This is a genomic window from Phascolarctobacterium sp. (genome assembly GCF_030531065.1).
Classification (GTDB): domain Bacteria; phylum Bacillota; class Negativicutes; order Acidaminococcales; family Acidaminococcaceae; genus Phascolarctobacterium_A.
Genome location: NZ_JAUNOQ010000005.1, coordinates 115,343 through 173,013, shown reverse-complemented (window position 1 = coordinate 173,013; position 57,671 = coordinate 115,343). Strand labels below are relative to the sequence as shown.

Here is a 57,671-nt window from a genome sequence, read left to right as displayed (position 1 = left end):
TTTTATAGGGAGAGATAATCGATGGCATTCTTATATGAAAAAATAGACGCTTTGCGTGAATATGGTAACAGTGCGGCTCTCCCGTCCTATATTCCGGATAATTTGAATCCCAATTTTGAATTGCGTCCATATCAGAAGCGGGCGTTTGAAAATTTCATAACGTATTTTGAGAGCAACAATCGTCCAAAGCCTACGCAGGTACTTTTTCATATGGCGACAGGCAGCGGTAAGACGTTGATTATGGCGGGCTTGATACTGTATCTCTATAAGCAGGGTTATCGGAATTTCTTGTTTTTTGTCAATCTCTCAAACATTGTCGAAAAGACGCGGGAAAATTTCTGCAATCCGGTTTCTACAAAGTATCTTTTTGCGGATGAAATTGTTCTGGACGGAGAACGCATACGTATTAATCAGGTAGATAACTTCCAATATGCAGACCAAAACGCTATCAATATTTGCTTTGCTACCACGCAGGGACTGCACACGGATATGTTTATGGTCAAGGAAAACGGCATGTCCTTTGACGATTTTGCAGAGCGGAAAGTCGTGCTGATTTCCGACGAAGCGCACCATCTGAATGTAGATACCAAAAGGAAAAGAACCGATAGCGAGGAATCCATTTACCGTTCTTGGGAGAATACTGTTAAGAGGATATTCGAGCAAAATACCGATAACCTCTTGCTGGAGTTTACTGCTACTTGCGACTTTGCTAATCAGGCGATTCGCGCGGCATATGAAAATAAGATTATATTCGATTATGCCTTGGCTAAATTTTATAACGACAAGTATTCTAAGGATATTATTACTTTACGCTCCGAACTTAGCATTATGGAGAGGGCTTTGCAGGCGCTTGTCCTCAGCCAGTACCGTTTGAAGGTGTTTCAAGACCATCGTCTTGCAATCAAGCCTGTCGTGCTTTTTAAAGCGGCAAAGATTGCCGACAGCAAGGACTTTATGACGGCGTTCATTGAAACGGTTAAACAGCTGACGGGGGCGCAATTACGTAATCTTTCTACTGTTGCTACTGACGGCGTTATGTATAAAGCCTTTGCTTATTTTGCCAAAAACAGCATTTCTTTGGATACGCTTGCCGCGGAACTCCGCGACGATTTTTCCGAGGGACATTGCGTTTCTGTCAATGACGATAAGGACGCCGAGCAGAAACAGATCCTTTTGAATTCACTTGAAGATGAAGATAATCCTTACAGGGCTATTTTCGAGGTCAAAAAACTAGATGAAGGCTGGGACGTCCTCAATCTCTTTGATATTGTGCGATTATATGAAACAAGGCAGTCCGGCGGTAAGAAAATAGCTCCTGCTACGATTGCGGAAGCGCAGTTAATCGGACGCGGAGCAAGGTACTGTCCGTTTCAAATTGACGATGAACAACCGAAATTTCAGAGGAAATATGACGAGGATGTAACCAGTGAAATGCGCGTTTGCGAGACGCTTTATTATCATTGCCAGAACGATCATCGTTATGTTACAGAATTGCGTAATGCATTGCGCGAAATCGGACTGGATACCGATAAAATTGTACAGCGGGAATATGTCTTGAAAGAAGATTTTAAAGCTACTGATATATACCTAAAAGGTTTGATTTTCTTAAATGATAGGGAAGTAAAGGATAGGAAGGATGTGCGTGGTTTGTCGCCAGCCGTCCGAGATGACATCTATCGTTTCCATGCCGCTACGGGAGCAGCCGGTTTTGATTCTGTTATGGTGGAAAATTCGCAAGGGGTGGATCTTGCTGTTAATTTAAAAACAGCTCATATGCGTATTAAGGAGATAGCTGCTATCAATTATGCTATTGTCAATAAAGCTTTGGCGAAATATCCAATCTTTAAATTTAACACACTGCGCTCCTATTTTCCAAATCTCGAATCTACACGGCAGTTCATAACAGATGACGAGTATCTCGGCGCTGTTCGTATTGATATTCAGAGTAAGGATGAACATCCGACTATGGAGACGCTTTATGCCGCTGTTTTCTATGTGCTTGGCAAGATAGCGGCATCTGTTTCTGGCATCGAAGAAACATACAGAGGCACAAAAGCATTCAGAGCAAGAAATATCAGAGATGTATTTCGTAACAAAACCGTCAATTATACTGAGCCTCATGATGGTGGAATCGGTATATCGCAGAACGATCCGTCTGTAAAGAGGGATTGGAAAATTGATCTTTCGGTAGAGGACTGGTTTGTCTATACTGATAACTATGGAACATCAGAAGAAAAAGCATTTGTAGCTTACTTCCGTGGATATGTGGCTGATTTGCGAAAAATTTATAACAGAATTTACCTTGTTAGAAATGAACGCGAATTTCACATTTATTCGTTTGAGAATGGCGAGCGGTTTGAGCCTGATTATGTGCTTTTCCTGCAAAGAGATAAAGAAGATGGATTTGAACAACTCCAGATATTTATTGAGCCGAAAGGTACGCAGCTTATCGAGAAGGATGCTTGGAAAGAGAAGTTTCTGCTCCAATTAAAGACAGGAGCTGTGCCTACGAAAATATTTGTTGATGACAACGATTATAAAATATGGGGGTTGCACTTTTTTAATCAAGATAGCCGCATGAAGGAATTCGATTCGGAGTTGGCATCTTTAATTGGGAAATATTTATAAAAAATTTTATGTCTGCTGTGTAACAAAAAGGAAATACTAGTGCTAATCCGGAGCAGTCCCACTTACTGTAAGTGGGATCCAGACAATTATGTCACAAAAAAGAAGTCCCGAACGAAGAGGCTCTCGTCGTAAGACGAGGGCTGATTTTTTGGTCACTCACCAAGATTTGTAAAAAATAGAAAAAACCGCCGTATAGAAAGTTTCCTATACAGCGGCATTTATTAGCCAAACAAATCGCTATGAGTTCCGTTACGGGCTAAGGTAAGAACAAGCACATTGTCTTCAATGCGGTAAATTAAAAGCCAGTCGGGAAGAATATGGCATTCCCTATAACCGTTCCAGTCGCCGGACAGAGCATGATCCTTATGTTTTTCTGGCAAGGTTTCGCCCATAGCAAGCGTTGTGATTATGCGTTCTAAAATGGAAACCTTTAAGCCACGCTTTAGCGCTAATTTATAGTCCTTTTTAAACTGGTTAGTGGTTTTGACAATATATTTTACTTTGCTCATGCTTTTAGGTCGGCAAACAATTCGTCTAGATCAGTATAACCTTTCACAGATGGATCTTTGGCAATCTTTTCGCCTTCAAGCATTGCCGCGATAGTTTCTTTGTTGGGCTTGTTTAAAGAAATGTCAAAGGGAATTTTACCTTCGCGGAGGGACTGGCGGACAAAAATATTAAATGCCGTGGATAAGCTCATACCGAATTCGCTGAATAAAGCGTCAGCCTTAGCTTTTAGGTCGGCGTCCATACGAATACTGATATTTGTAGTAGCAGAATTAGCCATATGCTCAACTCCTTTCTTGCTTTGTAAGTATATTGTATCTTATATGCACGAAAAATACAATACTTTGCATGCAAAAGTTGATGCTAGTTTGTTGATTTTTGTGAATTTGCGGAACGTTATGTGCTGCATTTTTCCCAAAGGCGATTACAAAGCTATGGCTTGGTTATAATAAACCAAAAGGGAAGCCAGATGCGTTTATAACCGAAAATGGCTGAAAAAGCAATCGTAAAAAAATACGATTGCTTTTTTGCTTGCTTTTGCTTATAATATGCTTGATGAAATCAGAAAGAAGGTGCGATATATGCGGGAAACGCGGACGATGGAGTTTAAGGAACAGGTTACGAATACTTTTTTGAAAACGGTAAGCGCTTTTTCCAATTATGACGGCGGGGAAATTATTTTTGGCATTGATGATAACGGTAATATTATAGGATTGCCGGATGGAAAGCAGGCGCGCCTTGATATTGAAAACAAGATTAATGACAGCATCACGCCGCAGCCTGATTATATTTTGGAATTGCAGAACAATGGCAGGACGATAAAACTGACCGTAAAAGGCGGTATTCAGAAGCCGTATTTATATAAATCAAAAGCATATAAACGGAATGATACCGCAACTATAGAGGTTGATAGGCTGGAGCTGTCAAGGTTGATTTTAGAAGGGAAAAATATCAGTTTTGAAGAATTGCCGTGCGAAGATCAGAATTTGAAATTTGATATTTTGTGCCGCAAATTAAAAGAGCATATCCGGATAGAGAACTTTAATCAGGATACTTTGAAAACATTGAATTTGTATAACGCTTCTGGCGGGTATAATAATGCGGCCGGGATTTTGTCCGATGAAAACCGTTTTCCGGGAATTGATATAGTGAAGTTTGGCGAGAGCATCAGTATTATCCAAAAGCGGGCTACATTCGACCATATATCTGTTTTGGCGGCAAACGACAAAGCGTTGGAGGTATTTAAGGATTATTACCGGTATGAGGAAATAAAAGGCGCCGACAGGAAAAAGGTTGAAAGAATACCGGAGGCGGCGTTTAGGGAAGCTGTTGCAAACGCTCTGATTCATAGGGCGTGGGATGTAGATTCGCAAATAAGGGTGTTGATGTATGACGATAGAGTGGAAATTATTTCCCCGGGAGGGCTGCCGTCCGGAATAACAGAAGACGAGTATTTGTCCGGAAAACTTTCAGTGCTTAGAAACAGAACCCTTGCCAATGTATTCTATAGGTTAGGATATGTTGAAATATTTGGTACAGGTATCCTCCGGATAAAGCAGCTTTATGAAGAAGGGTTAAAGCAACCTGAATTTGAAGTATCGGAGAATACAATTAAGATAGTACTTCCGCTTTTTGAGAAAAACTTGGATTTGACGAAAGACGAACAAAAAATATATGCAATTTTAAGTAAGACAGTATTAAAATCAATCAGTGAAATTACGCCTTGTGTTGAATTTGGCAAATCGAAGACAACGCAGTTATTAAAAGCTATGAACGAAAAGGGCGTTGTAAAAATTGAAGGCAGGGGGAAGGGGACGAGGTACGTGTTGAGATAAGCATATGTGCTGCATTTTCCCAAAGGCGATTACAAAGCTATGGCTTGGTTATAAAAAAACCGAAGGGGCAGCCGGAATATAGCTGCCGATAGTATTATTACTTGCTTTATTGAATGTAGTGTATTATAATTAACTTAATTACAATTAACTTAATGAGGTGATTTTATGTTCGTAGGACGTAAAGCCGAATTACAGCAATTAAATACACTATATAGACAGGATAAATTTCAGTGTATTATTATTTATGGCCGCAGGCGTGTCGGTAAAACTACTCTTATTAATGAGTTTATCAAAGATAAGGACGTTATTTATTTTACAGCCATTGAAAGTACCGCTAAGGATAATCTTGAAAATTTTAGCAAAAGTATTACTGCTTTAGATAATGCTAATACGGATAATGCCCCTCTATATAAGGATTTTCGCAGCGCGTTAATTGAAATAGGCGAGCTTGCCCAAAACAGAAAAATTATTCTTGTAATTGACGAATATCCTTATCTTGCACGTTCTTATCGCCCTATATCTTCACTTTTACAGGAGCTGATAGATACCAGGTTCAAGAACAATGCCAACCTTTTTATTATTCTTTGTGGTTCTTCCATGTCGTTTATGGAAAAGCAGGTTCTTGGCTATCAAAGCCCGTTATATGGACGCAGGACGGCCCAACTTCACATTAAGCCTTTTACCTTTTATGAAGCCGCTGCTTATTATAAAAATTTTAGCAGTGAGGATTTAGCGGTTGTTTATGGTATAACTGGCGGCATACCGCTGTATATGTCGTTTATCACCGATAGTCTGAGTCTTAAGGACAATATCATCAATACTTTTCTTACACCTAGCGGCTATATGTATGAAGAACCGTTTAATCTGTTGAACCAAGAACTAAGAGAACCGGCTATGTATAATGCTATTATCAGAGCTATTGCGACAGGAAGTTCCAGAATTTCTGAAATTGCCTCTAAAGTTGGTATTGAAAATTCTACTGCAACAAATTATGTAGACAAGCTTGCAGAGCTTAGTATTATCGAAAAAGAAATACCTGCCGGTACAGCAGGAAAAAGCCGTAAAAGCATTTATAGCATTAAGGATGGCATGTTCCGCTTTTGGTATAAATTCATACCTGATAACAATATACTTATTCAGCGCAATATGCCGGAAGCAGCTTGGGCAAATATTCAACCGCACGTTAACGAATATATGGGGAAGGTTTTTGAAAGTATTTGCGCAGACTATTTGCTGGAAAATTATATTAACCTGCCTGTACAGTTCCAAAATCTTGGACGCTGGTGGGGGAATAATCCTAAATTAAAACGCCAGGAAGAAATTGATATTGTTGCTGCCGGTAACGATAAAGCAATCATCTGCGAATGTAAATGGCGTAATGAGCAAACAGATAAAGATGTGCTGGAAACGTTATTGGAACGGCGTAAGCTATTATCCTGGTTCAGTGAGTGTTATTATTATATTTTCTCCAAGTCCGGCTTTACTGCTGCTTGCCAGCAGTTTGCAAAGGCGGATGCTAGGATTAAATTAGTAAGTTATAGTGATATGTTAAAAATATAAACAGCCCTTTGCGATTTTTCCTGCCCCCTTAGCAGGAATTTTCCCGAAGGCGTAGAATATACATACTTGGAAAATTTTTGACAGGTGCGGCGGCTGCGGCCGCTGCTGAAAAGGGAATACCGGTGCGAATCCGGAGCAGTCCCGCTACTGTAAGCGGAGCCCAGGCAATTATGTCACTGACGCAAGTTGGGAAGGCGCTGTGGGCGATGAAGCTAAGCCAGGAGACCTGCCTGTTGCGAAGCCGTGGGCCTACGGGAGATAGGCTGGCTTGCGTGCGCAATTTAATAGAGGATAAGTGTATTTTGGAGCCTCCCGCCAGCAGTGGGAGGCTTTTCTTTATGAAGGGAGGCTACAATGGCTGGAAAATTGATTATGGTTACGGGCGGCGCCCGCAGCGGCAAAAGCGAATTTGCCGAAAGCTATGTGCTGCATTTTTCTCCCAAATGCGATTACATAGCTACCGCCGAGATTCTGGACGAGGAAATGGCCGAGCGTGTGCGTCTGCACCGGGAGCGGCGCAACGACGGGCGTTGGGTAAACCACGAAGCGCCGTATCACGCCGAAGATGTCTTTGCTAAGCTGGGCGGCGATACGCAGGCTGTTTTATTCGACTGCCTGACGATTTATATGTCCAATTTATTTTACGGCAAGAACGCGCCGGAGGGCGAATTTTTAGAGCGCTGCGATTACGTTTTCCGCGAGATCGACAAGGTGCTGGAAGCGGCGCGGCGCTGCGGCAAGATCGTCGTTTTTGTCACCAACGAGGTGGGCGGCGGCATCGTGCCGGATAACCAGATGGCCCGCGAGTACCGCGATTTGGCCGGTTGGGTAAACCAAAGAGTGGCGCAGGCCGCCGACCATGTGTATTACTGCGTGGCGGGGCAGGCTGTGGACGTAAAGAAATTAGCGTTTAAATTTGAGGATGAAGGAGTATAATATGGAAAAAATAGTGATTCCTGCTCTGGACGAGGACAGAGCGCAAGAGGTGCGCCGGGGCTGGCAAACCGTCAATAAATTTGGCAAGGATTTGGGCAAGCTGGAGGAAATGGTGGTGCAATACGCCGCCATGACGGGCGCGGAGCTGCCCCAAAAGCTACGTTCGGCCATGGTGCTGATGTGCGGCGACCATGGTATCGCCAAGTACGGCGTCAGCGCGTACCCGCAGGAGGTAACGCGCCAGATGATTAACGGCTATATGCGCGAAACGGCGGGCGCTACGGTGCTGGCGCGCCACGCCAGGGCCGACGTGTACGTGTGCGACGTGGGTACGGCGTTTGATTTAAGCGATTTGGACAGGGTGTATCATAAAAAGGTGGCCTGGGGTACGAACGATTTTACCCAAGGGCCGGCAATGAGCCGCGAGCAGGCGGAGGCAGCCTTGCAGGTGGGCATCGAGATGGCCGATATGTGCATTGACAAGGGCTATAATTTGCTGTATACCGGCGAAATGGGCATTGGCAATACTACGTCCACCGCCGCCATCGCCAGCGCTTTTATGGGGCTGGACCCACTGTTGACGGTGGGTCGCGGCAGCGGTATCAACGATGAGCGCATGAAGATTAAGCGGCAGGTGGTTATCGACGGGCTGGCGCAGAATAAACCGGTAGAGGGCGACGCTATGGACGTGCTGTGCAAGGTGGGCGGCTACGACCACGCAGGTCTGGCGGGCGTCATCATCGGCGCTGCCCGCCGCCGTGTGCCGACCATGGTGGACGGCGTGAACGCTACGGCGGCGGCTCTTTTGGCTTACGGCCTGTATCCCGAAAGCCGCGATTATATGCTGTGCTCGCATTTGAGCAGCGATATTTCCCACAAAAAAATGCTGGAAATAATGCGCCTGACGCCCATTGTGGACGCTGGTATGCGCTTGGGCGAGGGCACGGGCGCCAGCCTGGCCATCGTGGTTTTGCAGGCGGCGCTGGACGTGTACAATACTTTAAGCAGGTGAGGCTATGCGCGATTTTGTAACCTGTCTGGAATTTTTGACCAGACTGCGCTTTTCCCACCGCACCGATTGGCGCGACGACGATTTCAGCCGCAGTGTGCCGTACTTCCCGCTCGTGGGTCTGGTCATGGGCCTTTTTATGGGCGCGGTAAATTACGGGCTGTATTACCTGCATACGCCTGCTTTGATGCGGGCGGTGATGCTGATTCTGGCGGAGCTTTTGATTATCGGCGCGCTGATGTACGACGGCTTTATGGATACGTCCGACGGCGTGTTCAGCGCCCGCGACCGGGAACGTATGCTGGAGATTATGAAGGACAGCCATGTGGGCTCCAATGCCGTTATTGCGCTGGTGTGCATTGTGCTTTTGAAGGTGGCTGCCTATACGACGCTGGCGCCGGTGAAGCTGTCCTATGCGCTGGTGGCTATGTACGTCTGCACGCGCACCTTTATGGTCAGCTATATTATCAACTATCCGTATCCGCGTAAGCAGGGTATCGGCCTGATGTTCAAGGCCTATGCCAAGCCCTGGTACACCTATGTGGCCTTTGGCTTGTGCGCGGCGCTGGTAGCGGCCTGCGGCCTGCCGTATTTATACACGGCCTTGGCGGCTTTTGCCCTGTGCCAGTGCATTGCCCGCTTCCTTACGGGACAGCTGGGCGGGTTGACCGGCGATACCTACGGCTTTTTGACTGAATGCGGCGTCGTTGTTTATTTGATGTGCGCCATATATATTATATAGAGGAGATAGTTATGCATATAGAAGAAATTATTCAAAAAATTACGCCCTCCGATAAAAACTGCGCCAAGCTGGCGCAGGCCCGCTTTGACGCGCTGATTAAGCCTGTGGGCAGTCTGGCGCAGCTGGAGCAGATGACGGCGCGTTACGCCGCCATCGTCGGCGAATACAATAAGCTGGATTTGGAGTACCCCAAGCGCGATTTACTGGTGTGGTGTTCTGTGGATAAAATTGCGCAGGCGGAAAAGATTATGCACGCTCAATGCCCCGTCAACGTGCTGGCGGCAGAAACGGGCGCTAAGGCCGTAGCTTTGGTAGTAACATCCGACAACGAGACCGACGCTATGGAGGAAGGCGCCGCGTTGGTGCAGGAGCTGGTGCATGAAAACGGCCTGGGTTTAATCGGCTTCGGCTGCTTGGCGGACGTGGACGACGCTGTAGTGCGCGCCGCTATGGTTGGCGGTATTTTGCAGGCTGCGTCCATGCGCGTAGCGGTGATGCTGGACGGCGTGGCTACCTGTAAGGCGGCGCAAGCGGCTGTGGCGTTGGCTCCCGCCGCGCTCGATTATTGCTTTGCCGGGCACGTGTCGGCCGAGCCGGGCGCAGAGGAAGCGCTGGCGGCGTTAGGCCTGACCGCGCCGTTGCGTTTGCATATTCCCGACGGCGCGGGCGAGGGCGCGGCTTTGTGCTTTACGCTGTTCAACGCCGGGCTGAAGGCCTATAAAGAAATGGAAACCTTTGAGGAAGCGGGCGTGCATGTGGAAATGAAAGAATTTTCCTTAGCCGAGCAGGTAAAAAAGGAGAAGGCTGAATAGGATGGGCAAAATTTATTTAATCCGCCACGGCGAAACGGATAGCAACAAGGGGCATCGCTTTCAGGGGCAGATGGATTTGCCGCTGAACGGCACCGGACTGGCGCAGGCGCGGCAGATGGCGCGGTATATGGCCGATAAGCGGATCGACGTTATTTATTGCAGCTCCATGCTGCGCGCCTGCATGACGGCCGCCGAGCTGGCTTTGAGCAAGAATTTAGCCTATAAGCCCATGGATTTACTGAAGGAAATCAGCTTCGGCGATTGGGAGGGTCTGGAGTACGGTGAAATCAACCGCCGTTGGCCTAAAGAAATGGAAGCCTTTTTGCATCGCCCGGCCGAGTGGGAGCCGCCTAACGGCGAAACCTTCGCCGCCGCGCAGCGGCGCTGTCGGCTGGCCTTTGAGCAGATTTTTGCCGAGCAGGGCCACGATAAGAATATTGCCATCGTATCCCACGGCGGTATTATCCGTTTGCAGCTATGCCTGGCCTTGGGCATTCCGCTGAATAATTTGTGGCGCTTGAGCGTCTATAACGTGTCCGTATCTACCTTGAGCGACTGGCAGGGATCGTTGTGCGTGGATACGATGAACGTGGCGGATTTTCTGGCCGGCAGCGTGGAGGCGCACGTTGTTTAAGCAGGCTGTGAAATTTTTACCGTAAGATGCAATAATTTACATAACTTTTGTTGACTTTTGTTAGTTGCTAATATATACTGATATTAGTGTATCTCAGTGGTCCGTTTAAGTTACTAACTTCTTCTATCATAGATGACGGAGGAAAGCGCGAGTAGATCTTAAGGCGTTCTGTGGGGTATGTGTTATCTATGATTAGGAGTGATCAAACAATGAAAGAAGACAAGACTTTAACCTGCTGCGAGTGCGGCAACGAATTCGTATTCACCGCTTCCGAGCAAGAATTTTATGAAGAAAAGGGCTTCACCAACGAACCCCGCCGCTGCCCGGCTTGCCGTCAGGCTCGTAAACAACGCATGGGCATCGCTACCGAGCGTCCTCAACGCGAAATGTTCCCCGCAGTTTGCGCTGAATGCGGTAAGGAAACCATGGTTCCCTTCAAACCCTCCAACGATCGTCCGGTATACTGCCGCGATTGCTTCAACGAGCGTAAAAACCACTAATTTTAACGCTTAAACAAGAATCAAGGACTGCTGCTTATGGCGGCAGTCCTTACATCGTTTACAATGGTTTTTGGAGCTTGGTCATAGTAAAAACTTATATAAAACTTATATATTTCCGGCTGCCTGCATTATGCAGGCAGCTTTTTTATGCTGCGGGTCTTTTTTCCTGGCTTAAAGCCTGGTTATAAATTGCGGGGGAGACGCCTGCTTCCGTAATGTGAGGCGTTAAAAGCAGCAGCACTTCTACCTTGCTGCGTTTTTTGGTGCGGCTTTTAAACAGATTACCTAACAGAGGCAGGTCGCCCAGGAAGGGAACCTTTTGCAGCGAGTTTTGTTCTTCTTCGTTGATTAAGCCGCCGATGACTAAGGTTTCGCCGCTGAACATGCGCACGTTAGTATCCGCAGTACGGCTGGTAATGCGGTAATTATGCAGTTCGCTGATAAGGATGGGAGTACTGACTTCTGTGTGTACCTGAGCTGTGACCATGCGTCCGTCGCTACTGACCAGGGGCGTATATTGCAGCTTAATACCGGCGTCCAGATATTCTGTGGACATATAGGAACCGCTGTTATCGTGCTTTTCTGTCTGCACAGGAATATGGTCGCCGATAAAAATGCTGGCTTCTTTGCCGGGAATGGTGATGATGCGCGGCGTAGCCAATACTTTAGCTTTGCCCCGGCTGATGAGGGCGTTAAGCGTAGCGTTGAAGCGAAAGGCGTAGCCGTGCCAGAATTTAAAATTGCCGTCATAGCTATTGGCGTCGGCATCCGTGTCTTCGTTGTTGTCGTCGGTACCGCGTTGCGGAATAGTATCCCAGTTCCAGTTAACGCCCAGACTCTTGTTATGCTCCTGGCTGACAGCGATAATTTTAGCTTCCAGCGTTACTTGTTTGCTGGGGACGTCTAACCGGCGCAGTACGTCCGCCAGCTTTTGCTGTTCCTGCGACGTACTGTGCAGCAATAAACTGTTAGTAATGGAGTCCACGCTCAGCTGACCTTTAAATAAGCCTTTCAAGGCGTCGGCAGCTTCGACGGCTTTGGCGTAGCTGAGTGTATGTACCTGCAGTATAGCGGGCGGTTGCGGCGCCGGAACGGCGGCAGGCGCTGCAATCGGTTGGCGCAGGGAAGCCGGAGCCAGAAAGGGATTACGGTTTTCTGCCTGGGCAAAGCAGCTTACGGGTGCATTGAAATAAAATAATGTAAAGGCGGCTAACAGAATAAGAAGGCTTAATAGATTTTTCATGATTTCTCCTTTTTTGCGTTTGGTACTTGATGCATCAATCATATTGTAACCCAAGAAAAAAGTCTTTGCAAGATAAAATAGAGAAAAATTAGAAAATTTTGATAAGTATCTTGCAAAAAGAAAAAATTCTGTTAGAATGATAGTAGCGAATGCTGCAGCGCGCGATAATAAAAGCTAGAGGAGCTAAACAGATGGAGATGAATAATACAAGTAAATTGGCACAGCAGCTGTTATGGCAGGCTATAGAGCTGCGAGCCAGCGACGTACACGTGGAGCCTTTGGAGGACGGCGTGTGCGTGCGTATCAGGGTGGACGGACTATTGCAGGAGCTGTGCCGTTTGCCCTTGAGCCAATACAGTACGCTGCTGACCCAGCTCAAGGTGCAGTCGGGTATGGATATTGCTGAAAAGCGCGTGCCTCAGGATGGGCGCTGGCAGCTGCAGCGGGAGGGCTGTCAGATTGATTTGCGCTTGTCTACTTTGCCGACGATTAACGGCGAGAAAGCGGCAATTCGTATTTTGCAGAGAGAGCAGCAGCTTTTGGCTTTATCGGGGCTGGGGCTGAGCGAGGATAATTTCAGCTTGTATAAAAGAATGTGCCAGTCGGGCAATGGATTATTACTGCTTACGGGACCGACCGGCAGCGGCAAGACCACCGCTTTGTACGCCACGCTGCGGGAATTGCAGCAGGAGGGCCTGAATTTGGTGACTATTGAAGACCCGGTGGAATACAAGCTGCCCGGCGTTAATCAGGTGGCGGTGAACCGCAAGGCCGGACTTGATTTTGCTGCGGGCCTGCGGGCTCTGGTGCGGCAGGATCCGGATATCATTATGCTGGGCGAGATACGCGACCGGGAAACGGCCGCTATGGCCGTGCAGGCGGCGCTAACGGGGCACCTTGTTTTAAGTACGCTGCATACTAATAGCGCCGTAGGCGCGATAGCGCGGCTGTTGGATATGGGGGTTGCGCCCTATCTGCTGGCTGCCGTGCTGCGGGGCGTGCTTGCTCAGCGTTTGGTGCGGCGTGTTTGCCCGCATTGTAGCGAGGAATATGCACCGGAGGCTGCCGAGCGGCGTTATTTGGGAATGGTCAATGGATTAAATACTTTGCGTCGCGGCAGGGGCTGCAGCTGCTGCCGCCGTACCGGGTACTGGGGACGGCTAGCGGTACAGGAGCTTTTACCGGTGGAGGAAAATCTGGCAGAACTCATCAGCTGCCGTGCACCGCGTGCTGCGCTGCTGCAGGCCGGTGCTGACAACGGCTGGCGCAGCCTGTATGCCGACGGCAGGGATAAGGCGCTGGCAGGGCTGACTACGGTAGCGGAGCTGTGGCGTGTAGGGATAAGCGAGGAGCGGGGTTATGTTGAATGATTTATTGCAAAAAGCCAGGGTGGCAGGCGCGTCAGACCTGCATTTGACTATTGGCTGTGTGCCTGTAATGCGTGTCTTGGGGATTTTGCAGCCGCTGGCAGAACGAATAGTGAGCCGGGAGGACTTAGCCGCTGCTATAGCTTTGTTGCCTGTTTGGGCGCAAGATGCTTTAAAACGGCAAGGGGAAGCGGACTGCGCTTGGACGGACGGGCAGGGGCAACGCTGTCGTTGGAATGTTTTCCGCCAGAGAGGCGAATATGCGGCGGCAATACGCTTGTTGAGCGATACTGCGCCTGATTGCGTTGCTTTAGGCTTGCCTGACGCTTTGTGCCGGCAATTAGAAAAGCGGCAGGGACTGATATTGGTTACGGGACCGACCGGTAGCGGCAAAAGTACTACGCTGGCGGCGTTGGTACAGCAGCTTAACCGTACGCAGGCCTTGCATATTGTGACGCTGGAGGACCCTGTAGAATATTGTTACGAGGCGGGGCTGGCGCTGATTCATCAGCGGGAGGTGGGGCGTGATACCGAAAGCTTTGCCAGCGGCCTGCGCAGCGCTCTGCGTGAAGATCCGGATGTCATTTTGGTAGGCGAGCTGCGGGATGCGGCAAGCATAGCTATTGCGCTGACTGCGGCGGAAACGGGGCATTTAGTTTTGGCTACCATGCACACCGGCGACGTAAGCAGCAGCGTCAGCCGTATTTTAGAAGCGCTGCCGCAGAATCAGCAGCAGGCGCGCAGTCAGCTGGCAGCCTGCTTACAAGCTGTAGCTTGTCAAAAGTTGCTGCCGCGGGCTGATGGGAAAGGGCGTGTTGCGGCTTTTGAGCTGCTTATCGCTACGGACGCGCTACGTACCTTGATTCGCGAGGGACAGATACATCAGCTGTCATCTTATATTCAGATGGGCGGCAGGTTAGGAATGCTGACCATGGAGGAAAGTATTAAAAGGCTGCGGCAAAATGGCATCATTAACATAAGGTAGTAAGCGCAGTTCAGTATATCGATCTAAAAAGGCTCCCATGCAAGGGAGCCTTGCACGGTTTGACGGTTCTTCTAATCAAAAAGTAGGAAATTTTATGTCAGCATAACGGATATTTATGTTATACTTGATATATATTTCGATGTATGGGGAGGAAGTGCTGTGAAATTTTTTGAAAGGCGTTTTAAGCTGAAAGAAAATAATACTACCATGAAAACAGAAATTACGGCCGGTTTGACTACCTTTATGACTATGGCGTATATTTTGGTGGTTAATCCCAGTATTTTAGCCAGAACCGGCATGGATTATAACGCCTTACTGACTGTTACCTGTCTTTCGGCGGCTTTAGGTACGTTGTTTATGGCTTTTTTCGCTAATTATCCTTTCGCTTTGGCGCCTGGAATGGGCCTGAACGCTTATTTTGCCTATACTGTGGTTTTGCAGTATGGCTATAGCTGGCGGACGGCTTTAGCTGCTGTTTTTGTAGAGGGCTTGATTTTTATTTTCCTTTCGGCTGTTAATGTGCGTGAAGCAATTTTTAACGCTATTCCTATGAACATGAAGAAGGCCGTCAGCGTAGGCATCGGTTTGTATATCGCCTTTATCGGCCTGCAAAATGCCAATATAGTTGTTAATAACGCCGCTACCTGCGTGGCTTTGGGGAATGTTAAATCTGTGCCGGTGGCCTTGGCGCTGATTGGTACGGTTATTACGCTGGTACTGGTAATACGAAAAGTGATGGGAGCGCTGCTGTTTGGCATTCTCATTACCTGGGTGTTAGGCATTGTATGCCAGCTTACAGGTCTGTATCATATCGATGCGGCAAGCGGAGCCTATTCCTTGATTCCTTCCGGGATTATGGCCATGCCTCCCAGTATAATGCCCATCGCCGGGCAGCTGAGCTTTTCCGGTATTTCTATTTTTGATTTTATCGTTATATTATTTGCCTTCCTGTTTGTAGATTTATTCGATACATTGGGAGTTTTGATTGGCGTTTCGGAAAAGGCCGGCTTTTTAGACAAAACCGGTAAACTGCCGCGCATTAAGGGCGCGCTTTTTGCCGATGCCGCAGCTACTACGATAGGCGCCTGCCTGGGGACTTCTACCGTTACTACCTTTGTGGAATCGGCCTCCGGTGCGGCTGACGGCGGCAGAACGGGTATGACGGCCTTTACAACCGCTATGTTGTTTTTAGTGGCGCTGCTGTTTTCGCCTGTTCTGACTGCTGTTCCTGCTTTCGCCACAACGCCTGCGCTGCTGATAGTAGGGTTATTCATGACAGAAAATGTAACAGCTATCAATTTTAAGGATTACACGGAGGGATTTCCTGCCTTCGTTACTATCTTGATGATGGTAGTAACCTACAGTATTTCCGAAGGCTTGGTTTTCGGCGTTATTTCTTATGTGCTGCTGAAGCTTTTGAGCGGCAGGGGTAAGGAGCTGCATCCGGTTATCGTTATTGTCGGCATTTTATTTTTGCTGAAGCTGTTGTTAGCGTGAGGATGTTTATGCTATTTGGTTTGTAACTATATACGTAGAAAAAGCTGTTTGTTAAAATAATTCTGTCGGTAAAAATATTGCCGCTTTGTTCTTGGCTTTAGATCTTCTTGAAAAGCCCTATTCAATAGGGTATAATAATTATGGGGGAGCTGATTTAGTGGAAATAAAAAGGACTTTTATCCAAACCAGCGCTTTTTCCAAAGCTTGGGCAGATCTTGGATTTACTGATACAGATTTAAGAAGGTTAGAAAATGAGCTGCTGCAAAATCCTAAAGTAGGGGACGTAATACGCGGCACAGGAAAAATGCGTAAAATGCGTTTTGCTTTTGAAGGTCGTGGTAAAAGCGGTAGCACACGCGTTTGTTATGTTGATTTTGAAATAAAAGAAACTATATATTTGTTAGCTGTTTTCGCTAAAAATGAAATTGATAATCTTTCTAAAGCGGAAAGAAATGAATTAAGAGATTTAATTGATGTTCTTGAGGCCAATTTGTAAAGTCCATTATATCATGGGTTTGACTAAGCCGATTACACAAATATGTTATTTTACGGAAGCTGTTTTTGGCTTCTGAATATATTATACGAGGAGTGAGGAGCATGAGCGAAGCTTTTGGTATTTTAGCTGGAGCTTTGAATGAAGCTATTGCCGATACTAAGGTTAAAAATTTAAAAAGAACGATTCGCCATATAGAAATTGAGCCTTTGTCCTCTTTTTCTTCCAGCGAAATTAAGCAAATACGTCAAGGTATTGGTTTCACTCAGGATTTATTTGCTAAATATTTCGGCGTTTCTACAAAAACAGTCGAAGCTTGGGAGTCTGGCCGCAATAAACCCTCTGGGCCGTCGGCAAGATTATTGAGCCTTATAGCGGAAAGAAAAATTTGCATCTAGTAATCTTTGCTAATACGTTAAAGACGCCATACTTTGGCAATGCGATATCTTTTCCTAGTAGGGCTGAGTTTTTTATCGTTAAGGTATTGGATTTTATACGGATTTATGCTATAATAAACAAAGCTATTGGTGTAGGTGCAGTATGCCTAAATGGTAAGATGGTTCACTCCATACGGTCCCGCCGCTGTGCAGGCACAAAGTCTAAGTCAGCAGCCAGCCTACGCTGTTCTCTGAATCCACGAGTGATGGAGACAGTGGGTTTTCTAATTGCCGCGAGTTATCGTCATTAGTAAATTCTGTCTTTATGACTTCTGTCGGATTCGGCAGAAGTCTTTTCTTATTATCAATAATTCATCTTATATGGTAAGATAGCTTGTAAAGGAGAAGTGGCTGTGGAGGAATATCAATTTTCGCAGGGCAAGAACCTGCGCTGCGGTTATACGACCGGCAGCTGCGCTACGGCCGCGGCTAAGGCGGCAGCCAGAATGCTGCTTACAGGCGAGCGTGTGGATACGGTGCGCATAGATACGCCCAAGGGGATTGTCCTGGATTTGGAGCCCTTGGAGGTGGAGATTACCGCCGCTTATGCCAGCTGCGCTATCCGCAAGGATTCCGGCGACGATCCGGACGATACCCATGGGATTTTGGTGTACGCCAGAGTGGAAAAATGCGCTGAACCCGGCGTGACCATCGAAGGCGGCGTAGGCGTGGGCCGCGTAACGAAGCCCGGACTTGCCTGTCAGGTGGGCGGGCCGGCTATTAACCCGACGCCAAGACGCATGATTACAGCCGAGGTGCGGCAGGTGATGGAGCAGGAGGGCTATAAGGGCGGCCTGCTGGTAACTATTTCTATGCCCGCAGGCGTGGAGATTGCCAAGAAAACCTTCAATCCCCGTTTAGGCATTATCGGCGGACTGTCGGTGCTGGGAACCAGCGGTATTGTGGAGCCTATGAGCGAAAAGGCGCTGATTGAAACCATGTATGTGGAAATCAAGGCGCAGCAGGCCAGGGGCAACAAAAATCTCTTGGTATTTTTCGGCAATTACGGCGAGGACTTTACCCGCGATATTATGCACCTGGATTTGGAGGGCGCGGTTACCTGCAGCAATTTCGTCGGCGAGCTTTTGGATTACGCCGTATTCTGCGGCTTTGAGACGCTGCTTTTGATAGGCCATTCCGGCAAGCTGGTGAAGCTGGCCCAGGGTGTGATGAATACCCATTCCAAATACGCGGACTGCCGCACGGAGCTGTTTGCGCTGGAGGCTATGTTCCATGGCGCTTCGGTAGAGGTGGGCAAGGAAATTTACGGCTGCCTGACTACCGACGAGGTTACGAAGATTTTGCAGCGGGAGCATTTATTCGAGCCCGTTATTGAAAAAGTAACGGAAAAAATTGATTTTTACATGCAGCATAGGGTGCATGGCAAAATAAAAACTGCAGCTTTGATGTTTTCTAATGTTTACGGCATTTTGGGCAAAACTAAGTATGCAGATGATTTAATCCAATTACACAAGCAAAAAGGAGAATGTGAGTGACTATGAGAGGTAAACTTTATAGCGTTGGTATTGGCCCTGGCGATCCAGAACTGATGACGCTGAAATCTGTGCGTTTGCTGAAGGAGTGCGACGTAGTAGCGTTGCCTAAAGGCGACACTGATGTGATGACGGCAAAGGAAATCGTTAATCAGATCGTTAATCTGGACGAAAAGGAACAAGTAATCATCTATATGCCGATGACAAAGAATATGGCTGCAATGGATAAGGCTCACCGCGAGGGCGCCGACGCCATTGAGAAGCTGCTGGATGAAGGTAAGAACGTGGTGTTTATCACCTTGGGCTGCCCTACGGTTTACGCAACCTGCATTTATGTGCATAAGCTGGTGCTGGCCGACGGCTACGACGCCGAGCTGGTGGCGGGAGTAACATCTATTTGCGCCGTGGCTGCTAAGCTGAATACTTCCCTGTGCGAAAGGGCGGAACCCTTGATTGTGCTGCCCGGCAGCTATAAGGAATCCTCGAAATTTTTGGACGGCCCCGGCAATAAGGTGCTGATGAAATCCGCCAGCGAGATTGGCCGTGTGCGCGACGAGCTGCGCGCTAAGGGCCTGATTAAAAACGCAGGCATGGTAGAACGCTGCGGTCTGCCGGGCGAGAAGGTGTACCGCAATCTGGAGGAAATCGATCCTGCCAGCAGTTATTTCTCGGTTATTTTGGTGAAAGAAAAGGAGTTTGATAAGTAATGATTTATTTTATTGGCGCAGGCCCCGGAGCTGCTGATTTGATTACTGTAAAAGGTAAAGAATTATTGGAAAAGGCGGATCTGTGCATTTATGCAGGCTCCCTGGTCAATCCCGAACTGCTGAAATACTGCAAGCCCGAATGCGTGATTATGAACAGCGCCCACATGACCTTGGAAGAGGTTATTGCGGCCATGGTTCCCGCCGCTCAGGAGGGTAAGCTGGTTGTACGCCTGCACACCGGCGACCCCAGCGTTTACGGCGCGCACCGCGAGCAGATCGACCTGCTGCGCGGTTACAATCTGGATTACGAAATTGTGCCCGGCGTAAGCTCCTTCTGCGCTGCCGCCGCCGTTCTGAAAGCGGAATACACTCTGCCCAACGTAAGCCAATCCGTAATTATTACTCGTATGGAGGGACGCACTCCCGTGCCGAACCATCAGAAGATTGCCGATTATGCGGCGCACAAGGCTACTATGGTTATCTTCCTGAGCAGCGGTATGCTGGAAAAATTACAGGTGGAGCTGGTTAAGGGCGGTTACACCAACGATACGCCGGCAGCCATCGTTTACAAGGCCAGCTGGCCAGATGAAAAGGTTATTCGCTGCACCGTCGGCACTCTGGCTGAAAGCGCCGCTAAGTACGGCATCAACAAAACCGCGCTGATTACCGTCGGCGGCTTCCTGGGCAACGAATACGACCGCAGCGAGCTGTATAACCCGACTTTCGCTCACGGCTTCCGCGAGGCGGACCCCAGCAAGCTGAACATAAAACCAGAGGTTAAATAAGCGTTATGCAGGCGGCAATCTATTCCTTTTCCGTCCGCGGGGCGGAGTTGAGCAAAAAGGTATGCCGATATTTGCAGAGCGTGGGCTATGAGGTGACTAACCGCACTACAGCCAGGTATGCGGAGCAGACGGGGCTGGAGCCTATGCTGCCCGACCATAACGCAGTCTGCGCCGCAGATTTTAACCGCTGCCAGACGCTGGTTTTTGTGGGCGCTGTGGGGATTGCTGTGCGCACTATCGCGCCCTTTATCAAAAGCAAGCTGACCGATCCGGCGGTACTGTCACTGGACGAGCGTGGGAATTTTGTCATTCCGCTTTTGTCAGGGCATATCGGCGGCGCTAATGAAATGGCCCGTTGCCTGGCGGCCGCTTTAGGCGCTGCGGCCTGCGTGACTACCGCTACCGACGTCAACGGCTTGTTTGCCGTGGACGAATGGGCGGCGCGTAACGCTATGGTTTTGTGTTCGCTGAAAGCGGCTAAAGATTTTGCCGCCGCGCTGGTGGATAATCAAAAAGTCGGGCTATATGTGGACGCGGGCGTACAAATTCAGGGCGAGCTGCCGCGGCAGGTGGAACTAAGCGACAGCCTGCCGGTTGGCATGGCGGTAACGCTGAACAAAAATTTGCAGCCGTTCGCTACTACAGTACGCCTGCTGCCACGCATTGTGCATCTGGGCATCGGCTGCCGCCGCAATACGCCTTTGGAAAATATAGAAGCGCTGGTACTGCCGCAGCTGGAAGCCCTTGGGCTGGATAAACGCTGCGTGGCCGGTATCGCTTCCGTAGATTTGAAAAAAGACGAGCAGGGGCTATTGGCCTTTGCCCGTAAATATAACTTTCCTGCCGCTTTTTATACCGCCGTTGAGCTGAACGCGGTGGAGGGCGATTTTACGCCTTCTTCCTTTGTGCAGAGCGTGGTGGGCGTCAGCAATGTCTGCGAGCGCAGCGCTGTGAAGGACAGTGCAGGCGGCAGGCTGTTGCTGCGCAAAACGAGCCTGAACGGCGTAACGCTGGCTGTGGCGGCAGAGGACCTGGTGTTGGATTTTGGACATACGGGTCTTAAAACTAAGTAAGGATGGTGCAAAATGTCCAAATTATATGTTGTGGGCCTGGGCCCCGGCGGTGTTGAGCAAATGACGAAAAGAGCCTACGACGCTCTTATGGCCTGCGACGTGATTGCCGGCTACCATGTATATGTTAATCTGATAAAAGAAGATTTTGCCGGGAAGGAATTTCTTTCCACAGGTATGCGCAAGGAGGTTGACCGCTGCAAGCTGGCGCTGGACGAAGCCTTGAAGGGCAAGACCGTGGCTATGATTTCCAGCGGCGACGCAGGCGTATACGGCATGGCCGGTATTATGTGCCAGGTAGCTAAGGAGCATCCGGAAATTGAAATAGAGGTTATTCCCGGCATTACGGCTGCCTGCTCCGGCGCAGCTGTTTTGGGCGCGCCGCTGATCAGCGATTTCTGCCTGATTTCCCTCAGCGATTTGCTGACTCCCTGGGAAAAGATTGCGAAACGTCTGGACTGCGCTTCCAAGGCTGATTTCTGCATCTGCCTGTACAATCCGTCCAGCTTTAAGCGCCACGACTACCTGCAAAAGGCCTGCGATATTATGCTGCAGAACCAGCCGGGCACTATTCCCGCAGGTATCGTGCGCAATATCGGCCGCGAGGGTCAGTCCTACGAGCTGACCACTTTGGCAGAGCTGCGCGATAAAGAGGTGGACATGTTCTCCACCGTTATTATCGGCAATACGCAGACCGAGGTAATCAACGGCCGTTTAGTAACCCCGCGCGGTTACAAGCTGGCATGAAACCGGTTATTTGGCTGATTGGCGGCACCAGCGAAGGCCGCCGTCTGATTAAGGAGCTGGCGTCCTATCCGGTGCAGCTTTTCGTCAGCGTAGCCACGCAGTACGGAGCGGCACTGATCGAGCCTCAGGATAATTTAACCGTTGTAGCCGAGCGCATGGACGAGGAGACGATGCGAGCCTTTCTGCGCCAGCACAGGCCCGACTGCGTTATCGACGCTACCCATCCCTACGCTACGGTGGTGACGGCGACGGTGAAAGCGGCCTGCGAAAAAGAGGGCTGCCATTACCTGCGCTTGGTGCGACCGGCAGGCGAGAGCGGCAATTATATTACTGTCCATGATTTCGGCGAGGCGGTGGAGCTGCTTAACCATTTGGAGGGCAACATCTTTCTGACCACAGGCAGCAAAAACCTGCCTGATTTTACAGCGGTCAAGGATTATGCCGAGCGTATAGCTCTGCGCATTCTGCCCATGGAAAGCAGCCTGCAAAGCGCCTTGAGCCTGGGATATAAGCCCGCGCATATCGTATGTATGCAGGGACCCTTCGCCAGGGATCTGAATATCGCCATGCTGAAAAAATTCGGCAGCAAGTATATGGTGACTAAGGATTCGGGCAGTGTGGGCGGTTTTGAGGAAAAGGCGGAGGCTGCGGAAGCGGCCGGAGCCAGGCTGATCGTCATCGGACGTTCCGGACAGGAAAGCGGCGCAGGTTTTAGCGAGATAATCGCTTATCTGCGCGAAAAGTATAAATCAGCTGCCAGTGGTATTGTAGGAGAACAGCAATGCTTAGAGTAAATATAATCGGTATCGGCCCCGGCAATCCCGATCTTTTGACCGGCGCTGCCCGTCAGGCTATTGCCGAAAGCAATATTTTGATTGGCGATAAAAGAATGCTTTCTGCCTTTGCAGAAAACGGTAAAAAGGTATATGATACTATCAAGACCTCCGCTATTGCCGCAATTGCCGCGCAGGCCGATCCTGAAAAGGACGTGATAGCGGTGCTGGTTTCCGGCGACGTGGGTTTTTTCAGTCTGGCCAGGACCATCAGCGGCAAGCTGCCGGACTGCGAATGTGTGCGTTACTGCGGCATTAGCAGCTTGGTGTATTTTGCCGCCAAGCTGCAAATGGCCTGGGACGACGCTAAAATCGTCAGCATGCACGGCAGGCAGCAGAACCTTGTGACTGCGGTTGCGCAGAACAAAAAGGTCTTTTCTTTGACCGGCGGCGACAATTCGCCGCAAAGCCTGTGCGCACAGCTGTGCGAGCATGGCCTGGGGCATGTGCAGGTCTATGTGGGCGAAAACCTGTCCTATCCCGAAGAGAAGATTACCAGCGGCACGGCGGAACAGATTAGTGCCTTGCAGTTTCCGTCTTTGTCCGTGATGATGCTGCTCAACGAGAAGGCCGGCGGCTTTGCCCCCATAGTACACGGTTTGGCCGACGAGCTGTTTTTGCGCAGCAAGGTGCCCATGACCAAGCAGGAGGTACGCAGCGTATCCATGTCCAAGCTGATGCCTAAAGCGACGGATCTGATTTATGATATCGGCGCCGGCACGGGCTCCTGCTCCATCGAGCTGGCACTGCTGGCTAAGGATGGTAAAGTGTGGGCCTTTGAGCGCAATCCGGTGGCGGTAGAGCTGCTGGGGAAGAACAAAGCGCTGTTCGGCGTGCAGAATCTGGAGATCGTAGCGGGTGAGGCCTTGGAAAATATTCGCTCCATGCCCGCCCCCGACTGCGTTTTCGTAGGCGGCAGCGGCGGCGATTTGTGTGAAATGCTGGACGTAATCTACGCCAAGAACAGCGGCTGCCGCGTGGTAATCAACGCCATTACGGTGGAAACGCTGGCGGAGGTTGCGGCCTACTACAGGGATCGTCAGGATTACTCCCTGGAGATAGTCAATGTTTTTGTTGCCCGTAGCAAGCATTTGGGCAATTATAATTTGATGATGGCGCAAAATCCTGTATATGTAATGACTGCTTTGAAAAAGGAAGATTAGCATGGCTGAAATCAAGGTGCCTCGTTTTATGATTAGCGCGCCGGGCAGCGGCAGCGGCAAAACAACTATCGTCTGCGGGCTGCTCAAGGCGCTGATGGACAAAGGGCTGGCGGTAGCCGCCTTTAAATCCGGACCCGACTATATCGACCCCATGTTCCATTCCCGCGTGATTGGCGCCAAGTCCCGTAATCTGGACATCTTCATGCTGGGGAAGGAAACGGCCCGTTATTTGGTGGCTAAGAATTGCCGCCGGACGGATATCGCCGTTTTTGAAGGAGCCATGGGCTATTACGACGGTATGGGCAAAACGTCGGAGGCCAGCGCCTACGACCTGGCCTGTACCTGCGACACGCCAGTAGTCCTGGCGGTCAACGGCAAGGGAGCCGCCTTATCCATTGCCGCAATGATTAAGGGTTTCAAGTATTTCCGTCCTGACAGTCATATTGCGGGAGCTATCCTGAACAATGTTAATCCCATGAGCTACCTTTTCTATAAGGAGGTCATCGAGCAGGAGACTGGCGTAAAGCTTTTGGGCTATTTCCCTGTGATGCAGGACTGCAATTTTGAAAGCCGTCATCTCGGCCTGGTAACAGCCGAGGAGATTGGCGATTTGCAGCAGATTGTAGAGCGTTTGGCGGTGCAGGCGGCTAAGTCCATTGATTTGGACGGCCTTGTGGCCCTTGCACGGCAGGCCGCGCCTTTGACGTATACGCCGGTAGGCCTTGAACCGGTGGGCAAGGTGCGCGTGGCTATCGCCAGGGATAAAGCTTTTTGTTTTTATTACCAGGATGCGCTGGACCTGCTTACGGAGCTGGGAGCGGAGCTGGTTCCCTTCAGTCCCTTGACGGATAAGCATTTGCCTGCGGATTGCAGCGGCTTGGTTTTGGGCGGCGGCTATCCGGAGCTTTATGCGGCGCAATTAGCGGATAATAAGGAAATGCTGCAGGAGGTAAAGGCCGCCCTAGACGGCGGTATGCCTTGCTTTGCCGAATGCGGCGGCTTTATGTATCTGCTGGAGCGCTACCGCGAGGGGGAGCAGACCTATAATTGGGTAGGCGCTCTGCCGGGAGAAACGGCTATGACGAAGAAGCTGACCCGTTTTGGTTATGTCCACCTGACGGCGCAGCAGGACAATGTGCTGTGCGCCAAGGGCGGCAGGATCAATGGGCATGAGTTCCATTATTCTGACAGTACCAATAACGGCAGCAGCTTTGTGGCTGCCAAGGCTTCGGGCCGCGGCAGTTGGGAATGCGCGACGGCTACGTCTACGATGTACGCCGGGTATCCGCACATTCATTTGTGGGGCAACGTGGATTTTGCCCGCAGCTTTGTAACGCGCTGCTGCGCTTATAAAGCTGAAAAATAACGCGCTGTGAAGCGCTTTGTCTGCAGCTGTGCTGCAAATTTACTGGCAAGCAATGTTTGAAGGGGATGGATCTATGTTATCATTGACCGCTATTATAGCGGGCTTCATTTTAGACTTAATATTCGGAGATCCCCATTGGCTGCCACATCCCATTTGTTTAATCGGCAACATGATCGGTTTTTTGGAGCGCAATCTGCGCAGGCTGCTGGAGCCTGGGAAATGGGCCTTGCTGTGCGGCGGCGCCTTGATGGTGGCGATTGTTGTAGTCGTCTCCTTCGCCGTACCTTACGCCATCCTGTATTGCGCAGGGCAGGTACATCCGTGGCTGCGCTGGGCTTTGGAAACCGTTATGTGCTACCAGATTTTTGCGACTAAGTGCCTGCGGGACGAAAGCATGAAAGTCTTTACCGCCCTGCAGAGCGGAGACCTGGCCGACGCCAGAGTAAAGCTTTCCTGGATCGTGGGCCGCGATACGCAGAACCTGGACGAGGAGGAAGTAACTAAGGGCGCGGTGGAAACCGTAGCTGAAAATACTGCCGACGGCATTATAGCGCCTATGCTGTATATGTTCTTAGGCGGCGCGCCTTTAGCCTTTTTATACAAGGGCATCAATACCATGGATTCCATGGTGGGCTATAAAAATGATAAGTTCCTGTATTTTGGACGTTGCGCGGCCAAGCTGGATGATTTGGCTAATCTGATTCCGGCGCGCATTACGGGACTGGTAATGATTATGGCGTCGTATTTTCTTAATATGGACGCTAAAAACGCCTGGAAAATCTTCTGGCGCGACCGTTATAATCATTTAAGTCCCAATTCAGCCATGACGGAGTCGGTGACGGCCGGCGCCTTGAACATTCAGCTGGGCGGCGATCATTTTTATTTCGGCAAGCTGGTACATAAGGACACCATTGGCGACAATTTGCGGCCTGTGCGTCCTGATGATATTGCAGCGGCCAATAATTTGTTGTATATGACGGCGGTGCTGTGTTTACTGCTGTTTTCATTGGTATATTTAGTTAATATTTTACTTTAAAGAACTGAGGGTGTAGTAATGTACAAGTATGAGCATGGCGGCGATATCTATACAGAAGAAACTACTGCTGATGGTAAGCCTTTGGTGGATTTTTCTGCCAACATCAACCCTCTAGGTTTACCGTTAGGTGTAAAAGAAGCTATTAAAGCGGCGATTAAGGACTGCGATAATTATCCTGACCCTTTTTGCCGTAAGCTGCGTGAAGCTACAGCCGCTTATTTGAATGTTAAGCCAGAATATCTTTTCTTTGGCAACGGCGCTTCCGACCTGTTGTTCCGTGTGGCTATTGCTTTGAAGCCGGTGCGCGGCATGGTGTATGCGCCTACCTTTACGGATTACGCAAAGGCTCTGCGGGCTGCGAAGTGTAATGTCAGAAACTATTATTTACTTGAAGAAAACGACTTTTTGCCTACTAAGAATATTGTCGGTAAAATGACGACGCGTACAGATATTTTTATTATCTGCAATCCCAATAATCCTACGGGACAGATTACGAGCCGCGCCGTTATTGAACGTATACTGCAAAAATGTCGCGTTATAAATTGCAAGCTTTTAGTAGACGAATGCTTCATGGATTTTGTCGCGCCGGAAAAAGCTTTCAGCGTGCGCGATTTGCTGGAGCGGTATCCGGAGCTGATTGTTATGAAGGCGTTTACTAAAACCTTTGCCATGCCAGGCGTGCGTTTGGGCTATTTGATGTGCTCTGATATGGAATTCCTCGATAAGCTATACGCAAGCGGTCAGGACTGGAGCGTATCCGTGCTGGCGCAGGCTGCGGGCATTGCAGCTTTGAAGGAACAGGAGTACCTGCATGAATCGATGATGCTGGTACAGGAGGAACGTCAATATCTTATTTCTCAGCTGACTGCTTTAGGCGCTAAGGTCTACGGTTCGGAGGCTAATTACGTTTTCTTCCGTTTGACTGAACCAAAACGCCTGGACAAGCTATTGCGGGAGCAGGGATATATTATCCGTTCCTGCGCTAATTATGATAATTTGGAACGGGGTTATTATCGCGTTGCGGTGAAAACGAGAGTGCTGAACCGCGGTCTGATTAAAGCGATTAAGGAAGCAAAAAAGCATGCGCTCTTTATTAATTTTAATTGACGGTCTGGGGGACGAGCCGATTCCGGCCTGGCAGGGGCAGACGCCGTTTGACCATGCCAGCCATCCGGCTATGGACGCTTTGGCAGCAGCCGGAGGCGTCAGCTTTCTCAGTATATGTGAAAAAGATATTGTGCCGGAAAGCTGTAGCTGCATTCTGCGGCTTTTAGGCGTAGCCAAGCAGGATATTCCTCACAACAGGGCGTATTTGGAGCTGCTGGCCCAGGGCAGGGATATTTCGGAATATGAGATGGTCTTGCGCTGCAATTTGGCGGCGGTGGACGAAAAAGGCAGCTTAGCCGCGTTCAACGGCCGGGGGTTGACGGCGGAGGCCATGCGCCGTGTCGCCCAGGCTTGCGATAATGTGCTGAGGGATATTGAATTTATCCATCTGTCGGAATACCGTAACCTGCTTATTATGAATAAGGAGGCGGCCGTTCTGGATTGCGACGTGCGTCCGCCGCACGAAAGCGTGGGCGGCAACGCGGAGGCGCTACTGGAGCCCTTGCGTCGGCAGTCTTTGTCCATCAGTTATTTTCTAAATGAAACTAACAAGCGCCTGGCTCCCTTCGCTCATGACGGACTGCATTATGTGCTGTATCCCTGGGGCGCTTCGGCACGGCAGACGTTGCCATCATTTACCGGTCTGCACGGACTGCGGGGAGGGGCGGTCTGCAAGGCCGAAATTGTGGCGGGCATAGCCAGAGCCTTAGGAATGGAGGTGTGCATTCCTCCTAAGGCTACGGGAGATGTGGATACGGATATTGCCGCTAAAGCGGAGGGCGCCTTGAACCTCCTGGAGCGCAATGATTTCGTGATCGCTCATTTCAACGGCTCCGACGAAGCCGCTCACCGGTATGATTATGCGGCCAAGGCAGATTTTATTGCCCGCATCGATAAAGAGTTTTTGCAGACTGTCAGCAGCCGTTATCATGAGCCCTTAAAGGTTGTCGTTTGCGGCGATCACGTAACCAGCTCGGTAACGGGTAAGCATGGCGACGGCTGCACGCCTGTGGTGGCGGGGTATCTTAACGCGCCGCCGCGGCTCTGCGTTTTTGACAGCTACCGCCAGATATTGGACTTTTTGATGAAAGAGAGTGGTTAAAGTGGCAAAAGCAATAATGGTAGTCGGTACCATGTCCAATGCCGGTAAAAGCCTGCTTACGGCAGGTCTGTGCCGCGTTTTTAATCAGGATGGTTATAAGGTAGCGCCCTTTAAATCTCAAAATATGGCGCTTAATTCCTTTATTACCAGGGAAGGGGCCGAAATGGGCCGCGCTCAGGTTGTACAGGCTGAGGCTGCCAATATCGAGCCCAGCGTATTGATGAACCCCATTTTGCTCAAGCCTACCAGCGACAGCGGCTCTCAGGTAATTGTCAACGGCGAAGCCATCGGTACCATGCGCGCCGGGGAGTATTACGCCATGAAGCATACGCTGCGCCCCAAAGTGCAGGAAGCTTTTGACGCTTTGGCCGCCCAGTACGATATAGTATGTATCGAGGGTGCGGGCAGCCCTGCTGAAATTAACATTAAAAAGGACGATTTTGTCAATATGGGCATGGCTAAAATGGCTAAGGCTCCGGTGCTTTTGGTAGCGGATATTGACCGCGGCGGCGTTTTTGCCTCTATTTACGGCACGCTGATGCTGCTGGAGGAGGACGAGCGTGCCATGGTCAAGGGCGTTGTCATCAATAAATTCCGCGGCGACGTAGAAATTTTGCGCCCGGGCTTGAAAATGATTGAGGATAAAACCGGCGTACCCGTCATAGGCGTGCTGCCCATGCTCAACGTGGATATCGAAGACGAGGACAGCCTGTCGGAGCGCATCAGCGGCCGCAGCGAGGTTAATCTGGTGGATATAGCCGTAGTGCGTATTCCCAGAATGTCCAATTATACCGACTTTAACGTGTTCGAGCTGATTCCAGGCGTATCCCTGCGCTATGTGCAGAATGTGCGCGATTTGGGCAACCCTGATATGATTATTATTCCCGGTACGAAAAATACCATCGGCGATCTGAAATGGCTGCGTCAGAGCGGTATGGAAGCCGCTATTTTGAAGCATGCCAGCAACGGCGTCGTTATTTTTGGCGTTTGCGGCGGCTATCAGATGCTAGGCAAAAATATTTCCGACCCTTATGGCGTAGAGGAGGGCGGCGATACTCCGGGTCTTGGTTTGCTGGATATAGAAACTTCCTTTATTGAGCATAAGCGTACCATTCAGATGGAGGGGCGCTTTGGCCAGATTAAAGGTATTTTCTCCGAGCTCAGCGGTATGCCGTTGTTTGGCTATGAGATTCATTCCGGCGTTACTAAATTCCCGGAGCAGGAAGCCTTGACTACCATTCACCCCATCCATGAAGCGGGGGAGGATATGCCTGAAGGCTCTCAGAACATTACTTATAAAATGAATGTGTACGGTACCTATGTACATGGCGTTTTCGACGGCGACGGTATTGCTGCGAAGATAGTGGAAGCGCTGCTGGCGAAAAAGGGCCTGCACATGGACGATATTAAAACCATCAATTTTGCCGACTACAAACGGCAGCAGTACGATATTCTGGCTGATAGCGTGCGCGCTAATCTGGATATGCCGAAGATTTACGAAATTCTGGAGGCTGGTGTCTGATGGAAAACGGCGGCCTGATTCATATTTACTGCGGTGACGGCAAGGGGAAAACGACGGCAGCCATTGGGCTGGCTGTGCGCTGCAGCGGTCACGGCAACCATGTGCTTTTAGTGCAGTTTCTCAAAAGCAGACCTACGGGAGAGCTGAAAAGCCTGGCCTTGCTGCCCGATATTGAGGTGATGCGCGGCAAGGAAACGAAGAAATTCACCTTTCAGATGAACGATGAGGAAAAGGCCCAGGTGAAGAGCGAGCATCTGGCTTTATTCGCAAAGGTTAAGCAGAAATGCGTGGACGAGCATATTGACCTGCTTATTCTTGACGAGGTTATCGGCGCCTGCAATACGGGCGTTTTTGATAAAGATGTTTTAGTTGATTTTCTGCGGCATAAGCCGCGGCAGATGGAGGTTGTGCTTACGGGCCGTAATCCTGCTCCCGAACTGGTGGAGCTGGCTGATTACGTTTCCGAAATCTGTAAGCGCAAGCATCCCTTTGAAAGGGGAATACCTGCGCGCACGGGCATCGAAAGATGAGCGCGCTCGAGTTTATCTCTCGTTTGGGTTGAGAAAGGTAGGAAGAAGATGCATTTACAAAACGTATTGCCTGCTGATATTGAAAAACGCAGCATGGAGATCATTGGCGAAGAATTAGGCCAAATTAAAATTGATCCTGAAAAGCTGGATATCGTCAAGCGCGTTATCCATACCTCCGCGGATTTTGATTATGCGCGTAATCTGCTGTTTTCGGACGGCGTAGTGGAAAAGGCCTTGGCAGCGCTGGAGAAAGGCGCGACCATCGTTACCGACACTAATATGGCCTGCACCGGCATCAATAAGATGGGGCTGAGTAAGCTGGGCGCTAAGGCAGTTTGCTTTATGGCTGACGCCGACGTGGCGGCCCGCGCTAAGGAGGCAGGCTCTACCAGAGCGGCTGCCTGCATGGAAAAGGCCTGTTCTATCGAAGGCCCGGTAATCATTGCCGTGGGCAACGCTCCTACGGCGCTGGTACGCCTAGACGAACTCGTAAAAGAAGGCAAAATTAAACCGGAGCTGGTTATCGGCGTGCCCGTAGGCTTTGTCAACGTGGTGGAATCTAAGGAAATCATTATGCGGACAGGTATTCCTTATATCGTTGCCCGCGGCCGCAAGGGCGGCAGCAACGTGGCGGCGGCTATCTGCAACGCGCTGATTTATAAGCTGACCCGCAAATAAGCCTGCGGTGTCAGCAACTGTAAAAATATCGCTTTAACCGCAGCTTTTTACAGGAAAACCGTTGACATTCAGCGGATATTTATGTATAATATACTTCGTTGATTGAAGATCAACCTTATTCCCCGATAGTTCAGCCGGTAGAACACCTGACTGTTAATCAGGGCGTCGTAGGTTCGAGTCCTACTCGGGGAGCCAGAAAAATTACGCCAGAATCGCAAGGTTCTGGCTTTTTTTATCATTAGTTATATTCTTGCATTTTAGCGAAGCATATGTTATACTTTAAATGACTAAAAAGTGTTGATTGTGAAGGCAGAGCTTCACGCAAACAAAAACCCGGAGCTGCCAGCTTCGGGTTTTTCAATAGCAAAGGAGTTGTTTTCATGGAAGAAGCCGTTTTATACGCTGTAGAAAATCATATTGCCACTATTACCATGAACCGTCCGAAAAGCCTTAATTCGATGAACGATGGACTTATCAATGGCCTGCATGACGCTTTGGATAAGGCTGAGGCCGACAGCGAGGTAAAGTGCATCGTGCTGACGGGCAACGGCAAAGCCTTTTGCGCAGGCGGGGATTTAAGCTATCTGAACGGGCTGACCGGTACGGCGGCTAAAAAAGCATTTATCGCTAAGGTAGGGGACGTAGCCAAGCGCATTACCGTTATGGAAAAACCGGTCATCGCTTATGTCAACGGCGTTACTGCCGGTGCAGGCGTGAATTTGATGCTGGCCTGCGATTTAATCTATGCTTCCAGCAAAGCTCGTTTTGGCGAAAGCTTTGCCAAGGTTGGCCTCATTCCTGACTGCGGCGGCCTGTACTTTTTGCCCAAGGCTATCGGCGTGCATAAGGCTAAGGAGCTGATGTTTACCGGCGACTTAATCGACGCGCCTACGGCGGCTGCCTTGGGGATGCTTAACCATGTGTGCGACGACGCCGAGCTGAAGGATAAGGTTTATGAGATGGCAGGGCGTTTGGCTGCCAGTGCTCCTCTGGCTATCGGCCTGACTAAGAAGTATCTGAACAATACGGCCCTGACCCTGGACGAGGTGCTGGCTATCGAAGAAACTACCCAGTCCCTGCTTATGGGTACCGACGACTGCAAGGAAGGCATAGCCGCTTTCTATGAAAAGCGTCCGCCTGCTTTTACGGGGAAATAACAAAATTTTTACGGAATCGTCACAGAAAAACTGCGGCGGTTCCGTTTTCTTTTTGACTTAATAACGCAAGCTGTTGTATAATTGTACCATTAAGATATTTTCTACCGGAGGCTGTAATGCTTGATTTAAGTACTATGATATACCGTATTCCTGCCTTGCTGTTCGCCATATCCATCCATGAATATGCGCACGCTCAATGTGCGGATAGCATGGGCGACCCGACGGCGCGCTACGCAGGACGGCTGACCTTTAACCCAATGGCCCATCTTGACCCCATCGGCGCAGTGCTGCTGGTGGTGGCCGGCTTTGGCTGGGCTAAGGGAGTGCCTATCAATGTAAATAATTTCCGCAACCGCCGCGAGGGTATTTTAAAGGTATCCTTTGCCGGTCCTGCGGCCAATCTCTTTTTGTGCTTTTTAGCGGCTCTGCTGATGGCGCTGACCAATCGCCTGGGCTTGATGAGCGACGGCATGTACCGTTTTTTGCTGTGGATGCAGCTGTATAACGTATGGTTTGCCTTTTTCAATCTGATTCCCATTCCGCCCTTGGACGGCTCGCGCATTTTATCCGAACTGCTGCCTGCCAGGCAGTCCTGGCAGTTTAATAATATCGTTGACCGTTACGGCTTCTTGATCCTTATCGCATTGGTTTTTACCGGTATTACCGGTATGATTATCAATCCCCTGGCTAACGGCTATCTGATGCTGGTCAACAGTCTGCTGCGTATTGTCTTTTAATTTGCCGCAATGAAGGATTTGTCGTTAAAGCTTAACGCTTTTGAAGGGCCTCTCGATTTATTGATGCATTTAATCGAGAGGGATAAAATAGATATTTATGATATTCCCATCGTGGAGATTACGGAGCAGTACATCAGCTATCTGCGTAATCTCAGCGAATTTGATATGGAAATAGCCAGCGAATTTCTGGTGATGGCAGCCACGCTGCTGCAAATAAAATCGCGGCTGCTGCTGCCGAAGGAGGCTGCCGCCGACGATGAGGAGGAGACTGACCCGCGCCAGCAGCTGGTGGAAATGCTGGTGGAATACCGCCGCATTAAGCGAGCCGCTAATAAGCTGCGCGCATTAAAGGAAGAAGCCGACCGTTTCGGCCAGCGTGCGCCTATGTTCGCCAATATGGTGGAGCGCAATTTGGGGCATTACCCGGTGCAGGATCTGCTCAAGGCCTTGGCGGGCATGCTTGCCGGCGGCAGCAGGCCCACAGCCTTTATCGAGCCGCAGGCCTTCAGCGTGCAGGAAAAAATGTCCGCCATTTTGCAGCGGCTTAATCGTCATCCCCACGGCTTTTTACTTAACGAGCTGTTCCGTTCGGGACGTCCCGGCGAAAAGGTGGCGGCTTTTCTGGCGGTGCTGGAGCTGCTGAAGCTGGGGCTGGTAGCTATCAGCCAGGCGCAGCATTTCGCGCCCATTTATATTTTCGGCAGACAGGGGGAGAGCAGCCATGTATCATGAGCAGATGACGGGAGCGCTGGAGGCGGTGCTTTTTGCCGCAGGCGAGCCCATCAGCGTGGGCGAACTGGCCAATGTATTGCAGCTGGAAAAGCCTCAGGTTTGGGAGCTGCTGTCCACGCTGGAGCACAGTTATGAGGACGAAGCCCGCGGCCTGATGCTGCGTCAGGTGGGCGGGGGCTATCAGCTGGTGACCAAGCCGGTGCATTACCGCCTGCTGAGCAATCTGAACCGCAAAAAAGAGGTCAGGCTGACTAACGCGGCCATGGAGACACTGGCGATTATCGCGTTTAAGCAGCCTGTTACCCGTGCGGAGATGGAGGCTATCCGCGGCGTCAAGGTGGACGGCGTGCTGGGAACGCTACTGGATTTGGGCTTGGTGACGGAAGCCGGGCGCAAGAAGGCTTTGGGCAACCCCATATTATACGCCACTACAGATAAATTCCTGACGGTGTTTGGCCTGGCGTCGCTGCAGGATTTGCCTGCCGTAGAACCCTTGCCGGAGGACGAGCAGGAGGCGGTGCAGCAGGTGCTGTCCTTGGAAGAGAATCACGAAAATAATGAATTAAAGGAATAATAGATTAGATGGAAGAGCGTTTACAAAAGATTTTGGCGGCGGCAGGCATCGCGTCCCGCCGCGAAGCAGAAAAGATTATTACGGCGGGCCGCGTCCGCGTTGACGGTAAGGTTGTGACCGAGCTGGGCAGTAAGTTTGACCCCGCCAGAACACGTATTATGGTGGACGGCAAGCCCATTAAAGCCGAAAGCAAAGCCTATTATATGTTTTATAAGCCCCGCGGCGTGGTTACGACCATGAGCGACCCGGAAAACCGGCGCAGTATCGCCGATTTTGTCAAGGATTTGCCGGAACGGGTGTTTCCCGTCGGCCGTCTGGATTACAATACCGAAGGACTGCTGCTGCTGACTAACGACGGCGCGCTGGCCCAGGCGTTGATGCACCCCAGCCACGAGGTTAATAAAACCTATCTTGTGAAGGTGCCGGGTATTGTACCCGACGAGAAGCTGGATTTGCTGCGCATGGGCATTAAGCTGGAGGACGGCATGACGGCTCCGGCGGTGGTCAATCTGCGCAGCTACGAGCACGAGCATAATTTTACGCTGTTCGACATCACGATTCACGAAGGGCGCAACCGCCAGGTACGCCGGATGTGCGACGCTATCGGTTTCCCTGTGCGCGATTTAAAACGCATTAAAATGGGGCCGCTGACCTTGAGCAATCTGGGACGCGGCAAATTCCGCGAGCTGACCGACGGCGAACTGGCGGCTTTAAAAAAGGCGGCTAAGCTATGAGCCGGGTGGTTATCATCGGCGGCGGGGCGGCGGGGCTGCTGGCAGGCATTGCCGCCGCACAGAACGGCGCCAGCGTTACGATTTTGGAAAAAATGCGTCAGCCCGGCAAAAAAATGCTGATTACGGGCAAAGGGCGCTGTAATATAACTAACGCCTGCGAATTGCAGGAATTTGTGAAAAATCTTCCCGGCAACGGAAGATTTTTAAATAGTGCTTTACACAGGTTCACTAATAATGATATAGTAGAGATGCTGGAAAATAACGGCCTGCCTACAAAGGTAGAGCGGGGCGGCAGAATTTTCCCCGTCAGCGACCGGGCTAAGGATGTTGTCGATACGCTGGTCAGGCTGTTCACCAGCCTGGGCGGCAGACTGCTTACCGATACTAAAGCGCTGGAAATCGTGGTCAAGGACGGCAGAGCCGTCGGCGTAAAGACGATTAACGGCGTACACACAGCGGACGCCGTTATTTTGGCGGCGGGCGGCGCTTCCTACCCGGGAACGGGCAGCGACGGCGGCGGCGCTAAGCTGGCGGCTAAGGCGGGGCACCATATTGTGGCATTGAAGCCGTCGCTGGTGCCTTTGGAAAGCGATTATCCCTATGTGGACGAGCTGCAGGGCTTATCCCTGCGCAATGTGCAGGCTACGCTGCTGGCCGACGGCAAGAAGATTGGCAGCGAGTTCGGTGAAATGCTTTTTACGCATTTCGGCGTATCGGGCCCCATCATTCTTTCGCTCAGCAACGCTGCCGTTAAGGCGCTGAACGCGGGGCAGGAGGTGGAGCTGCACATCGATTTAAAGCCCGCCCTGAATGCGGAAAAGCTGGACGCCCGTTTGCAGCGCGATTTTAAGGAATACAGCCGCAAGCAGCTGGCTAACGGTATGAAGGACCTTCTGCCGCAGCGCTTGATTCCTGTCGTTTGCGATATGGCGTATCTGGACGAGGAAAAATTCGTCAACCAGATTTCGCGTGAGGAACGCCTGCGCTTATTGCAGGCTTTAAAGAGCTTTTGCGTGCCAATTACGGCTGCGCGCCCTATCGGCGAGGCCATCGTTACCGCCGGAGGCGTGGACGTGAAGGAAATAAATCCCAAAACCATGGAATCCAAGCTGGTCGGCGGCTTATATTTTGCCGGCGAGGTTATGGACGTGGACGGTTATACCGGCGGCTTTAATTTACAGGCTGCCTTTTCCAGCGGCTATGCCGCAGGCTGTGCAGCAGCCAATATTTAAAAAAGTGTGGTTATGTTCTATGAAAAAAATTGTTGTCGCTATTGACGGCCCTGCGGGAGCAGGCAAAAGCACTATCGCCAAGCTGGCCGCCGAAAGATTGGGCTATGCCTACATCGACACGGGCGCTATGTACCGCAGCGTGGCCTGGAGGTTTTTGCAGACTGGTCAGCCCTTTGACGAGGCTTTTATCAGCCAGCTGGCAAATACTATGGTTATCCAGTTCAGGCCGGAGGCTAACGTCAATAGAGTGTTTGTCGACGGGCAGGAGGTTACGGACGCCATCCGCAGCGCGGAGGTAACGGCCAACGTGTCCAGGGTAGCCGCTATCGGCGCGGTACGCGAAGCCATGGTGGAGCAGCAGCGCCGCATGGGCGACGCAGGCGGCGTGCTTATGGACGGCCGCGACATCGGCACGGTAGTATTTCCCAACGCGCAGCTGAAAATCTTCTTAACCGCTTCGGTGGAGGAGCGGGCGCAGCGCCGCTATAAGGAGCTGCTGGCCAAGGGCGAGCAGGTTGACCTGGCGCAGCTGCAGCGGGATATTGCCAGCCGCGACAAGCAGGACAGCGAACGGGCTATCGCCCCCCTGCGCCAGGCTGAGGACGCGCTGCTTTTGGATACCTCGCATATGAATATCGAGCAGGTAACTGAAAAAATTTTGCAGCTGGTCGGGGAGAGAGCCCAATGATTTACGCTGTCGTTAAGGTTATTTTGCGTGTATTATTTGCCGTCGTTCTGCGTATGCGCGTGGAAGGAACGGAAAATATCCCCAAGGAGGGGCCGCTGGTTATTGCCAGCAATCATTTAAGCTTGCTTGACCCGCCGGTTATCGGCACGGCCGCTACCCGCAAGGTGCATTTTATGGCTAAGCAGGAGCTGTTCGTGCCCATACTGGGCGATATCTATAAAATATTGGGCGCATTTCCGGTGCGCCGCGGCGGCGCCGACCGCGCTGCCATTAAGCGCGGCATAGAAATTTTGCAAAGCAGCCAGGTTCTGGCGATCTTCCCGGAGGGAACCCGCAGCAAGACCGGCAAGCTGGGCAAGGCTGAACCGGGCGCGCTGATGATGGCCAGCAAGGCTATGGCGACTATCGTTCCCTGTTGCGTTATCGGCACGGACTTCCAGCGTCAGGGCCGCATCTGGCCTAAGGTTACGGTACGCTTCGGCAAGCCCCTGTATTTTTCTGCCGACACCGTAATCAATAAGGAGCTTTTGCATAATATGACGGAAGACCTGATGCAGCGCATTGCACAGCTTCAGGAAGGAGCCAGAGCATGATGGAGATTAAGGTTGCCGAGTGCTGCGGCTTTTGCTACGGCGTCAAACGGGCCGTAAATATGGCCAGGGAGGCCGCCGGGCATATCCGGGGCGGCACGTTGGGACCTTTAATTCATAATCCGCAGCTGATAAGCGAGCTGGCGCAGCAGGGCATTGACTGCAGGGACAGCCTCGAACAGTTCAGCGCGGGCGAAACAGTTATTTTCCGTTCCCATGGAGTAGGGCCGGAAACCTACGCCGAAGCGGAGCAAAAAGGGTTGCACATCTTAGACGCCACTTGCCCCAATGTGCGGCTGGCGCAGAAAAAAGCTGCTCAGGCAGCAGCGGACGGCTATTTTCCTGTAATCGTTGGAGAAAAAAATCATCCCGAAGTAAAAAGTATTTTAAAATGGGCAGGAAAAAACGCTATCTGTGTAGAATGTATAAAAGATATCTCTGATATACCGCAGCAGGAGCGCTATGGAGTAATCATCCAGACCACTTTTGAGCTGCAAAAATTTGAAGATATATTGCAGGCCATGCAAGAGCAAAGGCCCGGCGAGTACCGTGTGGAGCGCACCATCTGTCTGGCTACGGCGCAGCGGCAAAAGGCTGCCGTCAAGCTGGCGTCAGAGTCTGACGCAGTAGTAGTTATAGGCGGACGCAACAGCGCCAACACGCGGCATCTGTTCGAGCTGGTGCAGGAGCATTGCCGCAAGGCATATCATATCGAAACTGCCGGCGAGCTGCGCAGCGATATGTTCAGGGATTGTCATAAAATAGGAATCACGGCGGGAGCATCCACTCCGGACCGTTTAATTAAGGAGGCTATTATAGCAATGGAAAACATGGATTTTGAAAGTATGCTCAATGAAAGTATGGAGGTAGAGGTATATCCGGGCAAAATTGTCAACGGTACCGTTATTCAACTGGATAAAGACGGCATTTATGTATCTTTTGGATATAGACATGATGGCTTGATCACTTATGCCGAGTGGAATCCGGCTGTAGATCCTGAAGAACTGATGGCAACCGTTAAACCCGGCGACGAGGTTGAAGCTAAAGTTATTCCCGGCAGCACCAAGAGCGATTTCGTTCGTCTGTCCAAGGTAAAGGCTGAACGCGACGCAGCCTGGAAGAATGTTCCTGAGCTGGCTGAAGGCGAAAAACGCCCGGCCACCGTTAAGGTACTGCGTATTATTAAAAACAAAGCTAAAAACATCGTTGGCCTGGGCGTTGCTGTAGAAGGCGTGGAAGGCTTTATGCCCGCTTCCCATGTAGAGCTGCGCCGCGTAGAAGATTTCACCCCGTATCTGGGTCAGGAGCTGCAAGCTGAAATTATCGAGGTTGATTTGGAAAAGAAACGCATCGTCGTTTCCCGCCGCGACCTGCTGAAAGCTGAAAAAGAAGCTAAGGCTAAGGCTTGGAGAGAGCAGCGTGAAGCTCAAATCGCCGCTCGCAAGGAAGCTCGCGCCGCCGCTGAGGAAGCAGCCTACAATTCCGTTGAGGAAGGACAGGTTGTTCCCGGCAAGGTTGTTAAAGTAGCTGAATTCGGCCTGTTCGTAGAAGTTGGCGCAGGCCTGGTCGGCTTGGTACACAACACCGAGCTGTCCTGGGACCGCAATGTTAAGGCTGCCGACGTTGCTAAGGAAGGCGACGCAGTAACCGTACTGGTTAAGAAAATTGACCGCGAAAACAAACGCGTTGCCCTGTCCATCAAGGCTACCCTGGAGGATCCCTGGAAGGTTGAAGCAGGTCAATTCCATATCGGCGATATCGTAGAAGCGGAAGTAGTACGCTTCCTGCCTTTCGGCGCTATCGTTAAGCTGAGCGATAAGGTTGAAGGCCTGGTACATATTTCCGAAATCGCGCAAGAGCGCATCGCTAAACCGGACGACGCTCTGGAGCTGGGCCAAATCGTTAAAGCCGAGGTTATCAAAATGGATCTGGACAGCAAAAAGATCGGCCTGAGCATTTCTAAGGTAAAACGCGACGCTGAAAAAGCAGAATACCGTTCCTACATCGGTAAGAAAAACGCTTCACTGACTCAGGATCTGTCCGAGCAGCTGGAAAGTCTGGAAAAATAAGAGGAGCAAACGGATATGCAGCGAGCTCAACGTAAGCTGGAACATATAAAATATGCGCTGGAGCTTGGCGACGGCCCTGCTGCGACACATCTTGCTGATCTTCGTTTCATTCACAATTGTCTGCCGGAAATCAATCCGGCAGACATTGATTTATCGGTAGAAATTTTAGGCAAACGCTTACGTTTGCCTTTTTTCATTGACGCTATTACCGGCGGCACCGATGCTGTGACGGAGATCAATCGCAAGCTGGCGCAGGCAGCGGCGCGCGCAGGCGTGGGCATGGCCGTAGGCTCCCAGTACGGCGCAGTACGCGAGGGCAGGGGCGTGGCAAGCTACGCTGTGGTGCGGGAGGAAAATCCCGACGGCCTGATTTTAGGCAACATCAGCGCTTTAGCTACGCCGCAGGAGGCGCAGGCCGCCGTGGAGATGCTGCAGGCCGACGCTTTGGAGCTGCATTTGAACGCGGCGCAGGAGCTGTGGATGCCCGAAGGCGATAAGGATTATGCCGGACTGTTGGCGAATATGCTTGCCGTTAAGGAGCAGCTGACAGTACCGGTGATCGTCAAGGAAACAGGCTGCGGCATTGCCAGGGAGCAGTACGAGCTGCTTTTGGCGCAAGGCTTTGACTGCTTCGATTGCGCCGGGGCCGGCGGCACTAATTTTCCGGCTATTGAGGCGCGCCGCAGCGGCGCGAAGCTGAGCGAGGACTTTGCCTGTTGGGGTCTGCCCACCTGCTGGACGCTGCTGGACGGGCAGATAGTGGGCGCGGACAAGCTGCTGCTGGCTTCCGGCGGCATTCGCAGCGGCGGCGACGCGGCGCGGGCCCTAGCCTTGGGTGCGGACGCCGTGGGCGTTACGGGGTCTGTGCTGCGTCTTGTAGTTGAGCAGGGCGTGGAGGCTGCCGCAGCCTATCTGGAAGCTTTGGGAGAAGAGCTACGGCGTTATCTGCTGCTGTTAGGCTGCCGCAAGCCGCAGGAGCTGCGCCGCGCGCCCTTGGTTATCAGTGGGCCAACGCGGGATTATATCGACTGCCGCGGCTACAACCTGCAGGCGCTGTGCAGAAGCAGAAGAACGCAAGAGTAAAGCGCAGCAAAAGATTTTTGAAAAATGATAGTGAGGATAGCCCTGTTTACCGAAAGGTAGGCGGGGCTTTTTTTTGCGCTGCTTAGCTTGGTTTAGCATCGAGATTTTACGTTTGCCGCGACGCGCAATTTTTGACGCGCCCTACGCGCGGAAGCAGGACGAAACTTCGGTAGAATTTGGCGGGCGTGGGCGGTTGTTACGTACCCTCGTTTCTATGCTTCCGGGCGCTAGGCGCTAAAATTGCTAATGTCGCTTGGCAAACGATAAAATCTCTAGTTGTTACTTATTTAGGATTGCGTAATTTGTTTTGCGCTTAACGATTTACTTGGAGCGTAGCAGCCAGCGCGTTAGCGCTGCAAGGCAAAAGTGTTCGATACACTTTTGCTTGACTGGGGGGGACAAGCGCGTATAATGGAATTGACAACATATGTTGTTGCTGCATTTATCTTTTAATTGTTAATGAAGTTGATAATTACGGAGAAAGGCGGAGGTATTATGAAAAAGAGGATGTTAAAAAGAAGTTTAGCGTTGGGGGCGCTTATGGCGTTTGTGATTACGGGTAGCGCGTTGGCGGCTCCTATTTATAGTAATGATAGTCAAGATGAAGTTTATACAGAAGATATATCTGCCGAAGAGATACTTCCAGGTGGTGGATATACTAGTGCTGTTGGTCTATATGGTGATAATAAAACTGTAACAATGACTAGTGAAAATATTTCATCTAAAATGGAAGTGAATTGTTCATGGTATCAAAATGATACAAATTATACGTTTAGTGGAATATGCGCAGGTTCTTTAGATGGCTCTAGCGGTACAGTTTTGTACCTTGGTGGAGAAAACACTAATTTAATAAATGTAAATACATATGTTAATGGTACAGGAAAAGATAAGGAAGGAAATGTAGAAGGACTAGGTGCTATTGGTATATGGGCTTTGAATAATTATACTAAAGAGCAAGTGAATAATGGTGGCCAAATTATAATTGATGCAAAAGATCTTAAGATTACAGTTCATTCTGAACAAGGAACTGCTTATGGCATCTTAGCACAAAATTCTACGACGCATACCAGTGCTATCCCATCTACTGTGATAGTAAATGCTGACAGTACAACTATTAATGTTACATCTGGAGTTGATGGGTGGGCTTCTGGGTTGGTTGCATTTTCTCAAGGCATTTTAACTGTAAATAGTAATCTTATAGTTAATGCAGACGATGCTATAGTAGCTCGCGGAGACGCTATTGTAAAAATCAACGAAGACGGTACGCATACTACAAAATTAGATGGCAATATTGATTTCAACTATGATAAGAAAACTTCTGGCACTAAAGTCGATGCTGACGTTCTAGTAAATTTAACTGGCGCTGATTCATATTGGAATGGTAACGCTAAAGTTAGTTGGGGAACTGGCGAGATAACTCCGGAAGAAAAAGCGCAGGTTACGGGATTGAATTTAATCCTTGCCGAGGGCGCGCAATGGAATCCGACTGTAGTAAATGATTATAACACAGGCGATTCGGGCGTAACGAGCATTGCTATCAATCAATTAACGGCTAACGAAGGCGTTATCAATGTTAAAGATGGCGCTAAAGCAAGAATAGGCGAGATGCTTGGCACGGGCGCAGATGTAAACGTAGAAACTTTAGCGGAAGCCCAGGTGGAAATTGCTACTAAGTCTGCCGATACTAAATTGCGCGTAAATGCGGGCTCAGATATCACAGACCAACTGGCTAACGGCGAGGCAAGCGTTGATGAAACGGCTAAGATAGTTGCCTTTAGCGCAGATAGCGAGAGTACGGATTACCAATTTACTTCTGCTGAAAGCGACGTAGCTGGCGCTATGTCCTTGCAGGTTGAAGATGGGCAGGTAGTAGCAGGCTCCGTTAAAGAAGCCGCCAACACCTCCAACGCGGGCATCAGCAATATGGGCGCTATCGCGCTGATGACTTGGCGGCAGGAAAACAACGATATGAACAAGCGCCTGGGCGAGCTGCGCGACAGCGCGGGCGAGCACGGCGTGTGGGTACGCATGACCCGCGGCGAAGGCAAGTACAAGAGCATTAAGAACCAATACAACAGCTACCAAATCGGTTACGACGAAAAATTGAGCGTGAATAAGAACTGGACGGTAGGCGCGGCGCTGACCTATACGGACGGCGAGAGCAGCTTTGCCCAGGGCAACGGCGAAAATACGCATAAGGGCTTGGCGCTGTACGGCAGTTATTTGAACGACGACGGCAGCTTTATCGATTTAATCGCCAAGTATTCCCGCTTGGAGCATGAATTTGACACTATCGGCGGCGCAGGCAAGGGCGATTACGAGACGAACGGCTACAGCTTGAGCGCTGAATACGGCAAACGCTTTACGAAGGACAACGGGCTGTGGATTGAGCCGCAGGTAGAACTGACCTACGGTAAAGTAGGCAGCGCCGATTATCTGACGTCGAACGGAGTAAAGGTGCGCCAGGACGGTATGGACAGTTTGGTAGGCCGTTTGGGCTTTGCGCTGGGCAAGGATTTGGCGAAAGATAAGGGCAACGTATACCTGCGCGCATCGTACCTGTACGATTTTGACGGCGAAACGGATATGCGTTTCAGCAAAGGCGGCGTCAGCAGAACGATGGAGCAGGATCTCGGCGGCGGCTGGTGGGAAGTCGGCGTAGGCGCTAACATAAACCTGAGCGCAGCAAGCCACCTGTATGTGGACGTAGAGAAAACTTACGGCGGCGACGTAGCTACGCCGTGGCAATGGAACGCAGGCGTGCGCTGGAGCTTCTGATTAAGCGCTTCTGCCAAGCAGCTTCATTGCTGGTAAGCAGCGAAATTTTGGCATCAGGCAGTATCTTCTTTAGGGAAGGTACTGCCTTCTTTTTATTGTTTCAGCAATAAATTTGCACTTTTGAACGCTTCGCGGTATAATTACTCTGATATACAATTTTTATTTTTACATTATTTAAAGGAGACGATATAATGTCCGAAGTTAGAGTAAGATTTGCTCCCAGTCCCACTGGGTATTTACATATTGGCGGCGCCCGCACTGCGCTTTTTAACTGGCTGTTTGCCCATAAAATGGGCGGCAAGCTCATTCTGCGCATTGAGGATACCGACACGGAGCGCTTGAAGGAGGATTCTGTCAGCCAGATTCTCACCAGTTTAAAATGGTTGGGCATTAACTGGGATGAAGGCCCGGAGGTGGGCGGCGACTGCGGCCCTTATTATCAATCCGAGCGTTTGCCCATTTACAAAAAATATGCCGAGCAGCTTTTGGAGCAGGGCAAGGCTTATTACTGCTTCTGTTCTTCTGCCGACCTGGAGGCGCAGCGTGAAAAGCAGCGCGCCGCTAAGCAGCCCTTCCGTTACGCCCGTACCTGCCGCGATTTGCCGGTGGAGGAGGCCAAAGCTCGCGCCGCAGCGGGCGAGCCTTATTCCGTGCGCGTAAAAATCCCCGTGGAGGGCGCTATTACCGTCCATGATTTGATTCACGGCGACGTAACCTTTAATATGGACCAGTTTGACGATTTCGTTATCGTTAAATCCAACGGCATGCCTACTTATAATTTCGCCGTAGTTGTGGACGACCATCTGATGGGCATGACCCACGTGCTGCGCGCCGAGGAGCATCTTTCCAATACGCCCAAGCAGCTGTTGATTTACGAGGCTTTGGGCTGGGAGCCGCCTAAGTTCGGGCATATGCCGATGATTCTGGCTCCCGACCGCTCCAAGCTGAGCAAGCGCCACGGCGCAACCTCCGTAGAGGAATTCCGCAGCCAAGGTTATCTGGCCGAAGCCATCGTCAACTATCTGACCCTTTTGGGCTGGGGCCCCGGCGACGAGCGCGAGCTGTTTACTTTGCAGGAAACTGTCAAGCTGTTTGAATTGGAGCAGATGTCCAAAAAGGCAGCTATTTATGATACCAAGAAGCTTACCTGGATGAACGGACAGTATTTGTCCGAGCTGCCCTTGGAGAAGATTCTGCCCGAAGCCAAGCCCTTCTTTATTAAGGACGGCTTCGTGACCGAGGACTGGTTCGCTACTCATGAGGACTATTTCGCTAAATTGGTGGACGTAGTGCGCGTGCGCGTCAAGACTTTGCAGGAGGTAGCGGACGCTTCCGCGTACTTCTTTAAAGACGTAACGGAATACGATGCCAAGGGCGTGGCTAAGCATTTTAAGCCTGAAAGCGTCGGCCTGCTGGAGCAGTGCATCGCCGCTGTGGAGGCTGACGAGGTATACGATTTGGCCAGCACCGAAGCGGCCTATAATAAAATTGCCGCCGATAATAATCTGGCGCTGGGCAAGGTAATTCACCCGACCCGTCTGGCCTTGACCGGACGCACCGTTTCTCCCGGTATGTTCGACGTTATGGTGCTGTTGGGTAAAGAAAAAACGCTGGAACGCCTGCATAAGGCGGTGGAATATATCAAGGCTCACTGCTGCTGATAGCAGTGAGCGGCGTGCCTGAGCAAAGGAGGCGGCTGCATGAAGATTCTTTTGACTACTTTATTGTGTCTGGCGCTGTGCCTGCCGGTATTTGCCGACCAGCAGACGACGGTGCTGCGGCAGGAAGTTTCCATAGGTAAGGCGCAGGCTGTACTGCCCTATATTGACGGCAGCAACAGCGTCGATTTGGAGAAAAAGGCCAACGGCCTGATTTTAGCGGCGGCGCAGGAGCTGTCGCGTCAGGTGGGCGGCGGCAGCATCGATTATGAGGTAACGCTGAACCGTCCCAGCCTAATTAGCGTGCTTTTGACTGCGAAGAACGGCGGCGTAAGCGCTTATCGTGGGCTGAACCTTGATTTGACCACGGGAGAAGAGTTCGGCGTAACGGATTTTTTCGTCAATAACGATGCTGTGAAGAACGCTTTGCATGGGTACGAAGACGTTTTGTTCTCTGAAAACGGCTTGCTGTGCAGCGGCGGCAAATATGCGTCTTACGACGCTTTAACGGTGCCTTATTCCCAGGTGCTGCCATCTATACGCATCGGCGAGGCCGGTCGCATTATGCAGGTAGCAAGGCTGACTGCGGCGTCGTCGAAGAAAACGCTGGTGATGGATAAGGGCGGGCTTATCGCTTTAAAGCTGGACGCTAATCCTTCCACAGGCTACGGCTGGGCTATGAGCTGTTCTTCGCCCAATGTGCAGAAGGTGGGCAGCTCCTTTACCATTCCGCGCGCCGAGGAGGAGCGCGTCGGCGTACCCGGGACGGAGATAGTATTTTTAGCCGTACAGAAGCCCGGTACCTATAATATTAAGATGGAATACAAGCGCCCCTGGGAAAAGCTTTCGTTGGACAGCTTTTCGTTCACTGTCGTCGTGCAGGGCGCATAAGGAGTAAGTATGGAAAAGGCGGCTGTTTCTGTAAAAATTTGTAACGACACCTATATGCTGCGTACTTCCGCGCCGCAGGAACAGGTGCTGCGCGTGGCGCAGATGGTGGACGAGCGCATGCGGAAGCTGGCGGAGCAAAAAAACGTGCAGCACCGGGAAAAGCTGGCCGTGTGGACGGCGCTGGATTTAGCGGCGGAGCTGGACGCTTTGCAGCAGCGCTATGACAGGCTGCTGGCCGCCATTCGCGAAGGGTGAAATAATATGAAGAAGAAAAAACTGGAGCTGCTGGCTCCGGCCGGCAGCTGGGAAGCGCTGGAGGCTGCGGTCAACGCAGGGGCGGACGCGGTGTATATGGGCGGCAAGGCCTTTGGCGCCCGCGCCTACGCCAGCAATTTTGACCAGGAGGAAATGGCTAGGGCGGTATATTTTGCCCATATGCATCGGGTTCGTTTGTATATTACGGTCAACACTCTGGTGGACGACAGCGAGCTGGAGGAGCTGGCGGCTTATCTGCTGTTTTTGAATAATGTGGGCGTGGACGGCATCATTGTGCAGGATATGGGCGTTATCCGCCTGGCGCGCAGGCTTGTGCCGCAGCTGCCGCTGCACGCCAGCACGCAAATGACGCTGACCAACAGCAGCGGCGTGGATTTTGCCGCAGCGGCAGGTATGGAGCGCAGCGTGCTGGCGCGTGAGCTGAGCTTAAAGGAAATCCAGGCGGCCTGCAGCCGCGGCAGCGAAATAGAGACCTTTATTCACGGGGCGTTGTGCGTGTGCTATTCCGGCCAATGCCTGATGAGCAGCTTAATCGGCGGCCGCAGCGGCAACAGAGGGCGCTGCGCCCAGCCCTGCCGTCTGCCCTATAAGCTGCTGAACGGCAAGGACGAGGATATGCTGGCGGGCAAGGACGCGGGCCAGTATTTGCTGAGCCCCAAGGATATGAATACGCTGGCGATTCTGCCGCAGATGATTGAAGCGGGCGTGGTCAGCTATAAAATTGAAGGGCGCATGAAGCGGCCCGAATACGTGGCGGTGGTTGTGGATGCTTACCGCCGCGCTATGGACAGCTATCTGGCAGGCGATTACCAGGTGCCGCCGGAGGATTTGGCTAATATCGAGCAAATTTTTAACCGCGATTTTACGACGGCTTATTTAACCAACCGTCCGGGCAAGGAAATGATGAGCGACCGCCGCCCCAATAACCGCGGCGTACTTATCGGCCGGGTGGCGAAGCTGGACAAGCAGCGCAATAAGGCTAGCGTGAAGCTGGAAAAGGAGCTGCACCTGGGCGACGGCTTGGAATTTTGGGTCAGCGTGGGCGGCCGCGTAGGCACGACCGTTACCGGTATGCTTTTGAACGGCAAAAACGTGGAAGCGGCTGCGGCAGGGCAGCAGGTAGTTATCGACGTGCCTAACGGCGTGCGCCTGAACGACCGCGTGTTCCGCACGCTGGACAGCCGCTTGATGGCTTACGCACAGCAGTTCTTCGGGCCGGACGCTAAACGCCGCATTCCGGTGGACGCCGTGGCGACGGCCAGATTAGGACAGCCCATGACGGTAACGCTGACTGACGACGAGGGCAATACCGGTTACGGCGAAACGGACTTTATTGTGGAGACCGCCCGCAAGCGCGCTTTGGACGACGACGTGGTGCGCAAGCAGATAGACCGTCTGGGGACGACGGAATACTTCTTGAACAGCCTGCGCTTTGAGCATGACGAGGGCGTGATGGTTCCCATGAGCGAAATGAACGAAGCGCGGCGCATGGCCTGCGAGGCTTTGGATGCGGCGCGTTTGGCTGCCTTTGCGCCTGCGCGTCAGGCTGTGCATAAATATGACGAGTCCTTGCAGCCTAAGGCGCATAAGCGGGCTGGTACAAGCAGCGTGCTGACGGTGCATTGCGACAGCCTGGGCAAGGTCAACGCCGCTTTGCAGGCAGGCGCGGAGCGGATTTTGTTCGGCGGCGACTGCTTTAATCATCAGCTGCCAAGTAATGAGGATTACGTTAAGGCGGCGGAACTGTGCCGCAAGGCCGGCAGGCAGCTGGCTTTCGCTACGCCGCGTATCGTTAAGGAGGCGCAGCTGGGCTATTTCGATAAATTATTCGATTTGTGGCGGCAGCTGGAGCCCGACCTTGTGTATATCAATAATAACGGCTTGTGGCCGCTGGCCCGGAAGTATGCGGGCTTGAAGCTGGCCGCGGATATGTCGCTGAATATTTTTAACAGCCAGGCCTTGCAGTTCTGGCAGGAAAACGGCGCTGCGGCCGCCGTACTCAGCCCGGAGCTGACTATGGCGCAGGTGGAGCATCTGGCTGCCGTCAGCCCGCTGCCGTTGGAATGTATGATTCAGGGACGCCTGGAAATGATGGTTTCCGAATATTGCGTGGGCGGCAGCTTTTTAGGCAGGCTGCACGAGGGGCAGTGCCAGTTTAACTGCCGCGAGCGGCTGTACTTGGGCGACCGCAAGGAGGCCCGCTTCCCTGTGGCGACGGATCAGTTCTGTCGTATGCACATTTTAAACGCGCACGAGCTGTCTTTGCTGGCGAACGTGCAGCATCTGGCGGAAATTGGCGTGGCCAGCCTGCGCATCGACGGGCGCGATTATGACGAAGCGCGTTTGGGCGAGCTGGTGGCATTGTACCGTCAGGTATTGGGCGGCGCGGTGGCTGCGCCGGAAAATCTGCCGGGTACGACGCGCGGGCATTATTTTAGAGGTGTGATGTAGATGGCGCGCTTTGCGATAAAAACCTTAGAATTTGATAAAGTAAAAAATATGCTGGCCGCTAAGGCCGCCACCTTTTTGGGCAAGCAGGCGGTAACGGCGCTGCAGATCGAAAGCGATTTCGGCAGAGTTAAGCGCTTGCAGGAGGAAACGGCGGAGACTCTGCGGCTGTTGGACGAGGGGAAGCGCTTTCCTTTCGGCGGAGCCTATAATATTACGGCGGACGTGAAGCGGGCGGAGCTGGGCAGCGTGCTGGAGCCGGAGGAGCTGCTGCATGTGCTGACTACGGCGCAGGCTTTGCGCGCTATGAAGGATTTTTTGAGCGCAAATGCCGAAACTGCGCCGGTCCTGGCCGAATACAGCGGCGAGATGCAGCAGTTCGGGCGTCTGGAAAAGCAGATCGAGAGCGCTATTGACGAGCACGGCGAAATCAAGGACAGCGCTTCGCCCAAGCTCAACGGCCTACGCACGGCTATCCAGATCGCCAAAAACAGAGTCAAGGATAAGCTGGACAGCATTCTGCACGACCCCAATAATCAGAAATATTTTCAGGATAATCTGGTGACGATGCGCGGCGACCGCTATGTTATTCCCATTAAGCAGGAATACAAGATGAACTTTCCCGGCATCGTTCACGACCAGTCGGGCACGGGCGCGACGCTGTTTATCGAGCCGCTGGCCGTTGTCAACCTGAATAACGATATCAAGCGTTATATTGCCGAAGAGCGGGAAGAGGTGGAGCGTATTCTGCGCCAGCTGACGCAGAACGTAGGCGCGGAAGCTGACGCCTTGCTGGCGACGCTGGAAATTTTCACTAAGCTGGACGTAATCTGCGCCAAGGCTTTGCTGGCGCAGGAGCAGCACGCCGTGCGTCCCATGATGGTGCTGGGCGGCGGCGTTGCTATTCAGCAGGGACGTCATCCCTTGCTGAACAAGGATACGGTAGTGCCGCTGGACGTGGAGCTGGGCGAGCGCTTTACTATGCTTTTGATTACCGGCCCCAATACGGGCGGTAAAACAGTGGCGCTGAAGGCCGTGGGCGTTTTCGCCTTAATGGCGCAGACCGGTATGTTCATACCTGCCCTGAGCGCCAAGCTGCCGGTGTTCCGCGCCGTTTATGCCGACATTGGCGACGAGCAGAGCATCGAGCAGAGTTTGAGTACCTTTTCGGCTCATATGACTAATCTTATCAGCATTTTAAACGAGGTGCGTAGCGGCGACCTGGTGCTGGTGGACGAAATCTGTGCCGGTACGGACCCCAACGAGGGCGCGGCGCTGGCTATGTCCATGCTGGAGTATTTGCACGAGCAAAAGGTGCTGACTATGGTGACGACACATTACAGCGAGCTGAAAACCTTCGCTTACGGCCACGAGGGCATGGAAAACGCCAGCGTGGAGTTTGACCCCGTATCGCTGCGGCCGACGTACCGCCTGCTGATGGGTGTGCCGGGTAGTAGCAACGCTTTCAATATCAGCCGTCGTTTGGGCTTGAGCGAAGGAATTATCGAGCGTGCCGGTTTGCTGCTGAATCAGGAGCATGTGCATATGGAAAACGTGCTGCAGGAGCTGGACAGCGAACGCCGCCGTTACGAAAGCGGTAGCAAGGAAATCGAGGAGCTGCGCCGCGAAAGCGAGCAGCTGCGCAACGCGCTGGCTTATTCCAAGGCGGAATTTGAACGGCGCAAGAACGAAATGCTGCGTAAAGCGCGGGAGCAGGCGGACGAAATTTACCGCCGCAGCCGCCGGGAATCCGAAGCGGTGCTCAAGGAGCTGCGTTCGATGAAGGCGGACTTCGACACTAAGCGGCTGGAGCAGGCGGCGGAGGAAGCGCGCAAAAAGCTGAACAAGACAATGAGCGAGGACGCTCCGCTGCCGGAGGGCGCGCCTTTAAGCGCTAAAACGGCGAAGAAGGGGTTGAATGTCTTTGTGATTTCCTTAGGCAAGAACGGCGTGATTACCGATGTTAAGGGCAGCGAGGTAACGGTGCAGGTGGGCATTTTGAAAATGAACGTGCCTGCCGCCAAATGCCTGCTGACGAAAGCGCAGCCCGTTAGCACGGACGCCGCGCCCAAGAAGCGCAAGGGCTTTAGTAAAAACGCCGCAGCCAATTACGCGCATCAGATGTTTGTGGCGAAGTCCGGCAGCGCACGGCAGGAAATCGACTTGCGCGGCATGACGCTGGACGAGGCAATTCCCGTAGTGGATAAGGCCATCGACGACGCTTTAATCGCCGGTATCGGGCAGCTGCGCTTGATTCACGGCAAGGGTACCGGCGCATTGCGCGCTGGTCTGACGGCTTATTTAAACACTAACCGCTTTGTGAAAAAGCTGGAAACGGCGGCCTTGGAGGCTGGCGGCAGCGGCGCGACGGTAATCGACCTGTAATTTGTCCAATAGAGTTTACTATATATTTTAATATAAGGCTATTATGAAAGGGGTTTTAATCATGGCTATGAGTATTGCTGCAAAGCATGCAAAGGGAAAATCCGCTCAGGATAAAATTTTTGGCGCTAACGCCGCCGCTGTGGCTGCCGCTGCCAAATACGGCAAGGACGCCGTTACCAACGCTACCATCGGCGCTATTCTGGACGAGGAGGAAAACCTCGTCTGCCTGCCTACGGTAGAAAAGGTTTACCGCAGCCTGAGTACTAACGAGCTGATTGCCTACGCTCCCATCAGCGGCCTGCCGGAATATTTGGACTGCGTACTGACCGCGGCCTTCGGCAAATCCCGTCCTGACGGCTATATTGCCGCTGTGGCTACCGCAGGCGGCACCGGCGCTATTCACCATGCCATCTGGAACTATCTGGACGAGGGCGAAACCGCTCTGTGCTCCGATTGGTACTGGGGCGCTTACAAGGTACTGTGCGACGATATGGGCCGCAAATTCACCACCTATAAAATGCTGGACGAAAATAATAAATTCAATCTGCCTGCATTAAAAGCTAAGGTTGACGAGCTGCTGGCACAGCAGGATAACCTGCTGTACTTGCTGAATACGCCCGCGCACAACCCGACTGGCTACAGCCTGTCCGAGGAGGATATGGACGGCGTGCTGAACGTACTCAAGGAGGCTGCCGTACCGGGCAAAAACATCGTCTTCTTCCTAGACGTCGCTTATATCGATTATGCCGGTGAAAAAGAAGAAGTGCGCAAAATCTTTAAGAAGCTGTCCAACCTGCCGGCCAATATTCTGGCTATCGTCGGCTACAGTATGTCCAAGGGCTTTACCATGTACGGCCAGCGCACCGGCGCGATGATTGGCATTTCTTCCGATAAGGACGTTATCGAAGAGTTTGCCGCTATCAACCAATATACCAGCCGCGCTACCTGGTCCAATATCAACCGCCCCGCTATGCGTACTCTGGCCGCTATTTACAGCGACCCGCAGCTGTTGGAGGCTGTGTGCAAGGAACGCGATTACTACTATCAGATGATTAAGGCCCGCGCCGACCTCTTTACTAAAGAAGCTAAGGAATGCGGCCTGCCCATGCTGCCCTATGTAGCCGGCTTCTTCCTGTCCATTCCTGCTAAGAACCCGGACGCTATCTGCGAAAAGCTGCATGAGGATAATATTTTTGCCGTGCCTTTGGCTGCCGGCGTGCGTATCGCTGTGTGCGCAGTGCCTTTGAAAAAGATTGCCGGTATGGCTGCCAAGGTAAATGCGGCTATGCAAGCCGTGGAGCGGTAAAATGTTAGCTTGGAAGCTGCCTGACGGGCAGCTGCGGCAGGTGGAGGAGGGCAGCTGCCTTTTGTCTTTGGCTTTATCCATGCAGGATAAGTTTAAATCGCCCATCGTAGAAGGCGTGTTCAACGGCGAAGCGGTGGACTTGCAAAAGCCACTGTATACGGACGGCACGGTGGATTTTATCGAGGTCAACACGGCGGAGGGCATGCGCACTTATACGCGCACATTGCTCTTTATGCTGCTGGCGGCGTGCTACAAGCTTTATCCCGACGTGGATTTGGAGGTTCGCAATACCTTGGGCAGCGCGCTGTACTGCCTGGATAAAAGCAGCATCAAGCTTACCCCGGAAAATATCAAAGCCATTGAAGCTTATATGAAGCAAATGGCGGCGGCTAAAGAGCCGATTACGCTGAAACGCTTTGCTAAAAGCGACGCTATAGGGAAGACGAGCCGTTTGCGCACGCCGGACAGCGACGCGTTGCTCGAAGAATTGCCGGACGACGCTACGCTGACGGTATATTATTTGCAGGATATGCCGGGTTACTTCTTCGGCGCGATGTGCCCGCATGCCGGTTATGTGCCGAACTTTGAACTCTTGCCTTACGACGACGGCGTTATTATCAATTACCCTGATACGGGGGACTGGACGCATTTGCCGCCCTTTGTGGACCAGCCGCGGCTTAACGCCGCTTATCAGGAGGCGGAAGAATGGTCCGCTATGCTGCAATGCAATACCATCGGTAAGCTGAACAATTATATTGGTATGGGTTACGCCGACAGGGTTATCCAGGTGGCCGAAGCGCTGCATGAAAAGAAGCTGGCGGGCATAGCCGATATGATTGCCGCCAGAAAAAATGAGCTGAAGCTTATTTTGATTGCGGGTCCGTCCTCGTCCGGCAAAACGTCAACGGCGCAGCGGCTCAGCATTCAGATGGCTGTCAACGGTTTGCGGCCCATGCCGATATCCATGGACGACTATTACCTGAACAGGGTGGACACGCCGCGCAAGGCCGACGGCAGCTATGATTTCGAATGTCTGGAGGCCATCGATTTAGAGCTGTTCAACGAGCATTTGCAGAAGCTGCTGGCGGGCGAAAAAATTAAGCTGCCTAAGTATAATTTTCGCACGGGCTGCCGCGAGTACCGCGGCAGCGAGCTGCAAATGACGGATAATTCGGTGCTGGTGGTGGAAGGTATCCACGGGTTGAACGAAAAACTGACGGCTTCCATTCCTGCGGCCAATAAAATGAAGCTCTATGTCAGCGCGTTGACGCCCATGTCCTTCGACGCCTATAACCGCATCCATACGACGGATGTGCGCCTGCTGCGGCGCATCGTGCGCGACAGCCAGTTCCGTTCTCACGATGCGGAGGCTACCCTGGCCCTGTGGAAGGACGTGCGCGAGGGCGAGGAAAAATATATTTTTCCGTTCCAGTGCAGCGCGGACGTGATTTTTAATACGACGCTGATTTACGAGCTGGCCGTATTGAAAAAATACGCCGTGCCCTTGCTGGAAGCGGTGCAGCCCCAAGCTGGCAGGGCTTACCTGACGGCGCGCCGCCTGCTGAATATGCTGTATTACGTAAAGCAGATCGACGATACTGCTATCCCCAATAATTCGATACTGCGCGAGTTTGTCGGCGGCAGTATTTTTAAAGACGCGCTGTAATAAGCGCGCGGTACAAACCGCCGCTAAAATAATATATTTACCTGCGGTCGTTGCGTCCGCCCTTCGGGGCGGGCGCTTTTTTGCGTTATTTTAGTCAGCGAATCCGTCTTCCTTTTTAGTCGGCGCACCTCCTGCCACAAAAAACGAGACAAGCTCGAAAAACTAGGCTTTTTACGAACTCAAGGCTTGTCGGGGGGGGAATTGTGTGCTATTATTATAGTATAGCAGTAGGCGGCGTTGCCGCTTTTACTCTTAAATATTTATAGCGATAGCGCAGCGCGCCGTATTTTGCCCGGCAGTAAGCCGGAGAGTTCCAACTGTATTATTATTTCGCGCGGCGGTCGCTGTATTTGCAAAGGAAAGGTGATATCCAATATGAAGAAAACGCGTTCCAAATTTTTTGCCGCGGCTTTAGCGGCTACGACAATGGCGGCATTTTATGCTGCTCCGGTTATGGCGGCGCAAGAAGGTTTGACTATTGACGGTGAACCTATTACAGCCGCGACGAGCGTCACCATTAACGGCGTGACGTTGAGCAAAAATAATTTAACTGCGCTTGACACTATTACTTCGCAAAGCAAGCTGACATCCAATGGCGGGTCGGCAATCACGGCGACGACTGCTGAAAAATATCAGGCTACTTCTACTGTGAGCGCAAACCAAATCAGCAACACGGTGAAAAACTATAGTACTGATGCCTTTGTTAACGGTACGAGCAACGTTATTAACGGCACTACGATTACTGATACCGTATATGACGCTGAGGGAACCATGGCTTCGAAGCTGGCTTTGAACAGGACTTCTATTACCGGTACGGTAGTGGGGGAAAATGCCAATTCCACAATTACTTTGAACCAGACCAGCGCCAGCTTAAAATCCGGACAAAAAGGTTTTACTGTCAACGACCAGGGCGTAATTACGATTGCAGGCACGAATTTTAATGTCGCTGCTACCGGCGCTGTAACAGCAAAAGGCTTTACGTCCAATAACGGCGCTATTACGATAAAAGATAGCGAGGGGGCAACGGTATTTAATGCTACTACTGCAGGTGCAGTAACAGCCTCTGGCAAACTGACTGCTAATGGCGGTTCGACGATTACCGCGACGACTGACGAAAGCTCTAAGGCAAGTTCTTCCGTAAGTTCTGCTTCTATCAGCAACAGCGTACAGCAATGGGATTCAGATAATAGTAAATTTGTTAATGCTGCAGTGAGCAGCATTGGTAAAACTGCCATTACTAATACTGTTTACGATACCGACGGTAAAACAGTCAAATCGCAATTAAGCTTGAACCAGACCAGCGCTACGCTGAAATCCGGCAAATCTTCCGTAGGCATTAACAATTCTACCGGCGCTATTACTATTACAGCTAAGGATAGCGATAATCAGAACGCATTACTTAACGTAACCAGCAAAAACTTGAGCAGCAGCGCTACTGCTACTACGATAACTGCCGCAAAAGAGGGTAGCGGCACGGCAACAAGCTCTACTTCTTCCAGCGCTATTACCGACACCATTACTAACGGAACGGCTACCGCGACTAGCAAGAGCACGGCTACGGCGATTACCGATGAAGTAAAGTTGGGCGAGAGCAACGCTACTATCAAGACCAGTCTTGATAAGAACGGCATTACCGACACCTTTACCGACAGCAACGGCGTTAAGCATATAGTGGCTACGAACGCTTCGGGCACGAAGTTCACCGGAGATACTTCTGATAATACGCGTAATTATTCCATAATAGACGGACAGAAGGCCACCTTCGGCGGCAGTACGGCTAATCAGAGCGTTATCGACGGCGGCAGCGCTACCTTCACCAGCGCAAGGAATAACGTTACTTCTATTACCGGCGGCACGGCGTCCTTCAAGAGCGCCACTAACGATGAGACGACGATTGCGGGCGGCAGCATAACCACTAATTCCTTAACGCTGGACGAAGATAATAAATGGGACGAAGAAGGCTTGACGATTGGCGGTACTACGCTTGCAACTAACGAAGACGGCGAATTAATCGTTAGCGGTTTGGACGTCGATAACGTTTATCTTGAAAGCGACGGCTTTAAACTCGGCGAAACAGGTAGCGAAACTTTCACTGTCGATACTGCGACCGGCGATATTGCAACTAAAGGTAAGCTGGATGTAACAGGCAGTATTACCGCAGCCAGCTACAACGGCGTAGAGATTAGCGCAACCGGAGAGGGCGACGAAGAAAAAGTTTCTGTCGGCGGCGTGGATATTACGACGATGAACAGCAATGTTACCGATTTGCTTAGCGGTGTGGAAACCTTGAATACCAATACCGCAGGCATTGTTCGCACCGGCGATGATACAAGCGGCTACACCACTACTATCGAAGGTAATACGGCGATTTCCGGCGACGGCATGGTAATCAGCGCCGAAGATTCTACCGTTAGCACTAAAACTAAAGCCGACGGATATTATGTTAAAGACGGAAATAAAATCATTTCTAAACTTACTTCTGATACTTTAGCCGTTGGCGGCGAAAATGTTATCCAGGTAAGCGATAAAGTAAGAGTAAATGCCGACGTATACAAAATTAACGGCGAAAATTTGGCTTGGACTGATACGAACGGCAAGGTAAGAGTAAAATCTGACGTATATCAGATTGGCGATAAGAATTTTGCTTGGAGCGATAGCGAAGGCAATATCAGTATGAGCGTCTACAGGGGAACTTTCGGCGATACTAGCGGCGCTAATACTGTAGTTAAGGACGAGGGCGTTTACATTAAAAACGGTTCTACTATTACCACTTCGTTGGAAAACGGCGAACTGAATTTAGGCGCTAACGCTTTGACTGACGAGCAGCTGGGCTATATCAACGGCATGGTGACGGGCGAAGGTACTTTGGCTAACGTAACCAGCATCAACGGCGCGGCTGTGGCGGCAGTAGCGGCTACAGAAACGGATGGCAGCGCCGCAGGCTTGCAAATCGCAGGCGTGACTTTGCAGGACGGCAACGTTACCGCGAAGGCGATTACCGCAGATAGCGTGAACGACGTGACCATTCAAAAGAATAGTACCAGCGATAATGTGGAAATTGGCGGCGTGGATATTACGCAAATGCAAAGCGACGTAACGCAAGCCGGTACGGATATCAACGAATTGCAGCAAAAAACCGCCGGCCTTGTGCGCCGTACTTCCGGCGAGTTCAGCACCACGGAAATCGAAGGCGCGGTAGGCGTTAACAATAAGAGCGGCTTCTACGTTTTGGGAACTGACGAGGAGCAGACGAAGGTAGCTACCATCAGCCGCGAGGGCAATATGACCTTGGCAGGTAACATTAAAGCGGAGGGCAACGCCAGCATTGCAGGCACTTTCATTA

General features: G+C 51.2%; 51 protein-coding genes, 1 tRNA gene and 1 riboswitch (2 of these 53 running past the window's edge). Of the genes, 49 read left to right on the top strand and 3 right to left on the bottom strand.

Annotated features, from left to right (window positions below):
- Together Q4E64_RS05190 and Q4E64_RS05185 are read left to right on the top strand one after the other, a co-directional pair.
- Positions 1-18, top strand: partial view of a site-specific DNA-methyltransferase gene (locus Q4E64_RS05190; protein ID WP_303166687.1) — the 3' portion only. The gene continues 1,884 nt to the left of window position 1, outside the view; 18 of the gene's 1,902 nt are visible here — the last part of the coding sequence; the start codon falls outside the window, past its left edge; it ends in the stop codon at positions 16-18.
- A gap of 3 nt (positions 19-21) precedes the next feature.
- Positions 22-2,628: a DEAD/DEAH box helicase family protein gene (locus Q4E64_RS05185; RefSeq protein WP_303166686.1), complete on the top strand. Its 2,607-nt coding sequence runs from the start codon at positions 22-24 to the stop codon at positions 2,626-2,628.
- A gap of 221 nt (positions 2,629-2,849) precedes the next feature.
- Here Q4E64_RS05185 and Q4E64_RS05180 read toward each other — a convergent pair whose 3' ends face one another.
- Both Q4E64_RS05180 and Q4E64_RS05175 read right to left on the bottom strand, forming a co-directional pair.
- Positions 2,850-3,137: a type II toxin-antitoxin system YafQ family toxin gene (locus Q4E64_RS05180; protein ID WP_303166685.1), complete on the bottom strand. Its 288-nt coding sequence runs from the start codon at positions 3,135-3,137 to the stop codon at positions 2,850-2,852.
- Positions 3,134-3,415 (bottom strand): type II toxin-antitoxin system RelB/DinJ family antitoxin, encoded by a 282-nt coding sequence (locus Q4E64_RS05175; RefSeq protein WP_303166684.1) that lies wholly within the window; start codon positions 3,413-3,415, stop codon positions 3,134-3,136. The genes Q4E64_RS05180 and Q4E64_RS05175 overlap by 4 nt, the downstream gene beginning before the upstream one ends.
- A 301-nt stretch (positions 3,416-3,716) precedes the next feature.
- On the opposite strand from Q4E64_RS05175, the gene Q4E64_RS05170 reads away from it, so the two are divergent.
- The 8 genes from Q4E64_RS05170 to Q4E64_RS05135 all read left to right on the top strand — a co-directional run bounded on the left by Q4E64_RS05170 (position 3,717) and on the right by Q4E64_RS05135 (position 11,163).
- The gene (locus Q4E64_RS05170) at positions 3,717-4,970 is read left to right on the top strand and encodes an ATP-binding protein (protein WP_368501518.1); all 1,254 of its coding nucleotides are present in this window, start codon (positions 3,717-3,719) and stop codon (positions 4,968-4,970) included.
- Positions 4,971-5,135: 165 nt separating this feature from the next.
- On the top strand, positions 5,136-6,530 hold the full coding sequence (locus tag Q4E64_RS05165; protein WP_303166682.1) for an ATP-binding protein: 1,395 nt from the start codon (positions 5,136-5,138) through the stop codon (positions 6,528-6,530).
- 65 nt (positions 6,531-6,595) lie between these two features.
- A riboswitch (cobalamin riboswitch) is annotated at positions 6,596-6,779 on the top strand.
- Positions 6,780-6,884: 105 nt separating this feature from the next.
- Complete coding sequence (gene cobU / locus Q4E64_RS05160; protein WP_303166681.1) at positions 6,885-7,466, top strand: bifunctional adenosylcobinamide kinase/adenosylcobinamide-phosphate guanylyltransferase; 582 nt, start codon at positions 6,885-6,887, stop codon at positions 7,464-7,466.
- 1 nt (position 7,467) lies between these two features.
- The gene (gene cobT, locus Q4E64_RS05155) at positions 7,468-8,478 is read left to right on the top strand and encodes a nicotinate-nucleotide--dimethylbenzimidazole phosphoribosyltransferase (RefSeq protein WP_303166680.1); all 1,011 of its coding nucleotides are present in this window, start codon (positions 7,468-7,470) and stop codon (positions 8,476-8,478) included.
- A gap of 4 nt (positions 8,479-8,482) precedes the next feature.
- Positions 8,483-9,217, top strand: a complete 735-nt coding sequence (gene cobS / locus Q4E64_RS05150; protein WP_303166679.1) for an adenosylcobinamide-GDP ribazoletransferase — start codon at positions 8,483-8,485, stop codon at positions 9,215-9,217.
- Positions 9,218-9,228: 11 nt separating this feature from the next.
- Positions 9,229-10,029 carry a nicotinate-nucleotide--dimethylbenzimidazole phosphoribosyltransferase gene (locus Q4E64_RS05145; RefSeq protein ID WP_303166677.1) on the top strand — a complete coding sequence of 267 codons (801 nt, stop codon included), beginning with the start codon at positions 9,229-9,231 and terminating at the stop codon, positions 10,027-10,029.
- A gap of 1 nt (position 10,030) precedes the next feature.
- Entirely contained in the window at positions 10,031-10,663 is a 633-nt protein-coding gene (locus Q4E64_RS05140; RefSeq protein ID WP_303166675.1) for a histidine phosphatase family protein, read from the top strand.
- 209 nt (positions 10,664-10,872) lie between these two features.
- A complete protein-coding gene (locus Q4E64_RS05135) occupies positions 10,873-11,163 on the top strand; it encodes a zinc-ribbon domain containing protein (RefSeq protein WP_303166674.1) in 291 nt (96 codons plus the stop codon).
- Positions 11,164-11,308: 145 nt separating this feature from the next.
- Here Q4E64_RS05135 and Q4E64_RS05130 read toward each other — a convergent pair whose 3' ends face one another.
- Positions 11,309-12,406, bottom strand: coding sequence for a type II secretion system protein GspD (locus Q4E64_RS05130; protein WP_303166673.1), 1,098 nt, complete (start codon positions 12,404-12,406; stop codon positions 11,309-11,311).
- A gap of 191 nt (positions 12,407-12,597) precedes the next feature.
- On the opposite strand from Q4E64_RS05130, the gene Q4E64_RS05125 reads away from it, so the two are divergent.
- The 39 genes from Q4E64_RS05125 to Q4E64_RS04935 form a co-directional block, all read left to right on the top strand.
- Positions 12,598-13,776, top strand: coding sequence for a GspE/PulE family protein (locus Q4E64_RS05125; protein ID WP_303166672.1), 1,179 nt, complete (start codon positions 12,598-12,600; stop codon positions 13,774-13,776).
- Positions 13,766-14,758 (top strand): type IV pilus twitching motility protein PilT, encoded by a 993-nt coding sequence (locus tag Q4E64_RS05120; protein ID WP_303166670.1) that lies wholly within the window; start codon positions 13,766-13,768, stop codon positions 14,756-14,758. Before Q4E64_RS05125 ends, Q4E64_RS05120 begins: the two co-directional genes overlap by 11 nt.
- 207 nt (positions 14,759-14,965) lie before the next feature.
- Positions 14,966-16,255, top strand: coding sequence for an NCS2 family permease (locus tag Q4E64_RS05115; protein ID WP_368501517.1), 1,290 nt, complete (start codon positions 14,966-14,968; stop codon positions 16,253-16,255).
- A 91-nt stretch (positions 16,256-16,346) separates the two neighbouring features.
- On the top strand, positions 16,347-16,751 hold the full coding sequence (locus Q4E64_RS05110; RefSeq protein ID WP_303166668.1) for a type II toxin-antitoxin system RelE/ParE family toxin: 405 nt from the start codon (positions 16,347-16,349) through the stop codon (positions 16,749-16,751).
- Between the two features lie 101 nt (positions 16,752-16,852).
- Positions 16,853-17,146 carry a DNA-binding transcriptional regulator gene (locus tag Q4E64_RS05105; RefSeq protein ID WP_303166667.1) on the top strand — a complete coding sequence of 98 codons (294 nt, stop codon included), beginning with the start codon at positions 16,853-16,855 and terminating at the stop codon, positions 17,144-17,146.
- Between the two features lie 392 nt (positions 17,147-17,538).
- The gene (gene cbiD, locus Q4E64_RS05100; protein WP_303166665.1) at positions 17,539-18,681 is read left to right on the top strand and encodes a cobalt-precorrin-5B (C(1))-methyltransferase CbiD; all 1,143 of its coding nucleotides are present in this window, start codon (positions 17,539-17,541) and stop codon (positions 18,679-18,681) included.
- 2 nt (positions 18,682-18,683) lie between these two features.
- Positions 18,684-19,385: a precorrin-2 C(20)-methyltransferase gene (cobI, locus tag Q4E64_RS05095; RefSeq protein WP_303166663.1), complete on the top strand. Its 702-nt coding sequence runs from the start codon at positions 18,684-18,686 to the stop codon at positions 19,383-19,385.
- Positions 19,385-20,170, top strand: a complete 786-nt coding sequence (gene cobM / locus Q4E64_RS05090; RefSeq protein WP_303166662.1) for a precorrin-4 C(11)-methyltransferase — start codon at positions 19,385-19,387, stop codon at positions 20,168-20,170. Before cobI ends, cobM begins: the two co-directional genes overlap by 1 nt.
- Positions 20,171-20,175: 5 nt before the next feature.
- A complete protein-coding gene (locus Q4E64_RS05085) occupies positions 20,176-21,243 on the top strand; it encodes a cobalt-precorrin 5A hydrolase (RefSeq protein ID WP_303166661.1) in 1,068 nt (355 codons plus the stop codon).
- A 12-nt stretch (positions 21,244-21,255) separates the two neighbouring features.
- Positions 21,256-21,987 carry a precorrin-3B C(17)-methyltransferase gene (gene cobJ, locus Q4E64_RS05080; RefSeq protein WP_303166659.1) on the top strand — a complete coding sequence of 244 codons (732 nt, stop codon included), beginning with the start codon at positions 21,256-21,258 and terminating at the stop codon, positions 21,985-21,987.
- On the top strand, positions 21,984-22,781 hold the full coding sequence (cobK, locus tag Q4E64_RS05075) for a precorrin-6A reductase (RefSeq protein WP_303166657.1): 798 nt from the start codon (positions 21,984-21,986) through the stop codon (positions 22,779-22,781). The genes cobJ and cobK overlap by 4 nt, the downstream gene beginning before the upstream one ends.
- Positions 22,769-23,983 carry a precorrin-6y C5,15-methyltransferase (decarboxylating) subunit CbiE gene (gene cbiE / locus Q4E64_RS05070; RefSeq protein WP_303166655.1) on the top strand — a complete coding sequence of 405 codons (1,215 nt, stop codon included), beginning with the start codon at positions 22,769-22,771 and terminating at the stop codon, positions 23,981-23,983. The genes cobK and cbiE overlap by 13 nt, the downstream gene beginning before the upstream one ends.
- A gap of 1 nt (position 23,984) precedes the next feature.
- Positions 23,985-25,349, top strand: a complete 1,365-nt coding sequence (locus Q4E64_RS05065; RefSeq protein WP_303166654.1) for a cobyrinate a,c-diamide synthase — start codon at positions 23,985-23,987, stop codon at positions 25,347-25,349.
- Between the two features lie 73 nt (positions 25,350-25,422).
- A complete protein-coding gene (cbiB, locus tag Q4E64_RS05060) occupies positions 25,423-26,385 on the top strand; it encodes an adenosylcobinamide-phosphate synthase CbiB (RefSeq protein ID WP_303166653.1) in 963 nt (320 codons plus the stop codon).
- An 18-nt stretch (positions 26,386-26,403) separates the two neighbouring features.
- Entirely contained in the window at positions 26,404-27,492 is a 1,089-nt protein-coding gene (locus tag Q4E64_RS05055) for a histidinol-phosphate transaminase (protein ID WP_303166652.1), read from the top strand.
- On the top strand, positions 27,467-28,594 hold the full coding sequence (locus Q4E64_RS05050; RefSeq protein ID WP_303166650.1) for a hypothetical protein: 1,128 nt from the start codon (positions 27,467-27,469) through the stop codon (positions 28,592-28,594). Before Q4E64_RS05055 ends, Q4E64_RS05050 begins: the two co-directional genes overlap by 26 nt.
- 1 nt (position 28,595) lies before the next feature.
- Positions 28,596-30,116 carry a cobyric acid synthase gene (locus Q4E64_RS05045; protein ID WP_303166649.1) on the top strand — a complete coding sequence of 507 codons (1,521 nt, stop codon included), beginning with the start codon at positions 28,596-28,598 and terminating at the stop codon, positions 30,114-30,116.
- The gene (locus Q4E64_RS05040; RefSeq protein WP_303166648.1) at positions 30,116-30,646 is read left to right on the top strand and encodes a cob(I)yrinic acid a,c-diamide adenosyltransferase; all 531 of its coding nucleotides are present in this window, start codon (positions 30,116-30,118) and stop codon (positions 30,644-30,646) included. The genes Q4E64_RS05045 and Q4E64_RS05040 overlap by 1 nt, the downstream gene beginning before the upstream one ends.
- Positions 30,647-30,694: 48 nt before the next feature.
- Positions 30,695-31,324, top strand: coding sequence for a precorrin-8X methylmutase (locus Q4E64_RS05035; RefSeq protein WP_303166647.1), 630 nt, complete (start codon positions 30,695-30,697; stop codon positions 31,322-31,324).
- 119 nt (positions 31,325-31,443) lie between these two features.
- A tRNA-Asn gene (locus Q4E64_RS05030) sits at positions 31,444-31,519 on the top strand.
- A 185-nt stretch (positions 31,520-31,704) separates the two neighbouring features.
- Complete coding sequence (locus tag Q4E64_RS05025) at positions 31,705-32,481, top strand: enoyl-CoA hydratase/isomerase family protein (protein ID WP_303166646.1); 777 nt, start codon at positions 31,705-31,707, stop codon at positions 32,479-32,481.
- 116 nt (positions 32,482-32,597) lie between these two features.
- Positions 32,598-33,218 (top strand): site-2 protease family protein, encoded by a 621-nt coding sequence (locus Q4E64_RS05020; RefSeq protein ID WP_303166644.1) that lies wholly within the window; start codon positions 32,598-32,600, stop codon positions 33,216-33,218.
- Positions 33,219-33,227: 9 nt separating this feature from the next.
- The gene (locus Q4E64_RS05015; protein WP_303166643.1) at positions 33,228-33,950 is read left to right on the top strand and encodes a ScpA family protein; all 723 of its coding nucleotides are present in this window, start codon (positions 33,228-33,230) and stop codon (positions 33,948-33,950) included.
- Entirely contained in the window at positions 33,940-34,524 is a 585-nt protein-coding gene (scpB, locus tag Q4E64_RS05010; protein WP_303166641.1) for an SMC-Scp complex subunit ScpB, read from the top strand. Before Q4E64_RS05015 ends, scpB begins: the two co-directional genes overlap by 11 nt.
- A gap of 8 nt (positions 34,525-34,532) precedes the next feature.
- Positions 34,533-35,258: a pseudouridine synthase gene (locus Q4E64_RS05005; protein WP_303166640.1), complete on the top strand. Its 726-nt coding sequence runs from the start codon at positions 34,533-34,535 to the stop codon at positions 35,256-35,258.
- Positions 35,255-36,490 carry an NAD(P)/FAD-dependent oxidoreductase gene (locus Q4E64_RS05000; protein WP_303166638.1) on the top strand — a complete coding sequence of 412 codons (1,236 nt, stop codon included), beginning with the start codon at positions 35,255-35,257 and terminating at the stop codon, positions 36,488-36,490. The genes Q4E64_RS05005 and Q4E64_RS05000 overlap by 4 nt, the downstream gene beginning before the upstream one ends.
- A gap of 19 nt (positions 36,491-36,509) precedes the next feature.
- A complete protein-coding gene (gene cmk, locus Q4E64_RS04995) occupies positions 36,510-37,178 on the top strand; it encodes a (d)CMP kinase (RefSeq protein WP_303166637.1) in 669 nt (222 codons plus the stop codon).
- Positions 37,175-37,771: a 1-acyl-sn-glycerol-3-phosphate acyltransferase gene (locus Q4E64_RS04990; protein WP_303166635.1), complete on the top strand. Its 597-nt coding sequence runs from the start codon at positions 37,175-37,177 to the stop codon at positions 37,769-37,771. The genes cmk and Q4E64_RS04990 overlap by 4 nt, the downstream gene beginning before the upstream one ends.
- Positions 37,768-39,837, top strand: coding sequence for a 4-hydroxy-3-methylbut-2-enyl diphosphate reductase (ispH, locus tag Q4E64_RS04985; RefSeq protein WP_303166633.1), 2,070 nt, complete (start codon positions 37,768-37,770; stop codon positions 39,835-39,837). The genes Q4E64_RS04990 and ispH overlap by 4 nt, the downstream gene beginning before the upstream one ends.
- Positions 39,838-39,852: 15 nt before the next feature.
- Entirely contained in the window at positions 39,853-40,920 is a 1,068-nt protein-coding gene (gene fni, locus Q4E64_RS04980) for a type 2 isopentenyl-diphosphate Delta-isomerase (RefSeq protein ID WP_303166632.1), read from the top strand.
- 1,152 nt (positions 40,921-42,072) lie between these two features.
- A complete protein-coding gene (locus Q4E64_RS04975; protein ID WP_303166631.1) occupies positions 42,073-43,698 on the top strand; it encodes an autotransporter outer membrane beta-barrel domain-containing protein in 1,626 nt (541 codons plus the stop codon).
- 191 nt (positions 43,699-43,889) lie between these two features.
- Positions 43,890-45,359 carry a glutamate--tRNA ligase gene (gene gltX / locus Q4E64_RS04970; RefSeq protein WP_303166630.1) on the top strand — a complete coding sequence of 490 codons (1,470 nt, stop codon included), beginning with the start codon at positions 43,890-43,892 and terminating at the stop codon, positions 45,357-45,359.
- Positions 45,360-45,398: 39 nt separating this feature from the next.
- Positions 45,399-46,247, top strand: coding sequence for a protease inhibitor I42 family protein (locus tag Q4E64_RS04965; RefSeq protein WP_303166628.1), 849 nt, complete (start codon positions 45,399-45,401; stop codon positions 46,245-46,247).
- Positions 46,248-46,256: 9 nt separating this feature from the next.
- Positions 46,257-46,502, top strand: coding sequence for a cell division protein ZapA (locus tag Q4E64_RS04960; protein ID WP_303166627.1), 246 nt, complete (start codon positions 46,257-46,259; stop codon positions 46,500-46,502).
- A 6-nt stretch (positions 46,503-46,508) separates the two neighbouring features.
- Positions 46,509-48,974 carry a U32 family peptidase gene (locus Q4E64_RS04955; protein ID WP_303166626.1) on the top strand — a complete coding sequence of 822 codons (2,466 nt, stop codon included), beginning with the start codon at positions 46,509-46,511 and terminating at the stop codon, positions 48,972-48,974.
- Positions 48,975-51,356: an endonuclease MutS2 gene (locus Q4E64_RS04950; protein ID WP_303166625.1), complete on the top strand. Its 2,382-nt coding sequence runs from the start codon at positions 48,975-48,977 to the stop codon at positions 51,354-51,356.
- Positions 51,357-51,417: 61 nt separating this feature from the next.
- A complete protein-coding gene (locus tag Q4E64_RS04945; protein ID WP_303166623.1) occupies positions 51,418-52,662 on the top strand; it encodes a pyridoxal phosphate-dependent aminotransferase in 1,245 nt (414 codons plus the stop codon).
- A 1-nt stretch (position 52,663) separates the two neighbouring features.
- Positions 52,664-54,328: a nucleoside kinase gene (locus tag Q4E64_RS04940; RefSeq protein ID WP_303166622.1), complete on the top strand. Its 1,665-nt coding sequence runs from the start codon at positions 52,664-52,666 to the stop codon at positions 54,326-54,328.
- A 375-nt stretch (positions 54,329-54,703) separates the two neighbouring features.
- Positions 54,704-57,671, top strand: partial view of a YadA C-terminal domain-containing protein gene (locus tag Q4E64_RS04935; RefSeq protein WP_303166621.1) — the 5' portion only. Its footprint extends 2,159 nt past the window's final position; only the first 2,968 of its 5,127 coding nucleotides appear in the window; its start codon is at positions 54,704-54,706; its stop codon lies beyond the right edge, outside the window.

Bases quoted from the DNA above. Each gene is read 5' to 3' on its own strand.
- Q4E64_RS05125 (WP_303166672.1), top strand. From the start codon at position 12,598: ATGGAGATGAATAATACAAGTAAATTGGCACAGCAGCTGTTATGGCAG.
- Q4E64_RS05115 (WP_368501517.1), top strand. From the start codon at position 14,966: ATGAAAACAGAAATTACGGCCGGTTTGACTACCTTTATGACTATGGCG.
- Q4E64_RS05035 (WP_303166647.1), top strand. From the start codon at position 30,695: ATGCATTTACAAAACGTATTGCCTGCTGATATTGAAAAACGCAGCATG.
- Q4E64_RS05145 (WP_303166677.1), top strand. From the start codon at position 9,229: ATGCATATAGAAGAAATTATTCAAAAAATTACGCCCTCCGATAAAAAC.
- scpB (WP_303166641.1), top strand. From the start codon at position 33,940: ATGTATCATGAGCAGATGACGGGAGCGCTGGAGGCGGTGCTTTTTGCC.
- Q4E64_RS05165 (WP_303166682.1), top strand. From the start codon at position 5,136: ATGTTCGTAGGACGTAAAGCCGAATTACAGCAATTAAATACACTATAT.
- Q4E64_RS05140 (WP_303166675.1), top strand. From the start codon at position 10,031: ATGGGCAAAATTTATTTAATCCGCCACGGCGAAACGGATAGCAACAAG.
- Q4E64_RS05185 (WP_303166686.1), top strand. From the start codon at position 22: ATGGCATTCTTATATGAAAAAATAGACGCTTTGCGTGAATATGGTAAC.
- ispH (WP_303166633.1), top strand. From the start codon at position 37,768: ATGATGGAGATTAAGGTTGCCGAGTGCTGCGGCTTTTGCTACGGCGTC.
- Q4E64_RS04945 (WP_303166623.1), top strand. From the start codon at position 51,418: ATGGCTATGAGTATTGCTGCAAAGCATGCAAAGGGAAAATCCGCTCAG.
- cobU (WP_303166681.1), top strand. From the start codon at position 6,885: ATGGCTGGAAAATTGATTATGGTTACGGGCGGCGCCCGCAGCGGCAAA.
- cobI (WP_303166663.1), top strand. From the start codon at position 18,684: ATGAGAGGTAAACTTTATAGCGTTGGTATTGGCCCTGGCGATCCAGAA.
- Q4E64_RS05120 (WP_303166670.1), top strand. From the start codon at position 13,766: ATGTTGAATGATTTATTGCAAAAAGCCAGGGTGGCAGGCGCGTCAGAC.
- Q4E64_RS05065 (WP_303166654.1), top strand. From the start codon at position 23,985: ATGGCTGAAATCAAGGTGCCTCGTTTTATGATTAGCGCGCCGGGCAGC.
- Q4E64_RS05105 (WP_303166667.1), top strand. From the start codon at position 16,853: ATGAGCGAAGCTTTTGGTATTTTAGCTGGAGCTTTGAATGAAGCTATT.
- Q4E64_RS05015 (WP_303166643.1), top strand. From the start codon at position 33,228: ATGAAGGATTTGTCGTTAAAGCTTAACGCTTTTGAAGGGCCTCTCGAT.
- cbiE (WP_303166655.1), top strand. From the start codon at position 22,769: ATGCTTAGAGTAAATATAATCGGTATCGGCCCCGGCAATCCCGATCTT.
- Q4E64_RS05085 (WP_303166661.1), top strand. From the start codon at position 20,176: ATGCAGGCGGCAATCTATTCCTTTTCCGTCCGCGGGGCGGAGTTGAGC.
- Q4E64_RS05020 (WP_303166644.1), top strand. From the start codon at position 32,598: ATGCTTGATTTAAGTACTATGATATACCGTATTCCTGCCTTGCTGTTC.
- cobJ (WP_303166659.1), top strand. From the start codon at position 21,256: ATGTCCAAATTATATGTTGTGGGCCTGGGCCCCGGCGGTGTTGAGCAA.
- Q4E64_RS05000 (WP_303166638.1), top strand. From the start codon at position 35,255: ATGAGCCGGGTGGTTATCATCGGCGGCGGGGCGGCGGGGCTGCTGGCA.
- gltX (WP_303166630.1), top strand. From the start codon at position 43,890: ATGTCCGAAGTTAGAGTAAGATTTGCTCCCAGTCCCACTGGGTATTTA.
- cbiB (WP_303166653.1), top strand. From the start codon at position 25,423: ATGTTATCATTGACCGCTATTATAGCGGGCTTCATTTTAGACTTAATA.
- Q4E64_RS05040 (WP_303166648.1), top strand. From the start codon at position 30,116: ATGGAAAACGGCGGCCTGATTCATATTTACTGCGGTGACGGCAAGGGG.
- Q4E64_RS04955 (WP_303166626.1), top strand. From the start codon at position 46,509: ATGAAGAAGAAAAAACTGGAGCTGCTGGCTCCGGCCGGCAGCTGGGAA.
- cobS (WP_303166679.1), top strand. From the start codon at position 8,483: ATGCGCGATTTTGTAACCTGTCTGGAATTTTTGACCAGACTGCGCTTT.
- cmk (WP_303166637.1), top strand. From the start codon at position 36,510: ATGAAAAAAATTGTTGTCGCTATTGACGGCCCTGCGGGAGCAGGCAAA.
- Q4E64_RS05175 (WP_303166684.1), bottom strand. From the start codon at position 3,415: ATGGCTAATTCTGCTACTACAAATATCAGTATTCGTATGGACGCCGAC.
- Q4E64_RS05055 (WP_303166652.1), top strand. From the start codon at position 26,404: ATGTACAAGTATGAGCATGGCGGCGATATCTATACAGAAGAAACTACT.
- Q4E64_RS04940 (WP_303166622.1), top strand. From the start codon at position 52,664: ATGTTAGCTTGGAAGCTGCCTGACGGGCAGCTGCGGCAGGTGGAGGAG.
- Q4E64_RS05025 (WP_303166646.1), top strand. From the start codon at position 31,705: ATGGAAGAAGCCGTTTTATACGCTGTAGAAAATCATATTGCCACTATT.
- cobT (WP_303166680.1), top strand. From the start codon at position 7,468: ATGGAAAAAATAGTGATTCCTGCTCTGGACGAGGACAGAGCGCAAGAG.
- Q4E64_RS05170 (WP_368501518.1), top strand. From the start codon at position 3,717: ATGCGGGAAACGCGGACGATGGAGTTTAAGGAACAGGTTACGAATACT.
- Q4E64_RS04950 (WP_303166625.1), top strand. From the start codon at position 48,975: ATGGCGCGCTTTGCGATAAAAACCTTAGAATTTGATAAAGTAAAAAAT.
- Q4E64_RS04960 (WP_303166627.1), top strand. From the start codon at position 46,257: ATGGAAAAGGCGGCTGTTTCTGTAAAAATTTGTAACGACACCTATATG.
- fni (WP_303166632.1), top strand. From the start codon at position 39,853: ATGCAGCGAGCTCAACGTAAGCTGGAACATATAAAATATGCGCTGGAG.
- Q4E64_RS05005 (WP_303166640.1), top strand. From the start codon at position 34,533: ATGGAAGAGCGTTTACAAAAGATTTTGGCGGCGGCAGGCATCGCGTCC.
- Q4E64_RS04990 (WP_303166635.1), top strand. From the start codon at position 37,175: ATGATTTACGCTGTCGTTAAGGTTATTTTGCGTGTATTATTTGCCGTC.
- cobK (WP_303166657.1), top strand. From the start codon at position 21,984: ATGAAACCGGTTATTTGGCTGATTGGCGGCACCAGCGAAGGCCGCCGT.
- Q4E64_RS05130 (WP_303166673.1), bottom strand. From the start codon at position 12,406: ATGAAAAATCTATTAAGCCTTCTTATTCTGTTAGCCGCCTTTACATTA.
- Q4E64_RS05180 (WP_303166685.1), bottom strand. From the start codon at position 3,137: ATGAGCAAAGTAAAATATATTGTCAAAACCACTAACCAGTTTAAAAAG.
- Q4E64_RS05135 (WP_303166674.1), top strand. From the start codon at position 10,873: ATGAAAGAAGACAAGACTTTAACCTGCTGCGAGTGCGGCAACGAATTC.
- Q4E64_RS05050 (WP_303166650.1), top strand. From the start codon at position 27,467: ATGCGCTCTTTATTAATTTTAATTGACGGTCTGGGGGACGAGCCGATT.
- Q4E64_RS04965 (WP_303166628.1), top strand. From the start codon at position 45,399: ATGAAGATTCTTTTGACTACTTTATTGTGTCTGGCGCTGTGCCTGCCG.
- cobM (WP_303166662.1), top strand. From the start codon at position 19,385: ATGATTTATTTTATTGGCGCAGGCCCCGGAGCTGCTGATTTGATTACT.